General features: G+C 51.0%; 59 protein-coding genes and 1 riboswitch (1 of these 60 only partly in view). Of the genes, 33 read left to right on the top strand and 26 right to left on the bottom strand.

Going from position 1 to position 57126, the window contains the following annotated elements; translation table 11 throughout:
* The 3 genes from CMR03_RS12150 to proP all read left to right on the top strand — a co-directional run.
* Nucleotides 1–802 carry the 3' portion of a CDP-diacylglycerol diphosphatase gene (locus tag CMR03_RS12150; protein ID WP_096011707.1) on the top strand. 23 nt of this gene lie to the left of the window's left edge, so 802 of the gene's 825 nt are visible here — the last part of the coding sequence; the start codon falls outside the window, past its left edge; it ends in the stop codon at nucleotides 800–802.
* A gap of 228 nt (nucleotides 803–1030) precedes the next feature.
* On the top strand, nucleotides 1031–2233 hold the full coding sequence (locus CMR03_RS12145) for an MFS transporter (RefSeq protein WP_096011706.1): 1203 nt from the start codon (nucleotides 1031–1033) through the stop codon (nucleotides 2231–2233).
* 368 nt (nucleotides 2234–2601) lie between these two features.
* Nucleotides 2602–4077: a glycine betaine/L-proline transporter ProP gene (proP, locus tag CMR03_RS12140; protein ID WP_096011705.1), complete on the top strand. Its 1476-nt coding sequence runs from the start codon at nucleotides 2602–2604 to the stop codon at nucleotides 4075–4077.
* Between the two features lie 62 nt (nucleotides 4078–4139).
* On the opposite strand, the gene CMR03_RS12135 is transcribed toward proP, so the two are convergent.
* Entirely contained in the window at nucleotides 4140–4676 is a 537-nt protein-coding gene (locus tag CMR03_RS12135; RefSeq protein WP_096011704.1) for a YbhB/YbcL family Raf kinase inhibitor-like protein, read from the bottom strand.
* Nucleotides 4677–5039: 363 nt separating this feature from the next.
* Here CMR03_RS12135 and CMR03_RS12130 point away from each other — a divergent pair, with 363 nt between their 5' ends.
* Nucleotides 5040–5213: a GhoT/OrtT family toxin gene (locus CMR03_RS12130; protein ID WP_074180956.1), complete on the top strand. Its 174-nt coding sequence runs from the start codon at nucleotides 5040–5042 to the stop codon at nucleotides 5211–5213.
* Nucleotides 5214–5517: 304 nt separating this feature from the next.
* Nucleotides 5518–6459, top strand: coding sequence for an Rpn family recombination-promoting nuclease/putative transposase (locus CMR03_RS12125; RefSeq protein ID WP_162287596.1), 942 nt, complete (start codon nucleotides 5518–5520; stop codon nucleotides 6457–6459).
* Between the two features lie 101 nt (nucleotides 6460–6560).
* Here CMR03_RS12125 and clcA read toward each other — a convergent pair whose 3' ends face one another.
* Together clcA and CMR03_RS25235 are read right to left on the bottom strand one after the other, a co-directional pair.
* The gene (gene clcA / locus CMR03_RS12120) at nucleotides 6561–7979 is read right to left on the bottom strand and encodes a H(+)/Cl(-) exchange transporter ClcA (RefSeq protein ID WP_371873643.1); all 1419 of its coding nucleotides are present in this window, start codon (nucleotides 7977–7979) and stop codon (nucleotides 6561–6563) included.
* 93 nt (nucleotides 7980–8072) lie between these two features.
* Nucleotides 8073–8216, bottom strand: coding sequence for a hypothetical protein (locus tag CMR03_RS25235; protein WP_156506613.1), 144 nt, complete (start codon nucleotides 8214–8216; stop codon nucleotides 8073–8075).
* Nucleotides 8217–8238: 22 nt separating this feature from the next.
* Here CMR03_RS25235 and glsB point away from each other — a divergent pair, with 22 nt between their 5' ends.
* Complete coding sequence (glsB, locus tag CMR03_RS12115; RefSeq protein ID WP_063877034.1) at nucleotides 8239–9159, top strand: glutaminase B; 921 nt, start codon at nucleotides 8239–8241, stop codon at nucleotides 9157–9159.
* Between the two features lies 1 nt (nucleotide 9160).
* On the opposite strand, the gene CMR03_RS12110 is transcribed toward glsB, so the two are convergent.
* The gene (locus CMR03_RS12110) at nucleotides 9161–10102 is read right to left on the bottom strand and encodes a D-2-hydroxyacid dehydrogenase (protein WP_096011701.1); all 942 of its coding nucleotides are present in this window, start codon (nucleotides 10100–10102) and stop codon (nucleotides 9161–9163) included.
* Nucleotides 10103–10310: 208 nt separating this feature from the next.
* Between CMR03_RS12110 and CMR03_RS12105 the strand changes: the two genes are divergently transcribed.
* Both CMR03_RS12105 and CMR03_RS12100 read left to right on the top strand, forming a co-directional pair.
* Nucleotides 10311–10721, top strand: a complete 411-nt coding sequence (locus CMR03_RS12105) for a DUF2946 domain-containing protein (RefSeq protein ID WP_063877032.1) — start codon at nucleotides 10311–10313, stop codon at nucleotides 10719–10721.
* 61 nt (nucleotides 10722–10782) lie between these two features.
* Nucleotides 10783–12525: a DUF2534 family protein gene (locus CMR03_RS12100; RefSeq protein WP_096011700.1), complete on the top strand. Its 1743-nt coding sequence runs from the start codon at nucleotides 10783–10785 to the stop codon at nucleotides 12523–12525.
* Nucleotides 12526–12595: 70 nt separating this feature from the next.
* Here CMR03_RS12100 and CMR03_RS12095 read toward each other — a convergent pair whose 3' ends face one another.
* Entirely contained in the window at nucleotides 12596–12814 is a 219-nt protein-coding gene (locus CMR03_RS12095; protein ID WP_096011699.1) for a MerR family transcriptional regulator, read from the bottom strand.
* A 168-nt stretch (nucleotides 12815–12982) separates the two neighbouring features.
* On the opposite strand from CMR03_RS12095, the gene CMR03_RS12090 reads away from it, so the two are divergent.
* From CMR03_RS12090 to crtB, 6 genes are all read left to right on the top strand, one after another.
* The gene (locus CMR03_RS12090; protein WP_181377149.1) at nucleotides 12983–13513 is read left to right on the top strand and encodes a YtfJ family protein; all 531 of its coding nucleotides are present in this window, start codon (nucleotides 12983–12985) and stop codon (nucleotides 13511–13513) included.
* Between the two features lie 246 nt (nucleotides 13514–13759).
* On the top strand, nucleotides 13760–14668 hold the full coding sequence (locus tag CMR03_RS12085) for a polyprenyl synthetase family protein (RefSeq protein WP_096011697.1): 909 nt from the start codon (nucleotides 13760–13762) through the stop codon (nucleotides 14666–14668).
* A 9-nt stretch (nucleotides 14669–14677) separates the two neighbouring features.
* Entirely contained in the window at nucleotides 14678–15973 is a 1296-nt protein-coding gene (locus tag CMR03_RS12080; RefSeq protein ID WP_096011696.1) for a glycosyltransferase, read from the top strand.
* Entirely contained in the window at nucleotides 15957–17105 is a 1149-nt protein-coding gene (gene crtY, locus CMR03_RS12075; RefSeq protein ID WP_096011695.1) for a lycopene beta-cyclase CrtY, read from the top strand. Before CMR03_RS12080 ends, crtY begins: the two co-directional genes overlap by 17 nt.
* A gap of 11 nt (nucleotides 17106–17116) precedes the next feature.
* A complete protein-coding gene (locus tag CMR03_RS12070) occupies nucleotides 17117–18595 on the top strand; it encodes a phytoene desaturase (protein ID WP_096011694.1) in 1479 nt (492 codons plus the stop codon).
* Complete coding sequence (crtB, locus tag CMR03_RS12065) at nucleotides 18592–19521, top strand: 15-cis-phytoene synthase CrtB (protein WP_063877024.1); 930 nt, start codon at nucleotides 18592–18594, stop codon at nucleotides 19519–19521. Before CMR03_RS12070 ends, crtB begins: the two co-directional genes overlap by 4 nt.
* Here the strand turns inward: crtB and CMR03_RS12060 are convergent.
* From CMR03_RS12060 to CMR03_RS12050, 3 genes are all read right to left on the bottom strand, one after another.
* A complete protein-coding gene (locus tag CMR03_RS12060) occupies nucleotides 19460–19987 on the bottom strand; it encodes a sterol desaturase family protein (protein WP_063877023.1) in 528 nt (175 codons plus the stop codon). The genes crtB and CMR03_RS12060 overlap by 62 nt on opposite strands.
* A 112-nt stretch (nucleotides 19988–20099) precedes the next feature.
* The gene (gene ahr, locus CMR03_RS12055) at nucleotides 20100–21116 is read right to left on the bottom strand and encodes an NADPH-dependent aldehyde reductase Ahr (protein ID WP_063877022.1); all 1017 of its coding nucleotides are present in this window, start codon (nucleotides 21114–21116) and stop codon (nucleotides 20100–20102) included.
* 12 nt (nucleotides 21117–21128) lie between these two features.
* A complete protein-coding gene (locus CMR03_RS12050) occupies nucleotides 21129–21713 on the bottom strand; it encodes a flavin reductase family protein (protein WP_063877021.1) in 585 nt (194 codons plus the stop codon).
* Nucleotides 21714–22059: 346 nt separating this feature from the next.
* On the opposite strand from CMR03_RS12050, the gene CMR03_RS12045 reads away from it, so the two are divergent.
* The gene (locus CMR03_RS12045; RefSeq protein ID WP_096011693.1) at nucleotides 22060–22611 is read left to right on the top strand and encodes a DsbA family protein; all 552 of its coding nucleotides are present in this window, start codon (nucleotides 22060–22062) and stop codon (nucleotides 22609–22611) included.
* 44 nt (nucleotides 22612–22655) lie between these two features.
* Nucleotides 22656–23069, top strand: a complete 414-nt coding sequence (locus CMR03_RS12040; protein ID WP_096011692.1) for an ASCH domain-containing protein — start codon at nucleotides 22656–22658, stop codon at nucleotides 23067–23069.
* An 81-nt stretch (nucleotides 23070–23150) separates the two neighbouring features.
* On the opposite strand, the gene CMR03_RS12035 is transcribed toward CMR03_RS12040, so the two are convergent.
* Nucleotides 23151–23552 carry a YybH family protein gene (locus tag CMR03_RS12035; protein ID WP_096011691.1) on the bottom strand — a complete coding sequence of 134 codons (402 nt, stop codon included), beginning with the start codon at nucleotides 23550–23552 and terminating at the stop codon, nucleotides 23151–23153.
* A gap of 82 nt (nucleotides 23553–23634) precedes the next feature.
* On the opposite strand from CMR03_RS12035, the gene CMR03_RS12030 reads away from it, so the two are divergent.
* From CMR03_RS12030 to CMR03_RS12020, 3 genes are read left to right on the top strand one after another with little or no spacing between them, the layout of a single operon-like run.
* Entirely contained in the window at nucleotides 23635–24009 is a 375-nt protein-coding gene (locus CMR03_RS12030; RefSeq protein ID WP_096011690.1) for a VOC family protein, read from the top strand.
* A 55-nt stretch (nucleotides 24010–24064) separates the two neighbouring features.
* Nucleotides 24065–24667: a LysE family translocator gene (locus CMR03_RS12025; protein WP_096011689.1), complete on the top strand. Its 603-nt coding sequence runs from the start codon at nucleotides 24065–24067 to the stop codon at nucleotides 24665–24667.
* Between the two features lie 60 nt (nucleotides 24668–24727).
* Nucleotides 24728–25192, top strand: coding sequence for a GNAT family N-acetyltransferase (locus CMR03_RS12020; protein WP_063877015.1), 465 nt, complete (start codon nucleotides 24728–24730; stop codon nucleotides 25190–25192).
* A 22-nt stretch (nucleotides 25193–25214) separates the two neighbouring features.
* Here CMR03_RS12020 and CMR03_RS12015 read toward each other — a convergent pair whose 3' ends face one another.
* From CMR03_RS12015 to CMR03_RS11990, 6 genes are all read right to left on the bottom strand, one after another.
* A complete protein-coding gene (locus CMR03_RS12015) occupies nucleotides 25215–26177 on the bottom strand; it encodes a HesA/MoeB/ThiF family protein (protein WP_096011688.1) in 963 nt (320 codons plus the stop codon).
* A 9-nt stretch (nucleotides 26178–26186) separates the two neighbouring features.
* A complete protein-coding gene (locus tag CMR03_RS12010) occupies nucleotides 26187–26945 on the bottom strand; it encodes a thiazole synthase (protein WP_096011687.1) in 759 nt (252 codons plus the stop codon).
* A 2-nt stretch (nucleotides 26946–26947) separates the two neighbouring features.
* Nucleotides 26948–27145: a sulfur carrier protein ThiS gene (thiS, locus tag CMR03_RS12005; protein ID WP_063877012.1), complete on the bottom strand. Its 198-nt coding sequence runs from the start codon at nucleotides 27143–27145 to the stop codon at nucleotides 26948–26950.
* Entirely contained in the window at nucleotides 27142–28074 is a 933-nt protein-coding gene (locus tag CMR03_RS12000; protein WP_096011686.1) for an FAD-dependent oxidoreductase, read from the bottom strand. Before CMR03_RS12000 ends, thiS begins: the two co-directional genes overlap by 4 nt.
* 137 nt (nucleotides 28075–28211) lie before the next feature.
* Nucleotides 28212–28331: riboswitch (TPP riboswitch) on the bottom strand.
* Nucleotides 28332–28389: 58 nt separating this feature from the next.
* Nucleotides 28390–28710, bottom strand: a complete 321-nt coding sequence (locus tag CMR03_RS11995) for an AzlD domain-containing protein (protein WP_096011685.1) — start codon at nucleotides 28708–28710, stop codon at nucleotides 28390–28392.
* Nucleotides 28707–29372, bottom strand: a complete 666-nt coding sequence (locus CMR03_RS11990; protein WP_096011684.1) for an AzlC family ABC transporter permease — start codon at nucleotides 29370–29372, stop codon at nucleotides 28707–28709. Before CMR03_RS11990 ends, CMR03_RS11995 begins: the two co-directional genes overlap by 4 nt.
* Before the next feature lie 100 nt (nucleotides 29373–29472).
* Here CMR03_RS11990 and CMR03_RS11985 point away from each other — a divergent pair, with 100 nt between their 5' ends.
* The gene (locus CMR03_RS11985; protein ID WP_063877008.1) at nucleotides 29473–30021 is read left to right on the top strand and encodes a helix-turn-helix domain-containing protein; all 549 of its coding nucleotides are present in this window, start codon (nucleotides 29473–29475) and stop codon (nucleotides 30019–30021) included.
* Between the two features lie 22 nt (nucleotides 30022–30043).
* Here the strand turns inward: CMR03_RS11985 and CMR03_RS11980 are convergent, their stop codons facing one another.
* From CMR03_RS11980 to CMR03_RS11965, 4 genes are read right to left on the bottom strand one after another with little or no spacing between them, the layout of a single operon-like run.
* The gene (locus tag CMR03_RS11980; RefSeq protein ID WP_096011683.1) at nucleotides 30044–31474 is read right to left on the bottom strand and encodes an ABC transporter ATP-binding protein; all 1431 of its coding nucleotides are present in this window, start codon (nucleotides 31472–31474) and stop codon (nucleotides 30044–30046) included.
* Nucleotides 31471–32250, bottom strand: coding sequence for an ABC transporter permease (locus tag CMR03_RS11975; RefSeq protein ID WP_096011682.1), 780 nt, complete (start codon nucleotides 32248–32250; stop codon nucleotides 31471–31473). Before CMR03_RS11975 ends, CMR03_RS11980 begins: the two co-directional genes overlap by 4 nt.
* Nucleotides 32247–33182: an ABC transporter permease gene (locus CMR03_RS11970; RefSeq protein ID WP_096011681.1), complete on the bottom strand. Its 936-nt coding sequence runs from the start codon at nucleotides 33180–33182 to the stop codon at nucleotides 32247–32249. Before CMR03_RS11970 ends, CMR03_RS11975 begins: the two co-directional genes overlap by 4 nt.
* Complete coding sequence (locus CMR03_RS11965) at nucleotides 33182–34708, bottom strand: ABC transporter substrate-binding protein (RefSeq protein ID WP_096011680.1); 1527 nt, start codon at nucleotides 34706–34708, stop codon at nucleotides 33182–33184. The genes CMR03_RS11970 and CMR03_RS11965 overlap by 1 nt, the downstream gene beginning before the upstream one ends.
* A 218-nt stretch (nucleotides 34709–34926) precedes the next feature.
* Here CMR03_RS11965 and zigA point away from each other — a divergent pair, with 218 nt between their 5' ends.
* Nucleotides 34927–36159: a zinc metallochaperone GTPase ZigA gene (gene zigA, locus CMR03_RS11960; RefSeq protein ID WP_096011679.1), complete on the top strand. Its 1233-nt coding sequence runs from the start codon at nucleotides 34927–34929 to the stop codon at nucleotides 36157–36159.
* A 146-nt stretch (nucleotides 36160–36305) separates the two neighbouring features.
* Here zigA and CMR03_RS11955 read toward each other — a convergent pair whose 3' ends face one another.
* Nucleotides 36306–37676 (bottom strand): aldehyde dehydrogenase family protein, encoded by a 1371-nt coding sequence (locus CMR03_RS11955; RefSeq protein ID WP_096011678.1) that lies wholly within the window; start codon nucleotides 37674–37676, stop codon nucleotides 36306–36308.
* Nucleotides 37677–38155: 479 nt separating this feature from the next.
* Between CMR03_RS11955 and CMR03_RS11950 the strand changes: the two genes are divergently transcribed.
* The 4 genes from CMR03_RS11950 to CMR03_RS11935 all read left to right on the top strand — a co-directional run bounded on the left by CMR03_RS11950 (nucleotide 38156) and on the right by CMR03_RS11935 (nucleotide 43047).
* Entirely contained in the window at nucleotides 38156–39085 is a 930-nt protein-coding gene (locus CMR03_RS11950; RefSeq protein ID WP_063877001.1) for a RepB family plasmid replication initiator protein, read from the top strand.
* Between the two features lie 785 nt (nucleotides 39086–39870).
* Nucleotides 39871–40137, top strand: a complete 267-nt coding sequence (locus CMR03_RS11945) for a hypothetical protein (RefSeq protein ID WP_096011677.1) — start codon at nucleotides 39871–39873, stop codon at nucleotides 40135–40137.
* Nucleotides 40138–40868: 731 nt separating this feature from the next.
* Entirely contained in the window at nucleotides 40869–42068 is a 1200-nt protein-coding gene (locus CMR03_RS11940) for an AAA family ATPase (RefSeq protein ID WP_096011715.1), read from the top strand.
* A gap of 7 nt (nucleotides 42069–42075) precedes the next feature.
* Entirely contained in the window at nucleotides 42076–43047 is a 972-nt protein-coding gene (locus tag CMR03_RS11935; protein WP_096011676.1) for a ParB family protein, read from the top strand.
* A gap of 2991 nt (nucleotides 43048–46038) precedes the next feature.
* On the opposite strand, the gene CMR03_RS11930 is transcribed toward CMR03_RS11935, so the two are convergent.
* Both CMR03_RS11930 and CMR03_RS11925 read right to left on the bottom strand, forming a co-directional pair.
* Complete coding sequence (locus tag CMR03_RS11930; protein WP_096011675.1) at nucleotides 46039–46413, bottom strand: RidA family protein; 375 nt, start codon at nucleotides 46411–46413, stop codon at nucleotides 46039–46041.
* A 20-nt stretch (nucleotides 46414–46433) separates the two neighbouring features.
* Nucleotides 46434–46766: a hypothetical protein gene (locus CMR03_RS11925; protein WP_096011674.1), complete on the bottom strand. Its 333-nt coding sequence runs from the start codon at nucleotides 46764–46766 to the stop codon at nucleotides 46434–46436.
* A 340-nt stretch (nucleotides 46767–47106) separates the two neighbouring features.
* On the opposite strand from CMR03_RS11925, the gene CMR03_RS11920 reads away from it, so the two are divergent.
* Complete coding sequence (locus CMR03_RS11920; RefSeq protein WP_096011673.1) at nucleotides 47107–47832, top strand: YoaK family protein; 726 nt, start codon at nucleotides 47107–47109, stop codon at nucleotides 47830–47832.
* Nucleotides 47833–48503: 671 nt separating this feature from the next.
* Here CMR03_RS11920 and CMR03_RS11910 read toward each other — a convergent pair.
* From CMR03_RS11910 to CMR03_RS11895, 4 genes are all read right to left on the bottom strand, one after another.
* Nucleotides 48504–48758 (bottom strand): biofilm/acid-resistance regulator YmgB/AriR, encoded by a 255-nt coding sequence (locus CMR03_RS11910; RefSeq protein WP_063876994.1) that lies wholly within the window; start codon nucleotides 48756–48758, stop codon nucleotides 48504–48506.
* A gap of 142 nt (nucleotides 48759–48900) precedes the next feature.
* Complete coding sequence (locus CMR03_RS11905; RefSeq protein ID WP_096011671.1) at nucleotides 48901–49188, bottom strand: hypothetical protein; 288 nt, start codon at nucleotides 49186–49188, stop codon at nucleotides 48901–48903.
* A gap of 166 nt (nucleotides 49189–49354) precedes the next feature.
* Nucleotides 49355–49603: a regulatory protein YcgZ gene (ycgZ, locus tag CMR03_RS11900; protein ID WP_063876992.1), complete on the bottom strand. Its 249-nt coding sequence runs from the start codon at nucleotides 49601–49603 to the stop codon at nucleotides 49355–49357.
* A gap of 226 nt (nucleotides 49604–49829) precedes the next feature.
* A complete protein-coding gene (locus tag CMR03_RS11895) occupies nucleotides 49830–50120 on the bottom strand; it encodes a hypothetical protein (RefSeq protein WP_096011670.1) in 291 nt (96 codons plus the stop codon).
* A 325-nt stretch (nucleotides 50121–50445) separates the two neighbouring features.
* On the opposite strand from CMR03_RS11895, the gene CMR03_RS11890 reads away from it, so the two are divergent.
* The 7 genes from CMR03_RS11890 to CMR03_RS11860 all read left to right on the top strand — a co-directional run.
* Entirely contained in the window at nucleotides 50446–51354 is a 909-nt protein-coding gene (locus CMR03_RS11890) for a metal ABC transporter substrate-binding protein (protein WP_096011714.1), read from the top strand.
* Nucleotides 51351–52172, top strand: coding sequence for a manganese/iron ABC transporter ATP-binding protein (locus CMR03_RS11885; protein WP_096011669.1), 822 nt, complete (start codon nucleotides 51351–51353; stop codon nucleotides 52170–52172). The genes CMR03_RS11890 and CMR03_RS11885 overlap by 4 nt, the downstream gene beginning before the upstream one ends.
* Entirely contained in the window at nucleotides 52169–53026 is an 858-nt protein-coding gene (gene sitC / locus CMR03_RS11880; protein ID WP_096011668.1) for an iron/manganese ABC transporter permease subunit SitC, read from the top strand. The genes CMR03_RS11885 and sitC overlap by 4 nt, the downstream gene beginning before the upstream one ends.
* On the top strand, nucleotides 53023–53850 hold the full coding sequence (locus CMR03_RS11875) for a metal ABC transporter permease (RefSeq protein WP_370513222.1): 828 nt from the start codon (nucleotides 53023–53025) through the stop codon (nucleotides 53848–53850). Before sitC ends, CMR03_RS11875 begins: the two co-directional genes overlap by 4 nt.
* A 223-nt stretch (nucleotides 53851–54073) precedes the next feature.
* A complete protein-coding gene (locus CMR03_RS11870; RefSeq protein WP_096011666.1) occupies nucleotides 54074–54562 on the top strand; it encodes a (2Fe-2S)-binding protein in 489 nt (162 codons plus the stop codon).
* On the top strand, nucleotides 54559–55551 hold the full coding sequence (locus CMR03_RS11865; protein WP_096011665.1) for an FAD binding domain-containing protein: 993 nt from the start codon (nucleotides 54559–54561) through the stop codon (nucleotides 55549–55551). Before CMR03_RS11870 ends, CMR03_RS11865 begins: the two co-directional genes overlap by 4 nt.
* A partial coding sequence (locus CMR03_RS11860; RefSeq protein WP_096011664.1) for a xanthine dehydrogenase family protein molybdopterin-binding subunit occupies nucleotides 55548–57126 on the top strand: 1579 nt, incomplete at its 3' end. The genes CMR03_RS11865 and CMR03_RS11860, both read left to right, overlap by 4 nt.

Raw genomic sequence — 57126 nt, 5'->3', positions numbered from 1 at the left:
GATGATACTGGCTGGAATGGCGCTCACGCTGGCGGGATGCGCTCGCTCAGATGCGTTGTGGGCGGTGACGGACAACCTTTGCATGGTGAACTATCAGTACACCGGCCATCCCTCCCCTTGCCAGCAAGTTTATATTCCAAAAGGAAAACAGCAGGGTTTCACCCTGATTCAAAACCCACGCTATCCCTATCATTTCATTCTGGTTCCCACGATTCCGATGTCCGGTATTGAAAGCCCGTTGCTGTCGGTGCGTAACCGACCAGACTATTTTGGCTACGCCTGGCTGATGCGTTATCAGTTAACGTCGGTTTACGGCAGGCCGGTGCCCGAAGACAGGCTCGGGATGGCGATCAATTCAGCCTGGGGCCGCAGCCAGAATCAATTGCACATTCATCTTACCTGCCTGCGAGAAGATGTTTACAGGCAGTTGAAGGCCGAGCGTCCCTATATTCAGGATGCGTGGCATCCCCTGCCCGATAAGCTGCTTACTCATACCTACTACGCCCGTCGTGTGCTGCAACCCACAGCCATGGGCATTTACCCCATTGCCTCTGTTGCCAGCCACTTTCGCCTGTCGCCTCCTATGCTGGCGGAATATGGTATCGCCTTGGTGCCAACGACCTTCTGGGGTGAAAAAGGCTTTATCCTGCTGGCAACCCGCCGCGGCTGGGATAAGGGCAACAGAGCATCGGTTGAGTCTTTGCTGGACAAGGAATGCCGTATTCTGCGCGGTCTTGTTTTGCCGCCCGCGGTCAGCGTCAGTCCATCATCGGGTCGCACTGACGATTTCCCCACACCTTAAGCGGGTTTTCATCTTAACGACGTTGTAAATCCTCAAGAGGCACAATCCTGCCGCAGGCGCTCAGCATTTATCCTGGAAGTCGTTAGATCAAATTGCATAAAAAGTGAATTTTTTCATTTTGTAACTTTAACGTTATGTTACTTCGTATTTTTGCTGCCATGATTCACCAGGTTACTTATTGAAATGTGTTGGTCACTCAACCCTTACTATTGCTACAGGGAAAATCACATGTCACAACGGTCACTTCAGGCACTGTGTCTGATGAGTTTTTTTCTGGCCGACGTCAGAGACGGTCTGGGGCCCTTTTTAGGCATTTTTTTGACAGAGCGCCACTGGAGCCCGGATGAAATAGGCCTGGTGATGACGTCGGGCGGCATCGCCGGCCTTCTGTCAACCTTACCCGCTGGCGTGGTGGCGGATGCGACGCGGTATAAACGACTTGTCATACTGGTCGGATGCATCGTGATTACCGTTGCCACTTTATTGCTCTGGTACAGCGATCAGTCCTGGACAGCGATCATTTCACAAATCGTTGCAGGTATTGCTGCCGCCTTTATTGGCCCAACCGTAGCAGGGATAACGCTGGGTTTGACCGGAAAAAAGGGATTTAACCACCAGATGGGCCGCAATGAGGCCTACAACCATGCAGGAAACACGCTGGCGGCTGTCCTGGCAGGATTTGCAGCCTGGAAATGGGGGCTGGGGGCGGTATTTATTTTAATGATGATCATGGCCGTCTTTGCAGCTATCGCGACGATGGCGATCAGGGGGCAGGATATCAATCATGAGGTGGCGCGTGGATTAGAAGATAATCAGTCGCACAAGCCTAGTCTGAGCCTGTGGATACTGGCACGTAAACCGGCACTGTTGATTACCGGCCTGACTTTACTGCTGTTTCATCTGGCCAACGCCGCCCTGCTGCCCATGCTGAGTATGCGCGTTGCCTCCTCTACCGGACCACATGCGGTTGACCCCGGCTTATATGCTGCGGCGACCGTGGTGATTTCCCAACTGGTCATGATCCCGGTAGCGATTTATGTCTCACGACGCGTAGATAAAATTGGCTATCGCCATTTAATTATGACCGCCCTGTTAATGATGCCGCTTCGTGCGCTTATTGCGGCAGAATTTCCGGAAACGTTATTTGTGATCCCCGTGCAAATCCTCGATGGTATCGCGGCCGGCATCCTCGGCGTTGCCGTCCCGGGTTATATTGTGTCGCTGCTGCGTGGAAGCGGGCACGTTAACGCCGGTCAGAGCGTGGTGATGCTGATGCAAGGCGTTGGCGCATCAATGAGCCCGGCGATGACCGGACTGATCGTGGCGCGCTATTCCTACAGCATTGCCTTTAGCGCATTAGGTTGCATCGCCCTGGTGGCGTTACTGCTGTGGTGGAGCAGCGGACGAACACCGGCTGCAGAACCGGCGTAAATCAAATCGATCTGCCAGCACCTTTGCTGGCAGATCGATGAACCCCTACCCAGGACGTTATCCGCTACTCAACGTGCTTCTGCGACAGCATTGATGTGCATAAAAAGGCATTTACACCGCCCAAAACATATCAATATGTAAACAAAAGTAAAAGATAATGTATGGCTATCTCTTTTATACAACAGTCTTTTTTGCTGATTACTTGCAAAAAATTACATTCATGTACTATGTTTTCTCGCTGCGGTTAAGAACGCTCTATCATTAATGTAACTGGCCTCTTATAGCTTTCACTTCCTTTTTTTCCGTTAACCTCGCTCACTGGCTGCGAAAGCTATAGGTCGTCTTCATTTAAGTAGTATGAGGAAAATATGGATACTAATCGTTCATCGTCACCCAGGCCTAAAAAACATTTCTGGAATAAAAAACCAAAAAAGCTCACGTTCGATGACATCACCGTTATCGATAACGGAATGTTGAAACGTGCTGTCGGTGCAGCCGCATTAGGCAATGCCATGGAGTGGTTTGACTTCGGTGTTTACAGCTATCTGGCTGTCATCATCGGCAAAGTTTTCTTCCCCGATGCCAATACGGCCATCCAGTTAATCGCTACGTTTGGTACTTTTGCCGCAGCCTTTTTGGTGCGCCCGCTGGGCGGTATGGTATTCGGTCCACTGGGCGACCGCATCGGGCGCCAGAAAGTGCTGGCGATAACCATGATAATGATGTCGATAGGCACGTTCTGCATCGGCATCATCCCGTCCTATGCCTCAATCGGTATCATGGCGCCAATCCTTCTGCTGGTTGCAAGACTTGTTCAGGGATTTTCTACAGGAGGAGAATATGGCGGTGCAGCAACCTTTATCGCTGAATATTCAACTGATAAACGCCGCGGTTTCATGGGCAGCTTCCTGGAGTTCGGGACCTTAGGCGGTTATCTGCTGGGTGCCTGCCTGGTGACGGTTATGACGACCGTTATCTCGCCTGAAGCCATGATGTCATGGGGCTGGCGCGTGCCCTTCTTTATCGCCGCACCACTGGGTTTGTTCGGCCTGTATGTCCGTCTGAAGCTCGAAGAAACACCGGCCTTCAAGCAACACATGCAAAAACAGGAGGAGCTGGAGCAAAGTAAACCCCGTCTGACGCTCCTCAAGATGTTAAGCAAGCACCGCGTGCCAATGATGAAGTGTATTGGGCTGGTCCTGTTGTTTAACGTTTCAAACTATATGCTGACCTCATACATGCCCAGCTACCTTACTGGTGTACTGGGTTTACCCGAACTCAGCGGACTGCTGCTGGTGATGGTGGTGATGTTTGTCATGATGCCGCTGACGCTCATGTGGGGCCGCTGGACCGATCGCATTGGTCGTCGTCCTGTGATTGGTTTTGGTGCGGTAGGACTGATCCTGCTCGCGATTCCTAGCTTTATGTTGATCGGTACACATAACATGTGGGCCGTTTTTGCCGGGCTGCTGATATTGGGCATATTACATACCTGCTTTAGTGGCACCATGCCTTCAACGCTCCCTGCGCTCTTTACCACTGATATTCGTTACAGTGCTCTGGCGATTGGCTTTAATCTTTCGGTCTCGCTGTTTGGTGGTACCACACCTTTACTGACCGCATGGCTGGTTGATACGACGCAGAACACCATGATGCCCGCCTATTACATGATGGTCGCCGGCGTTATTGGGTTGCTGACGATTCTGACGGTTCGGGAAACGGCCCGTAAACCACTAAGTGGCTCTTCTCCCGCCGTGGCAAGTGAAGCCGAAGCCCATAGCCTGATCAGTAAACTGGATAAAAAGCCTGATCCCAGTCAGCCAGCGTCAGCTGACGCGAAATAAGCTGTCGATCTCGATAAAAACACCCTGTCCGCAGGGTGTTTTTTTATGTGCTACTTACAGTCTCAGTCATTGCCAAAGCGGGCCACCGTGCTGGCCGCACCAAGAGAATGGCCTTTAAGTTTGTTCAGTAGCTGATCCTGTGTTAACCCGGCTTCAAGCACCGACGGCGCCAGATCGGTAGCGATAAGCACGAAATTATAATGGTGAATACCTGAGCCCACAGGTGGACAAGGTCCGTAATAATGCGCAGTGCCTGGTGAGTTTTTCCCTCCGGTGTACCCCTTTCCTTGCGTCAGTTCACCTTGGGCAAAAGCGGTACGATCGGCGGCAATGTTATAGGCCACCATATGGGTTACACCCAATCCTTTAGCGCCGACAGGATCGGTCATCACTAAAGCAAAGCTTTTGGTGCCTGCCGGTATTTCAGACCAGTTAAGTTCAGGCGATACGTTATCACCGGTACAGGCTGCGTTACTTTTATTGGCACCCGCAAACTTTTTGTCTAACAGACCATTATCACTGAAGTCTTTTGATTGCAGCGTCAAAGCAAAAGCCGAAGGACATAAAAGGATTAACAACAGATAGGAAAGTTTATTCACCTGATACTCCTGTGTTATCGAGACCTGAGGGGCGACGATAGGTTAGCCCCGCGTTGAAACAGTATATGTCTCAAAATCGGCCCCGTAATAGTAACAGGCACTCAGGGAACAGAGGGCTAGCGAACGTTAAAACCTGTCATTCGCCAGACAACCTCGGCACTGAGGATCGGCCTGCGAGCAGGGATAAAGCCGCGTTAAACGGCAACGTTTCAGGGTGAAATCGCCAGTGATGGCCAGCAGGCAGGCAACAACACCCCAGCTAAGCTGCCATTTTTTTATTTACACAAAAGGCCGGATACTTGATCTGAGTCACAAAATTCCGCATGATCTGTACCAGACAACGAAACAGACGGCGGGGCTAAAATGACACTTTATCAACATATGTTGGTCTTCTACGGCGTTGTTGCCTCGGTAGCGGCATTAATTACCTTCTTTATCGCCAAAGATAAACTCAGCATAAAATTACTGAGTGCTCTTTTGGTCGGCGCAACCTGGCCTATGAGCTTCCCCGTCGCGCTGATGTTTGCATTATTTTAGTCATCTTAATTTTTAAGCCTTTCCAGGGCCCATTCACCTCTTGCGCTTCGCCCTTATCACGCTGAGGTGCACTCCCCGACCCATTTTGCGTGAAGTTGCACAGCGCTAAATCTGCAGGCTTTACAGCCACACTAAATCGCCTTTTACTGACCTCCGGCGCCTCAACGCAACGACTCACAGGTTACAGCACTTGTGGACGGATCGTTGCCGCGCGTCATGCCTGATTATTTCGGGTTTTCAGACCACGCCAGGTTTGATGACGCGATGCCAAAGGGACATACCATAGGGTATCCGGTTAAGGACGATAAACCGTGAAAAAAAGCACAGTACACCGACGCCTCACGATGCCACCTTTCGCCAGTTTCTGACGCAGCCAGAGATTGCACGAGATTTTATCGAACTGCATCTTCCTGCGGGATTACGTGCGATTTGCGACCTCAGTTCATTAAAGCTTGAATCGGGATCGTTCATTGAAGACGACCTGCGTCAGTATTTCAGCGATGTGCTATATCGCATGAAAACAACGACCGGCGGAGAGGGTTATATCCATGTGCTCATTGAGCATCAGTCCACCCCGGACAAACATATGGCCTTCAGATTGTTACGCTATGCGGTGGCGGCAATGCAGCGCCATCTGGCCGCCGGGCATAAAAAACTGCCGCTGGTCATTCCGATACTTTTTTATGCAGGGAAGCGCAGCCCCTATCCCTATTCCACCCGATGGCTGGATGGATTTGAATATCCAGAGCTGGCGGGAAAATTCTACAGCAGGGAATTTCCATTAGTGGATGTCACGGTAATACCGGATGACGAGATTATGCACCATCGCAGCATGGCCGCACTCACGTTGCTACAGAAGCATATACACCGGCGTGATATCGCGGCACTGACCGATCGCCTGGTCACGCTCTTAATGGCGAATCATCTTTCTTCACCACAGGTAACCACACTGGTACACTATTTAGTTCAGGCAGGTGAGTCAGCGGACTCCGAAGCCTTTGTTCGCGAACTGGCACAACGCGTGCCGCAGCACGGAGATGCGCTAATGACCATTGCCCAACAGCTTGAGCAGAAAGGTATTGAGAAAGGCCTTGAGCAAGGCGTGCAGATTGGCAGGAACGAAGGCAAGCGTGAAGTCGCCCGTAGCCTGCTCAACATGGGCATGCCACATGACGCTATTAGGGAAGCAACGGGTCTGAGTGAAGACGCGCTGGCCCAGCTATGCCAGGGGTCAACAGGGCTGTAAGACGGTCTGTCAGTCAGGGCCGATTGTCTTAACCTGGGCAGCCAGGCTGTCACCTAAATACATCTTCCGTTTCGCTTTTAAATACTCCTTCGCTGCAACCCTCAGGCTCGCTCGCGCCTTGTATTATCCTCTGGATCGTTTTGTTGCTGCTTAGCCAGCGTCCGCGCAAGAAGGGTTGAATACAATGGCGTTCCTCCGAAGTATTGTGCGGACAAGGTAGCGCCAAGGCAGGTAATAATCATGGGCAGGATCAGTTGGTAATTATTGGTCATTTCCAGCACCAAAATAATGCCGGTCAGCGGAGCGCGTACCGAGGCCGCAAATAACGCCCCCATGCCCGCTACCGCAAAGGTTGCGGCTTCAAGGTGATATTCTGGGAACATCGCGACACAGAGTTGACCCACGCTGATGCCAAGTAACGTACCAAGCGTCAGCATGGGCGCAAAGATACCGCCGGGCGCTCCGGACGCAAAACACAATAAGGTGGTTAAGGCTCGCAATAAAAACAGGCAAAGTAATGCCGTTGATGTGTAATGACCCGCTGAAAAATCAGGGATAAGCGTAATACCGCCAGTGACGGCCTGAGGCAGAATTAACCCCAGCAAACCGCACAATCCCCCCAACACCGCGCCACCCAGCACCCAACGTGACGTCTGGCCCTTGTGTAGCTTTTGAAACAGATCCTGAAGCGTAAATATCAGGCGATTAAAGGCAACACCGCAGCCACCAAACAAAATCCCCAACAGTAAATATAACCAGAGGGTTTGTATCGGCGCATCTTTCAGCTGTCCGATATCAATAATGGGCTCGTTACCGTTCAGTGTGCGAAAAACGATACTTGATGTAATCACGCCAACAAACACGGCTTTGATGGATATCAGGCTAAAACGAAACTGCAGGCGCATTTCTTCGATGATGAACAGAATGCCAGCCAGTGGCGCATTGAAGGCGGCGGCCAGCCCAGAGGCGGCACCGGTCGCCAGAATAGTATGGCGCGATTCAGACGAGCGCATGCGAAAAATATCCAGACACATGCGGCCGATATTCCCACCGATCTGCACCGTCGGCCCTTCACGTCCCAGCACCATTCCCGACCCTAACGCGCCCAAACCACCCACAAATTTAACCGGTAGAACCCGCCACCAGCGTACCGGTCGCAGTTCTTCCAGCGCCCCTTCAATCTCGGGAATGCCTGAACCTCCCGCTTCAGGGGCAAAGCGTCTGACGAGGAAATATCCTATCGCCGCCAGGACGGCAGAGAAAATAAAGGCGTACAATCCCAGTAATATGCCCTGATTCTCGAATTGGCTAAGCCAGTTGAGGCGGGAATGAATGACCCAGCTCACCGCTTTATCAAATGCCACTGCCGTTAATCCCGTCAGTACCCCCACCAGCGCGGCCAGCAGCAGCAATGCGATCGGCGTTTTGTCACGCCGTATAAGATATTGCAACAACCGCAACCGACGGGGACGGAAGATTCCGGGTCGATTTGAAACAAAAGCGCGCATGCCTGACCTCAAAATTAGCGTGCTAAACAGCACCAACAATGCAAATTAAATCCAGAGGTTATCGCATCTCCGCCATAATTCCTCGCTTTTATTTATTTCCGAATTTTAGTAAATCAGCAAACCCACTACGGCAAAATGAATGATGAGCCGCAATGGCAACCTGTGCATAGATTTCAGATGTCGTCTGGCAATTTTACCGGCAACCCATTGATTTGCGCCTTCAGGACGCTCATCATCCTGCGCCATCATCCATTCTTCTGGAGAGACGTGTGTGACCACTCTTAGTAATACATTGCTGGAAGCCGTTCTTGATCAGGTTCGTCCATTGGTTCATCAAGGTAAGGTGGCCAACTATATTCCGGCACTGGCTGACGTCGCAGCGGATAACCTGGGTATAGCAGTGTGTTTGCGTGATGGCACTGTTTTTCAGGCAGGCGATGCTGAAACACGTTTTTCGATCCAGTCAATTTCCAAAGTGCTCTCTTTGAGCGTTGCTCTGACACGCTATGACGATGCCGAGATATGGCAACGTGTGGGTAAGGAACCGTCCGGCCAACCTTTTAATTCACTGGTTCAACTTGAGCTGGAGCAGGGAAAGCCGCGCAACCCCTTTATCAACGCTGGGGCACTGGTGATCTGCGATTTGCTGGAGACACGGCTGACTGCGCCTCGCCAGCGCATGCTTGAGATCATCCGTCAACTCAGTCAGCAACCCGATATTCAGTATGATCGCCATGTCGCCCGCTCAGAATATGAACACTCTGCCCGCAATGCGGCGATCGCCTGGCTGATGAAGTCGTTTGGGAATTTTAATAACGACGTCACCAGCGTGATGCAGACCTACTTCCACTATTGCTCGCTGTCTATGAACTGTATTGAACTGGCTCGCAGTTTTATTTATTTGGCTAACCAGGGAAAAACGCTGGAGGGTTCAGCCTTGATCACCTCCCGTCAGGCCCGACAAATCAATGCACTGATGATCACCAGTGGTATGTATGACGGAGCAGGCGAATTTGCCTGGCGGGTGGGAATGCCTGCTAAATCAGGCGTAGGAGGTGGCATCATTGCCGTGATCCCTGGTGAAATGAGCATCGCTGTCTGGTCACCGGGGTTAGACAATGCAGGTAATTCATTAGCCGGCACTGCCGCGCTGGAGTGCCTGACCGATAAACTGGGACGCTCGATTTTCTGACTTAGCTTACTACATTGACAGGACGGTTCTGTTCGAAGCCAGCCAGATTGACCATGATGCCCTGTAGCAGGTTATGCATACCGCTATGACTCGCCCAGGCAACATGCGGCGTCAGGATCAGATTCGGGATATCGGGCTGGAGTAAGGGATGATCCGCTGCAGGCGGTTCACTCGTGAGCACATCCAGTGCAGCACCGGCAAGCGTACCATTTCGTAGCGCCTCCGCCAGATGGGCTTCATGAATTAAACCGCCTCGCGCAGTATTGATCAGTAGCGCCTGGGGTTTCATTTTGCTCAGCGTATCACGATCGATCAGTTGCCGGGTTTGCTCACTCAAAGGGCAGTGCAACGAAATGATATCGCTGGAGGCCAGCATCTCATCAAAGCTTACATAGCCGTCGCGTACCTTGCTGCTGCCCTTGCGTTCAGCATAAAGAACTCGCATTCCCAGCGCCTGTGCCAGCCTGCCTACAGCGGTGCCAATATCGCCCTTACCCACGATACCCAACGTCGCGCCAGCGATATCTTGTATCGGCGTCTGGTGCAGGCAAAAATGAGAGGATTCAGGCCATAAATGACGCGTGCTGTTAGCGTATTCCACTATCTGGCGTCGCAGGGCAAAAATGAACGCGATCACGCCCTCGGAAACACTTTGCGTTGAATAGCCCGGAATGTTGCTGACCACAATACCGCGTTCTTTGCAGGCCGCGATATCAATACAGTCATAGCCGGTTGCCGTCACACAGATGTAGCGTAGCTCAGGCAGCGCTGCCAGCGTTGCTGCGCGCAAGGGTACCTTATTAGTAATGGCAATGGTCGCGCCCTTGAGCGCCATAACAATCTCGTCCTCTGCCGTGTCATGACGAAATTGCCAGTCACTACACCCGGTGGGTTGCGGTGGGGGTACGGGCAACGTGCCGCCATCCAGCGTTACAATTTTCATTAAGTCCCTCTCAAATAACAACAACACAGATTAATAATGTTATTTAAATGTACGACATGAGTAACAAGAAAGTTAAACTCAAAGCTAATTAAGGTGAAGGTGTTCAAAAGGTGCTAATTTTTTTGTCTTAAGTGCCATTTTTTTAACCCTTTTATCTACGCCGCGTTACACTGCCGCCCTTAAATTGTAAATAACTGTCCTCGTTTTGATGATGAAATCCACCCGCTATAAACGACAACGCCTGAGCGCCTGTATTGCGATACTGGCCGTACTGCTGTTGTTTATTGCACCGGTAGTATCTAAAAATCTTGTTGAACACCATGATGCCATGGTCATGTCGGGCATGAGTGCGGATATGCCGATGATGGATCATCACAGCGACAGGGCGATGGCCGATCACAGCATGATGATGGATGATGGCGTCGCCTGCGGTTATTGTGATCTGTTGGTGCATGTCCCGTTAATGTTGTGGGTGTTTATTCCCTTCATCTGGCTAATGTGCCTTATCAGCCGCGCCCCTCCGCCGCAACACATTGTACACCTTGCGTTGCCACGCCTGAAGGGGAGTTATCGGCCTCGCGCGCCCCCGTTGTCCCGATTGTTTATCTCCTTTATGTGATCTTTTTTTCACGCCAGCGTGCGGGAAGAAAACCCCGGTATTCTGAAAATAGGGAATAGCTATGACCTTTTCACGGGAAAACAATCCACCTCCTCGCGGGGCGGTACTGACTGTACTTCGTCGTCTACATTTTTATATTGGCCTGTTTATTGCGCCATTTATTTTTATTGCCGCATTAACCGGCACCTTGTATGTCATAACGCCGCAATTAGAGAACTTTATTTATAAAGACGCATTAACCACTGACGCGCAGGCGCAGGGCCATGCCAAACCCCTTTCTGCGCAAATTAATGCGGCACGACATTATGCGGGTAATTTACGGATCTATGCCGTTCGTCCTGCCCCTGGCGCACAGGATACAACACGTGTGCAATTCTCAGATCCGCAGTTAGGCCCTTCAGAATCGCGTTCGATTTTTATCGATCCTTATACGCTTGGTGTGAAAGGCGATATGACGGTTTATGGCACCAGCGGCGTGTTGCCACTGCGCATGTGGCTCGATCAGGTTCATCGCGGTTTGCTGCTGGGTGATATCGGCCGTAATTACAGTGAGCTGGCGGCGTCGTGGTTATGGGTAGCGGCATTGGGCGGCATCGTATTGTGGCTGGGCACACGTCCCCGTCGTAAGGTCAAAAAGACAGGGGCTGGTTTTGCTTTAACGCGTTCCTGGCACGTCACACTTGGCTTAGTGCTGTCGCTGGGTCTGGTGTTTTTCTCCGTAACGGGATTAACCTGGTCACAATGGGCTGGCAATAATATCGATAAAATGCGTAGCGACTTTGGCTGGTTGACGCCTCAGGTCAGAACCGCGTTAAACGGTGATGCGCCAGCGGTGCCTGCCGATCCTCACGCCGACCACCATGCCACGATGGACGGTATGACGATGAGCGGCGCTATGCCAGCCATGTCAGATCACCAGGCCCGCACTCCCGCCATCCTTAATCAGCCCGATGCTGACTGGGACAGGGTTGAGGCCGCCGCACGCAGCGCAGGCCTGGAGGCGGCAAAAATTGAATTACGTCAACCGAAAAGTGGGGGTCAGGCATGGACGGTGAGTGAGATTGACCGCCGCTGGCCGAGCCATGTCGATTCGGTTTCTGTTAATCCTGATAACTTTAGCATTGTCGACCACGTAGAGTTTGCCCATTTCCCTCTGGTCGCAAAACTGACGCGCTGGGGCGTGGATGCGCACATGGGCGTGCTGTTTGGGCTACCCAATCAACTCATCCTGGTGCTGTTTGGCGCGGGCTTGTGTGCGATGATCGTATTGGGCTATCGCATGTGGTGGATTCGCCGTCCGGCATTACCGCAGGTTAATCCCGTGCAAACCCTGCTGTCAGCATGGCTGGTCTTACCGCGCTATCTTCAGGGCGCAAGCCTGATGCTTGCCCTGGTATTAGGTTATGCGTTGCCGCTGATGGGATTGAGTTTACTGGCCTTCACCCTGCTCGACATCCAGCGCTGGCGAAAAGCGCATCGCGCCACACGTCAGGATACTGTCACACCGCTGGACAAACAGTCCCCGCTGGCGATTGTGCAATCCCGTTTTGCCGTTAAGCGTAAAGAGATGCGTTATTTTCTGCGCAGTGTCGTCATTCTGGCGATAATAGTGGGAACGGTCATGGCGCGAGCCATGGTGAGTGGCGTCATTGAACAATACAACATCCCTTTCAGCGACTGGACGCTAATGATGTATATCACTCAGGCCATGATGATTTTGCTTTATACCACGGTATTCACCGGCTTGATGTCTATTCCACTCTGGTATTTCTTCCTGGGTGAAAGCGACGAGCAGGGCAAATAAATACGACGCCCGCCTGGTGCGGGCGTTTTATTGATCATAACGATATACCGGGTAATTTCAGTCCACGTATTTAATCATGGTGGACAACATGGGCACGTTGCAGCGCATGTTTAAACTGACTGACATCCTCTCTCAACCAATGGCGTTGCGTCAGAGGCAGGTGCTCCAGCGCCTCGGGAAGAGGCACACCATTTAATTCGCCTTGATTGCAAAGCGCCCTGACCAGACTTGCCTGAGAAATGCCCAGGTAGACCGCCATTTCAGCTAATGTCATAAGATCTGAGTGCATGCTTACCTCCTGACCCTGGATTGTTGATGCATTTTTGTTCAATCCCATCCCACCGTTATTGATCTAAAACAGGAATGGGCATAAAACAGTCAAAGGGTTGATAAAATTGCTAAGCTGGTAAGATGGCTCCCAATAACCAGAGATAACACAGTGCAACATTATGGATTGATGGCGCTTTTGCTCGTTTCCTGTTGGGCAAACGCCCATAACATCGTTGTCGGGCAGCCTCTACCGTCGGTTTTTATTGCGGATAAAGGTGAGATGCGGCTCGATAGCGGAAAGATTGACTATCAAAAATGGAACAGTCTGACGCTGACGGGGAAAACACGTTTAATTATTCACGTTGCGGGTCGATTATCGGCAAAAGAACAGTCGGCAGCTCTCATTGACGCTCTTCAGCACGCCAACCTGCCTAAAAAACAATTCCAGACCACGACCATCGTCAATACTGATGATGCTTTACCTGGCAGCAGTCTGTTTGTGGTCAATAGTATCCGCGCCAGTAAAAAAGCATCGCCATGGGAACAGTTTATTATCGACAGTAGCGGTGTGGCACAGCACCGCTGGCAGCTTAAGCCCGAAGGTGCGGCAGTCATTGTGCTGGACCAGAAGGGACAGGTGAAATTTGCTAAAGACACGGCGCTCAGTGCTAATGACGTTTCTCAGGTAATTGCGACATTACGTGCACTGGCAGGCTGAACCCCGGGCGCTGAGGAAAACCTGTCACGCCACAGGCAAATACGACGGAGGTTTATGAATTCTCCACCTTTTCCACAGGCTCAACTAGTATTAATTATGTGGATTTAGCGAGAAAAAACCTGAAACCCTAAATGTAAAAATAACGGGTAAGCCTGCCAACCATGTTATGGCAGATTAAGTGTTTCTTTAAAGGGCAGCGCACTTTTAGCGTTGTCATAAATGTATCCGTTGATAAGGACAGCCCGAATGACGGTCTGCGCAAAAAAACACGTTCACCCCACTCGCAGTGCTGCTGAGCAATTACTGGCTGATATTGATCGGCGACTTGAGCAGTTATTGCCTGTCGAGGGAGAACGGGATTTTGTAGGTGCCGCGATGCGTGAGGGCGCGCTGGCACCGGGTAAACGTATTCGCCCGATGCTGTTGTTGCTCACAGCACGCGATCTGGGCTGCGCTGTCAGCCAAGAGGGATTGCTGGATCTCGCCTGCGCCGTGGAAATGGTGCACGCGGCATCGTTGATTCTTGATGATATGCCCTGTATGGATGATGCGCAGATGCGTCGGGGCCGCCCTACCGTTCACTGTCAGTACGGCGAGCATGTGGCAATACTGGCGGCGGTCGCCTTACTGAGCAAAGCCTTTGGGGTCATTGCCGATGCAGATGGCCTGACGCCGCTGGCAAAAAACCGCGCAGTGTCAGAATTATCAAACGCCATTGGTATGCAAGGTCTGGTACAGGGTCAGTTTAAGGATCTGTCAGAAGGCGATAAGCCGCGCAGCGCTGAAGCCATTTTGATGACGAACCACTTTAAAACCAGCACCCTGTTTTGCGCGTCTATGCAGATGGCCTCAATTGTGGCGAATGCCTCCAGCGAAGCACGCGATTACCTACACCGTTTTTCGCTTGATCTCGGTCAGGCGTTTCAGCTGCTGGACGATTTAACGGATGGCATGGCTGACACGGGTAAGGACATCAATCAGGATGAAGGCAAATCGACCCTGGTCAATTTATTAGGCTCCAGAGCAGTTGAAGAGCGTCTGCGGCAGCATCTGCATCTCGCCAGTGAGCACCTCTCAGCCGCGTGTCAGAACGGTCATTCTACTCAACAATTTATCCAGGCCTGGTTTGACAAAAAACTCGCTGCCGTCAGTTAAGGATGCTGCATGAGCCACTTCGCGGCGATCGCTCCGCCTTTTTACAGCCATGTCCGTGCACTGGAAAACCTCGCTCGGGAGTTAGTGGCTCGCGGTCATCGGGTGACCTTTATTCAGCAACAGGACATTAAACCACTCATTCAGCATCCCCACATCGGATTTCATGCTGTAGGAGAAGAAAGCCATCCGTCTGGCTCATTATCGCGCTTGCTGCACTTAGCGGCCCATCCTCTGGGGCCGTCAATGCTTCGGCTAATCAATGAAATGGCGCGCACCAGCGATATGCTGTGCCTGGCGCTCCCCAGAGCCTTTAACGATTTGGCGATAGATGGTGTCATCGTTGATCAGATGGAGCCAGCAGGCGCTCTGGTCGCTGAAGCGCTGGGGCTGCCGTTTGTCTCGGTTGCCTGTGCACTTCCGCTTAATCGCGAACCGGATTTGCCCCTGGCGGTGATGCCTTTTGACTATGGCACCAGCGATGCCGCACGTGAGCGCTATGCTGCCAGCGAAAAAATTTATGACTGGCTGATGCGTCGGCATGACCGCGTCATTGCCCATCACAGTCACAGGATGGGCTTAGCACCCCGGGATAAACTCCATCAGTGTTTTTCGCCATTGGCACAAATCAGTCAGCTTATTCCAGAACTGGATTTTCCCCGTAAAGCGCTACCGGCTTGTTTTCATGCTGTTGGCCCCCTGCGAGAAACGCAGACGACATCAACCTCTTCGCCGCTTTATTTTTCGCCGTCTGAAAAGCCCCGGATTTTCGCCTCGCTGGGCACGCTGCAGGGTCATCGCTACGGTCTGTTTAAAACCATTGTGAAAGCCTGTGAAGAGATTGATGGTCAGCTTCTGTTGGCGCACTGTGGCCGCCTGACTGCCTTTCAGGCCGAAGAGCTGGCGCGAAGCCGTCACACGCAGGTTGTGGATTTTGCCGATCAGTCGGCCGCGCTCTCGCAGGCGCAGCTTGCCATTACCCATGGCGGGATGAATACGGTGCTGGATGCCATTAATTATCGTACGCCCCTTTTAGCCCTTCCGTTGGCATTTGATCAGCCCGGCGTGGCCTCACGTATTGTTTATCATGGGATAGGAAAACGTGCGTCCCGTTTTACCACCAGCCATGCGCTGGCGCGTCAGATGCGTGCATTGCTGACCAACGTCGACTACCCGCAACGCATGACGAAAATCCAGACCGCCCTTCGTTTAGCCGGCGGCACAATGGCCGCTGCAGATATCGTTGAGCAGGCCATGCGCACCGGCCAGCCCGTTTTGAAGGGGAGCGGCTATGCGACCGCATTATGATCTGATTTTAGTGGGCGCCGGGCTGGCTAATGGCCTCATTGCCCTGCGCCTTCAGCAGCAGCAACCTGACATGCGTATTCTGCTTATCGAAGCGGCCCCCCAGGCGGGCGGTAATCATACCTGGTCCTTTCACGACGCTGATTTAACCGAGAGCCAACATCGCTGGATAGCACCGCTGGTGGTATATCACTGGCCCGACTATCAGGTCCGCTTTCCCACGCGACGTCGTAAGCTGAACAGCGGCTATTTTTCTGTGACTTCGCAGCGTTTTGCCGAGGTTTTACAACAGAAGTTTGGTCAGCATTTATGGATTAGCCGCGCGGTGGCAGAGGTTCACGCCGACGCTGTTCGACTGAATAATGGTCAGGTCATCAGCGCCAGCGCGGTGATTGATGGGCGAGGTTATACGCCAAATTCAGCGCTGAACGTGGGATTCCAGGCGTTTATCGGACAGGAATGGCGACTCAGTAAACCGCACGGTTTATCCTCACCCATTATTATGGATGCCACGGTCGATCAGCAAAATGGTTATCGCTTTGTTTACAGCCTGCCGCTATCTGCGACAGAACTGTTAATCGAAGATACCCACTATATCGATAACGCGACACTGGAACCTGAACGCGCGCGACACAATATTCGCGATTATGCTGCCCAGCAGAATTGGCAGCTTCAGACTCTGCTTCGTGAGGAACAGGGCGCATTGCCAATAACCTTAACGGGCGATAGCACCGCGTTTTGGCAGCAACAGCCTTTAGCCTGCAGTGGACTGCGTGCCGGACTGTTTCACCCCACAACCGGTTATTCACTCCCCCTTGCGGTTACGCTGGCCGATCGGCTGAGTGCGCTTGATGTCTTTACATCGTCCTCAATTCATCAGGCGATTACCCACTTTGCCCACGAGCGCTGGCAGCAGCAACGCTTTTTCCGCATGTTGAATCGCATGCTGTTTTTAGCCGGACCCGCCGATTCACGCTGGCGTGTTATGCAGCGCTTCTATGGTTTACCTGAAGATTTAATCTCCCGTTTTTATGCGGGCAAACTCACGCTGACCGATCGGCTACGTATTCTGAGCGGCAAGCCGCCTGTTCCGGTATTAGCGGCATTGCAGGCAATTATGACGACTCATCGTTAAAGAGCGACAACATGAAACCAACTACGGTAATTGGTGCAGGCTTTGGTGGCCTGGCATTAGCAATTCGTCTGCAGGCGGCGGGGATCCCTGTCTTACTGCTTGAGCAACGCGACAAACCCGGTGGCCGGGCTTATGTCTATGAAGATCAGGGGTTTACTTTTGATGCAGGGCCTACCGTTATTACCGATCCCAGCGCCATTGAAGAACTCTTTGCCCTGGCGGGAAAACAGTTAAAAGATTACGTTGAACTGCTGCCGGTTGCGCCGTTTTATCGCCTGTGTTGGGAGTCAGGAAAGGTTTTCAATTACGATAACGATCAGGCACAGCTTGAGGCGCAGATTCAGCAGTTTAATCCACGCGATGTTGAAGGCTATCGTCAGTTTCTGGACTATTCACGTGCGGTGTTTAAAGAAGGCTATCTGAAGCTTGGCACCGTGCCTTTCTTGTCGTTCAGGGATATGCTTCGCGCCGCGCCCCAACTGGCGAAACTGCAGGCATGGCGAAGTGTTTACAGTAAAGTTGCCAGCTACATCGAGGATGAACATCTTCGTCAGGCGTTTTCTTTTCACTCGCTGTTAGTGGGCGGCAATCCCTTCGCCACCTCATCCATTTATACGTTAATACATGCACTCGAACGCGAATGGGGCGTCTGGTTTCCACGCGGTGGCACTGGGGCATTAGTGAAAGGGATGATAAAGCTGTTTCAGGATCTGGGTGGCGAAGTGGTACTGAATGCGAAGGTCAGCCACATGGAAACCACGGGGGATACCATTGAAGCCGTGCATTTAGAGGACGGACGCAGATTCCCGACCCGGGCTGTCGCTTCCAATGCGGATGTGGTTCACACCTATCGCGACCTGTTAAGTCAGCATCCTGCCGCCGTGAAGCAGTCAAAAAAACTGCAAACTAAGCGCATGAGCAACTCATTGTTTGTTCTCTATTTTGGTCTGAATCACCATCACGATCAGCTTGCCCACCATACGGTTTGTTTCGGCCCTCGCTACCGTGAGCTGATTCATGAAATTTTCAATCATGACGGACTCGCAGACGATTTCTCACTTTACCTGCACGCACCTTGTGTCACGGATTCGTCACTGGCACCGGAAGGTTGCGGCAGTTACTATGTGTTAGCTCCCGTGCCACATTTAGGCACAGCGAACCTCGACTGGACGGTTGAAGGGCCGCGACTGCGCGATCGTATTTTTGAGTACCTTGAGCAACATTACATGCCTGGCTTGCGTAGCCAGTTGGTTACGCAGCGAATGTTTACGCCGTTCGATTTTCGCGACCAGCTCAATGCCTATCAAGGCTCAGCCTTTTCTGTTGAGCCCGTTCTCACACAGAGCGCCTGGTTCCGACCGCACAACCGCGATAAAACCATCAATAATCTTTACCTGGTAGGTGCAGGCACCCATCCCGGCGCGGGCATTCCCGGCGTGATCGGCTCGGCTAAGGCAACTGCAGGTTTAATGCTGGAGGACCTGATTTGAATAATCCGTCGTTACTCAATCATGCGGTCGAAACGATGGCTGTTGGCTCGAAAAGTTTTGCGACTGCCTCAAAGTTATTTGACGCAAAAACCCGGCGCAGCGTACTTATGCTCTACTCCTGGTGCCGCCATTGTGACGACGTGATTGACGATCAAACCCTGGGTTTTCAAACCGATCAGCCGTCATTGCAAACGCCTGAGCAACGCCTGATGCAGTTGGAGATGAAAACGCGCCAGGCCTATGCCGGATCGCAGATGCACGAACCGGCGTTTGCTGCGTTTCAGGAAGTGGCGATGGCCCACGATATTGCGCCCGCTTACGCGTTTGATCATCTGGAAGGCTTTGCCATGGATGTGCGTGAGGCGGAGTACATTCAGTTGGACGATACATTACGGTATTGCTATCACGTTGCAGGCGTGGTCGGCTTGATGATGGCGCAAATTATGGGCGTACGCGATAACGCCACACTGGATCGCGCCTGCGATCTTGGGCTGGCATTTCAGTTGACCAACATCGCCCGCGATATTGTGGAAGATGCGCATGTGGGTCGTTGTTATCTGCCGGCGAGTTGGCTGGAAAATGAAGGACTAAATAAAGAAAATTATGCGGCACCGGAAAACCGCCAGGCGCTGAGCCGCATCGCCCGACGTCTGGTGCAGGAAGCCGAACCTTACTATTTGTCCGCTACGGCGGGACTGGCCGGGCTGCCCTTGCGCTCAGCCTGGGCCATCGCCACAGCGAAGCAGGTTTATCGTAAAATTGGGGTGAAGGTTGAACAGGCAGGAACAGAAGCCTGGGACCATCGGCAGTCAACCACGACACCCGAAAAATTATCGCTTCTGTTGATGGCATCCGGTCAGGCCATTACTTCCCGGATGCGGCCTCATCCGCCTCGCCCTGCCCATCTCTGGCAGCGCCCGATTTAGCCGAATGTCGTTCTCTTAGCGTCGCCTGAAGTTTTGATAGCGGCGGAGCATAGAGAAAACCAAAAGAAACACAGCCTTCTTTGCCTCTTACGGCATGATGCATGCGGTGGGCCATATACAACCGCTTCAGGTAGCCTTTGCGCGGAATATACCGGAACGGCCAACGCTGATGCACCAGCCCGTCGTGAACCATGAAATAGAGCAATCCATAGGCCGTCATGCCCGCACCAATCCACTGAAGCGGCCACATTCCCGTACTGCCCAGATAAATAAGCAGGATCGATAATCCAGCAAACACAACGGCATAAAGATCGTTAACTTCAAACGCGCCTTTGCGTGGTTCATGATGGGAAAGATGCCATCCCCAACCCCAGCCATGCATGATGTATTTATGTGCCAGTGCAGCAACCACTTCCATGCCAATCACAGTAATCAACACGATCAGGGCATTCCAAATCCACAACATAATTTCTCCAGTAGAGACGTCCGGCATCAGGCGTGAGGATTTAATTTTAACAGAGATTAGCCGCGCTATTGGTGGGAATGAAAAAAGGCGCGCCAGAAAGGCGCGCCGGAGATTAGAAATCGGCTTTCAGAACCACACGGTAGTTGGCTTTACCTGCGCGAACATGTTCCAGTGCCTCGTTGATTTTGGACATGGGGAAATATTCCACCGTCGGCGCGATATCCGCGCGGCCAGCCAGTTTCAACAGAGAACGCAACTGAGCAGGTGAACCGGTTGAAGAACCGGTAACGGCACGGTCGCCTAAAATCAGGCTAAAGGCAGGCACATCAAACGGCTTCAATACTGCACCAACGGTATGGAACTTACCGCGTGGTGCCAGCGCCGCAAAGTAGGGTTGCCAGTCGAGATCAACCGCAACAGTGCTGATAATCAGGTCAAACTGACCCGCCAGCCCTTTTAACGCTTCTGGATCACGGCTGTTCACCACGTGGTCGGCGCCCATATCCAGAATGGCTTGCTTTTTATTGGCCGAGGAGCTGAACGCGGTAACTTCTGCGCCCATCGCATGCAGAATTTTGATGGCGATATGACCCAGACCACCAATACCGATCACGCCGACGCGGCTCATCGCGGTGATGTTATGCATCAGTAAAGGTTTAAATACGGTGATCCCACCGCACAGCAGCGGACCGGCCGTTGCCGCATCCAGCTTTTCAGGTAGTGGAATGACCCACTGCCAGTTAGCGCGCAGCTTATCAGCGAAACCGCCGTTGTTACCGATGGTCGTTGTGGTGCCATTGGCACAGTTAACATGATCGCCGCTGATGCACGGATCGCAATGCTGACAGCTTTTCGCTGTCCAGCCGATGCCCACGCGCTGTCCCAGCTTCAGGCCTTTACTTTTGGCACTGTCGCCAAGCGCAGCCACGCGCCCAATCACTTCGTGACCGGCAACCACGGGATAGGCTGAAATCCCCCATTCATTGTCGATCATCGACAGATCTGAATGGCATACACCGCAGTATTCAACTTCGACTTCGACATCTTCTGCGTCTAACGGGCCTGGATCATAGTCGTAACGCTCCAGTGCTTGTCCCGCCTGCATGGCTGCGTAACTCTTAATTGTCATTCTGTACCTCATTTAACGCGTTGATTTGGCAGTCAGCGTGTTCGCCACCGTCACGAACTGGCCACCGCCAAGGTGATGTAAAGTATGTAGGGCTGAGTTACTGTCATCAAAATGCCAGCGCCCATCGTAAAAGACCCGACTGTCAGCAGCAGCAGTGACCACTTCGCCAAACAAGGTGTCATATGCCTGCTGTGCTTCTGTTTCCGGCAGTAAACGGCATTCCATCCAGGCGACACAGCTCTCTTCCAACAGAGGCACACCGAAGTGCTGACTCTCACTGGCCTGAATGGAGAACGCCGCAAATTTGTCCTGGTCGCGTCCTGTCGTGCTGCCGACGGCATACGTGAGGTCGACAAAACTTGCGGCGGGCACACAAATACCAAATGCGCCGCTGGCTTCGATCAGCTCACGTGACCAGGTCGATTTATCCACAATGATGGCCACCCGCGGCGGCGAAAACTCTACCGGCACTGACCAGGCCGCAGCCATGATGTTGCGACGCTCAGACTGACTGTCCCGACTGGTAATTAATATCGTCGGCCCATGATTCAGCAGGCGGCTTGCATGTTCGAGCGCGACCGGACGAAAATGCGACATTCAATAATCCTTACGTCCCGGGCCAGGAAAACGCGACGCCCGGTTCCGGGTTGATAAACGGGTTACTCTAGCGGTATTCAACTCGCATCAGTTTGCCGCTTTGTGCCTTCGCGTTGCAAAATAGTGTTTAAGATCATGATTTAACAATCCTGAAACCTTAAACGTTGTGCACATAAAGCGAAACCGTTGAAGGAATAATTTTAGTCTGATTTGCCGTAACGTAAGAGAAATGAGACTAATCCTTATCAGGGTGGATAAACGGCTCCTGAGGTGAATACCCGGCAGAAAACGCGTAAAGTTGCCACAGTCAGTGAACCCGGAACTTAACTAGCTAATGGGAGTTGGGATGAACAACGAAAAGCTAAGAGCAGAACCTCTCACCTGGGGACAGGGACCTCACCTGTTCGAAATTTTTATTGAGCCCACCTGCCCCTTCTCCGTACGCGCGTTCAATAAACTGGATGCGCTTTTAGAGCAGGTCGGTGAAGATAAAATGACGCTTAAAATTCATCTTCAGTCTCAGCCCTGGCACATGTATTCGGGCGTGATCGTTCGCTATATCCTGGCGGCTTCGGTGGAAAGCAAAGCGGCGGCTAAAGCGGTACTTCAGGCCGTTGCCGACCATCGGGAAGCATTTGAGTTTACAGACCATTGCCGGGGGCCAAATATGGACGTCACGCCCCACCAGCTTCTTGCCAGGCTAAAAGAATACAGCGGCATTGATGCTTACGCCGCCTTTGATCGTCATGATTTGCAAGACCTGGTGAAATGGCACTGTAAATATGCCCGTCAAAACGGTATCCATGTTTCACCGACCTTTATGATTAATGGCCTGGTACAACCGGATATAAGCAGTGGCGATTCGGTTGAAGAGTGGGCACAACGTATTCTGGCCTGACGTAATGCTCCAGCCATTCTGGCCCCGCGGTAAAAGGACTGAGTATGACGATGACGCTTGAACAGATTAAAGCCAAATATCCTGACGCACTTTGCTGGTCATTTGGCGATTCTCCCGAGATGGCCAATGCGCTGGCGACGCTGGTGCTGACCGGCAAAAAAATCGCCACCTGCAGCTCTCTGCAAGGCTGGTATGAAGATGATGTGAAGCCTCAACCCGGCAGTTACAGCATCATTTTAAACGGCGCGGATAAACCGGTTTGCGTCATCAGAACAACAGGGTTGTTTGTGACGCGCTTTGACCGCGTAACGCCAGAAATGGCGATGATGGAAGGCGAAGGTGACCTGAGCCTTGAGTACTGGCAACGCGAACATCAACGCTATTTTCAGCGTAACGGCGGGTTCAGCACCGAAATGGAACTGATATTCGAAACCTTCCAGCTGGTAGAAGTGATTTAAAAAAAGCCGTTAATTCGCGCCAGCATCCAGCGCGGATTAACGGCTCAGGCCGTTCAGATGACGCGCCCAAAAGCAGCAATGCTAAAGCACGTGGTCAAGTAGCGTGGTGCCATAGGAATTATCTACGGTGCAGCGCCATTGATTATCACTTTCCAGCCGAAACACATAAGTGGCACGCCGGGTGTTTTCTATCGGCTGTCCCTGCCCATCGGGATAGCGGAGCACCGTTTCCATGACAACCAGCGCGGTTCCTGCCCCTTCAATGACCTCCATCCTGCCCTGCTCCACCACGAGCTGATGCTGAAAATAGTTGGCAATCGCCTCAAAGGCACGGCGAATAGCTACGCTGCCCGTCACGGTCATTCCCGGCTTAATGACCAGGCTGGCATCGTCTGCATAGTGTTTCATCAAGGCATCATAATCACCGGCTGATATCGCCCTGTCGCATAACCTGACAACCTGTAAAACGGGATGGTCATTCATCGGAACCTCCTTACGCATAGCTGGTCAGCAATAAACCGGATGTGATAAGTATATCCCTACCGATGTTAAAAAGGAGTTAAGTATGTTTAGCCATATGGTTGTTGGTACTGATGATATTGAGCAAGCTAAAACGTTCTACGATGCTATTTTCGCGGTTATCCGTTGTGACGATCAGGGCATTGATGCCATAGGTCGCCCTTATTACATCAAAAATAACCAACGTTTTATCATCACCAAACCCATCAATGGTCAGCCCGCCACCTTTGCCAACGGCGGAACCATCGGCTTCACCATGCCCTCATCCGAGGAGGTGTTTCGCTGGCATCAACAAGGGATTGAAAACGGTGGCACATCGGCAGAAACACCGCCGCAGGTCAGAGAAACTGATGGAAAATGCATCGCCTATCTCAGGGACCCAACCGGCAATAAGCTGTGTGCGTTTTATAATCCGACATAATTTTTGTTAACGCATTTCGTGCACGCTGTGAAAAGACGTTATGTGCGGGTGAAAGATGGACATTAATCTGGCAGGGTTTCTGCCCGCGCTGCTCCCCATTGCGCTTTCACCCGGCGCAAGTTTCACGCTGGCAATGAACAGTGCACTTACGGCTGGTCGCAAAGGGCTGTTTAAAACCCTGCTCGGCACCGCACTGGGGATTTATACCCATGCTTTACTGATCGGTCTCGGCCTGTCGACGGCACTGGTTGCTTCACCCGCGCTGTTTGGCCTGTTAAAAATGGCTGGCGTGCTCTATTTACTGTGGCTGGGCGGCCTTTTATTTATCACTGGCGTCAGGACGAAGACCTTTGCGCTGAACGCGACAGAAAGCGCGGTTACAATCAAAGGTGCATGGCTGGCCAATGTCGCCAATCCCAAAGCTATCCTGTTTTACCTGACGGTGGTTTCACAGTTCGTTGGTAACAGAGCAGGTATTGATGCCTTTCTGACGCTGGCCACAGTGCACATTGCGGTCATGGTTATCTGGCTGGCTCTCTTTAGTCAGGCGCTGGTGTTCTCGGCGCAAAAACTGAACCCGGTATCGCTGAAACGCTACGTGAATATGGGGGGCGGATTACTGCTTATGGTTATTGCAGTGCGCAGTCTTACAGGCTGATGTTTTAGCGAAACGGTTATCGACAATCTCACTTAAATCGGGAAGACAGGGGGAAAACTGATGGCACCTGTTCAGCACTGGCACAAAGACGATTATCGCATTACGACGGATAAATCGCAGATGGATATTGAGGCCATTCACCGTTACCTCACCCGCTCAAGTTGGGCAGCCGGTATCGATTACGCCACCGTGGCACTGTCGGTAGAAAACAGTTTAAATTTTGGGCTGTTTCATCACCACCAGCAGATTGGTTTTGCGCGATTTATCACCGACTCCGCGACCTTCGCATACCTGTGTGATGTCTATGTCCTTGAAGAATACCAGGGTAGCGGGCTCGGCGGATGGCTGATTGAATGCTGTCAGTCCCATTCTGTCATTAACACATTGCGCCGACTCTTGCTGTTTACTTCAACCGCCCCCTGGTTGTACCAGAAATTCGGTTATCAGCCAGTGAACAGACCCGATTATGCCTGGACTATAACCCGACCCGACATTTATCAAACCAACCGCAAAGACCAGAATTAATCATCCCGCTTTTTCGTCTGTGTTATCGGTCTGCAATGATTGCCAGCCGCTGACAGCCCCGCGCTTCCAGAGCCAGAGCAGCCTGGGCGGCACGAATGCCACTGGCACAGACCAGAACAATGCGTTTGTCCGCGGGCGGTTGCCAGCTGGCGATATGCTGGGGCAATATCCGCGTCACATCGGGAATAACGCTAACAGGTGCTTCGTCGGTCCCGCGCAAATCGACCACACAGTCGTTTGGGGTTAACAGGGCCGAATCGATAAACGGAATTCCGGCTTTTTCAGGTTCGGGCGCATTGTCGAATCGGAACTGACGCAGTTGCCAGGACACAAAATCACAATTAATCATGCAACCCAATGGTGAAGGCGACAAATTCAACAGGATACTGAGTGCCATCTGCGCCTGTAAAGCACCTAAGGTGGCGACTGCCGGACCCAAAACGCCTGCAGTGTTGCAGTTGCCTGAGGCTTTGGGTAAGTGTGGAAACAGTGCGCGATAGCTTGGCGCACCGCCGCAAAATCCGCCAGCATAGCCCTGTCGCCCCAGCACCGAGGCGCAAACCAGCGGAACACCCCGGGCAAAGCAAATATCGGAAAGCAGGTAAGTCACCGCGAAGTTATCCGCTGCATCGACCACCAGATCGATATCCGTCATTGCCGCCTCAACAATACTGGCGCGCAACGCCACAGGATATACTTCAACAACCGTATCCGGGTTACGCTGTGCCAGCGCGCGTTGCGCGCAAAAAACCTTCGGCTCGCCAATGTCGGCCGTGGTAAACAGCGTCTGACGATGCAGATTATGCAGCGCCACAACATCATCGTCATAAAGCCGGATATAACCGATGCCAGCGCCAGCCAGCAGTGGCAGCAGCGTGGAAGCCAGCCCACCTGCACCGACCACTAAGACACGCGCAGCTGACAGGGCCTGCTGCCCTTGCTCCCCGACGTCTGGCAGCATTGTCTGTCGTTGATAACGCGACATCACCGCTCCTTAGCTGAACTGGGCCAGCCCGAAAATGGGCGTGGACGCCGCCGCCATGTCGCGGCGTTCCATCATCCCTGCCTGACGTGCCTGATGTCCCGCGTCAATGGCGCCAGCAAAGGCACCAGCCATGCGCACCGGATCGCTGGATTTCGCGACGGCGGTATTCAGTAACACAGCGTCGAAACCTAATTCCATCGCCTGGGCCGCCTGACTCGGCGCACCGATCCCGGCATCAATAATCAGCGGAACGTCTTTAAACCAGGCACGCATCGTGCGTAAGCCCTCAATATTGCGTAATCCCTGCCCGGAACCGATGGGCGCGCCCCATGGCATCAGCACTTCGCAGCCAGCATCCAGCAGTTTCTCGCCAACAATCAGATCTTCTGTGGTGTAGGGAAAAACATGAAAACCCTCGGCACACAAAATACGCGCCGCTTCAACCAGGGCAAAAGGATCGGGCTGCAAGGTGTCGGCATGACCAATCACTTCAAGTTTGATCCACGACGTGGCGAACAACTCCCGCGCCATATGTGCAGTGGTAACGGCTTCTTTAACCGTATGACAGCCTGCCGTGTTCGGTAATACGCGTTTATTCAGCGTTTTCAGAAGGTCGCGAAATGCGCCGCCCTGGCTTCCTTCACGACGTAAACTGACTGTAATAATGTCTGCGCCCGATGCGCTGACGGCCTGTTGCAAAATATCTGGCGAGGGATAACCCGCCGTGCCCAGTAAAAAACGTGACTGCCCGCTATAGTCGTAAAACATCGTTAACCTCCCTGCATCGGTGATAACACTTCCAGACGACAACCGGCCTCAAGCGGTTGGGAGGAATAGCGTTCCCGGGGAATAAAGGTGCCGTTAAGCGCGCTGGCGACACAGCCCGCATCAATATCCTGTTCCGCCAACAATTCAGCCAGCGTCCGGGCCTGAGTCTCAATAGCAAGGCCGTTCAGTTCTATTTTCATCGCATTCCCTCTGACGTAAGTTGTTGCATAAGCTTCTCGGCCATCATCGGGGCCAATAAGAAGCCGTGACGATACATACCGTTGATGGAAAAAATGCCATTTTCATAACGAACATCGGGCAGATTATGAGAGTAAGCCGGACGCAAACCCGTACCGCTTTCAATGATGCGTGCTTCGGCAAGGGCAGGATGGATGCTGTAAGCAGCGCTCAACAGTTCCATCATTGCGCGCGCGCTGATCGGGCTGTCATCCTGGCTTTCGACCATGGTCGCGCCGAGCATAAAATGCCCTTGCGCTCGAGGTACCAGATAACAGGGAAAGCGCGGGTGCAGAAGGCGAACCGGCCGGGAGAACGTTATCTCATTCGTCTGCAGGATGACCATTTCACCGCGTACGGCACGGAGTGCCGGCAGGGATTCCTGGGCATGGATACCACGGCAATCAATAACGTTCCCACTGGGTTTACCGCTGTGAAAATTCACGCCAGCATTGATTAAGCGCGTTTGTAACTGTTGCATTGCCAGACGGGGATCAAGATGGGCTTCTGCAGCGAAAAATAGTCCACGCGCAAAACGGTTTTCCAGCGCGGGTTCGATCTCTGCAGGCACCACCCACTGATGTTCAGACGTTATGTTCGCAAAACGGGTTAATTCAGCACGGTCGCGCGGCGGCGCAATCACCAGCGTGCCCTTTTGTTCAACGCCGCTGATGCGGGCCGACCACCATGCGGCGGCATGCTGGCCCCAGTCCACCACCTGCTGCGGCGCACTTTCCGCTTCGCACCAGGGGGCCAGCATACCGCCAGCCCAGTGGGAAGCCGCCCGGCAATCGGGTAACGTGATGATTTCGACATTTTCGCCGCGCTCCGCCAGTAACGTAGCAATGCACAGCCCGGACACACCACTGCCCAGCACCGACCAGCGGCTCATTGCCAGCCAACCTGACAGCGTAAAATCAGAAACAGGATTTTCACTTTGGCCTCTCTGTTTAAATCAGAGACCCGTGATACGAGAAGGGAAAAAGCATGAGCACAGTAAAAGCAGGCTCTGCGGCAAGTATCTGCACTGGGCGAAGATACCCGTCTTCCTACGCCAGTATCAACTGGGTCAGGTTCTAAGGGTCGCTAAGCCGCGCATTGCGCTATTAGCCTCTCAGTCTCTCTGGCGAGACTCCCCTGACGGGTTCTAGTTGTATTTTAAGCTGCGTCTTACGTCAAGGCTGACGCAACAATTTGTCATCAGCGTCTAAGGCACATTCAGATAACGCAGCAAGGCGGTCATACAGGCCGCGCCCAAAATAATCACGATAAGCGGGGCTTTACGCCAGGCAAGAAAAAGGGCAAACGACACACCCAACAACCTTGCCATCCCGGCAAAATGCGGGCCTTCAAACAGGGTGGTGGTGGCCGCTACGGCCAGTAACAGCACGGTTGCCGCATCAGATAGCATATGCTGCGTCCGTTCACTGACAGGCAACCTGTTACCCAGTTTGACGCCGGCATAGCGAATGGCATAGGTCCCGGCGGCCAGCACTGCAATTCCTGCAATAATCATCGGGTGATTCATTTACGCGATCTCCACGTCAGCAGCCCTAACAGGGAAAACAGAACCGGCATCCCTGCGGGAACAAATGGCGTGACCACCAGCGACACCAGCGCACCTGCAGTCGCAGGGATACAGGTGCGGGGTTTACGTAGCGCCGGGAAAATCAGGGCGATAAGAATGGCGGGGAAAACGGCATCCAGACCGATAGCGGAAATACTCGGGATAAACTGACCAATCGCGGCCCCAAGCATCACGCTAAATGGCCAGATCAATCCAATACCGATGCCACACAGCCAAAAGGCACTGCGGCGCTGGGCCAGTGTTGGCTGAGAGATGCCAAACACCACACTTTCATCGTTCATGATGTGACAGCCGAGCAGGCCTCGCCAGCCCTGACCCACCAAATCTTTAACAGCAATACCGAAGGGGAGATGGCGTGCGTTAACCAGCAGGCCCGCCGCCGCCGCAGTCAACGGGCTGCCACCGCCTGCCACGATGCCAATAAATAAGAATTCTGATGCACCAGCCAGTACGAGAGTCGATAACGCCAGTGGCACCCAAAACGGAAAGCCATCCGCAGTAGCAAGAGAACCATAAGACAGGCCTACAATCCCATCTGCGATACAGACCAGAAAAATCGCTTTAATCACGCCCTTATCGAGCGTCGTTTTTTTTGCCGGCATCAAAATCAAATCCCATATCGAACGTTTTATCCATTATAATGAACATCCAACATGCATTACAAGATGAACGATACGTTCGTTTTAATGAACAGGATGAATGATGAGTACGCCCATTAACATCATTGCCAATAGCTTAGTGAGAGAACGTCAGCGTACTGGCCTGACGCTCGCTGAGGTGGCACGTCGCGCAGGTATTGCAAAATCGACCCTGTCTCAGCTTGAAGCCGGTAATGGCAATCCCGGCATTGAAACATTATGGTCACTGTGTGTGGCGTTGAATATTCCTTTTGCCCGCCTGATGGAGCCGGAAGCGAATCGCCTGCAGGTTATTCGCCGCGGCGAGGGTCCAGCGGTAGCCGCCGAGCAGGCTGACTATAAAGCGGTGCTGTTGGCAACCTGCCCACCAGGCGCTCGACGGGATATCTATTTGTTGCACATCCAGCCCGGTAGTGAACGCTGCTCACAGCCGCATTCGCCCAATACCATTGAACATTTAATTTTAACCCAAGGGCGTGCGCTGGTGGGTCCGGTCGATTCACCGGTTGAACTGGCGGTAGGCGATTACATCAGTTATCCGGGCGACAGTGAGCATATTTTCCGCGCGCTTGAGCCCGACACGCTGGCTGTGTTGGTCATGGAGCACGTGTGAAGGCAGGCTTCCCCGCCTTCGTTTACCCATGCGCTGTCATGACTGCGGAACCCTGTCTGAGGGAAGCCAGTGAGATGACTCGATGCGCGCTCTTCTCCAGTAAGGCGAGGTCATGGCTGACCAGCAAAATGGCACAACGCTGCTTTGTTGCCAGCCCGGTAAGTAGCGCCAGCGTCTGCTGCTGAACAAGCGGGTCCAGACGCGACGTCGGCTCATCGGCAAATAAAAAGACAGGGTCCAGTAGCATGACCCGCAGCAGGGAAAAACGCTGAAGCTCGCCACCTGACAAACCAGAAGCCGGACGGCTCAGTAAATCATGCGCTAATCCCAGTTGCAGCATCAGTTCATCACGTCGCTGAACCGTGGCGTGATGCAGACGCAGCACATCATCGATAACCTGTGCCATCGACACGTCAGGTGGAAAAATGGCGGAGGGATCCTGATACAGTTTTTGGTAACGTAACTTACTGATATTGCCGGGCCGTATGACTCTGCCTGCATCCGGTTTTACCAGACCACACAGCGTATCTCCCAGGCTACTTTTACCACAGCCGCTTTCGCCGTAAAGCCCTACGATTTCACCGGCCCGAAAGGTTAAAGCCGCATCGTGAAACAGCCTTTTTCCTGAACGTTTCAGCGAAAGGCCTTCTGACTGTAACACGACGGTTTCATCACAGGGCACCCGCAAGCCTGTCGCCCAGGCCTGCGGTTCCGCCGCCAGCAACTGTTGCGTGTAAGGCTCTTGTGGCCTGCTCAGCACCCGCCTGGCACTGCCCTGCTCAATGACCTGGCCTTTATGCATCACCATGACATCGCCAGCCAGCTGCCTGGCCAGTGCAATGTCGTGCGTGATCGTCAATAAGGTTTCGCCCCGAGCAACCGCCGTGTTCAACAGGCGACCTATTTCATCCCGTCGAGCGACGTCCAGCCCTTTAGTGGGTTCGTCTGCAATCAACATCGTGGCCCCACCAGCACGAGCCGCCGCAAAACAAACGCGCTGGGCCATTCCGCCTGAAAGCTGCCAGGGAAAACGCGCTGAGGCCTGCGTAAGACCCAGATGATCGAGCGCTTCTGCAGTGGACTGCTGGGCGTCATGACGCGGTAAACCCCGTACGTAACGGTAACCTTCTTCAACCTGAGCATTAACGCGCATCGTCGGATCGAGCGCGAGCCAGGGTTCCTGCGGCAGTGATGCAATGCGGTGTCCCCACAGCGCCCGAAGATGAAGCAAATCGGTTTGGAGATCATAGTGTTGCCCGTCGATCTCAACGGTGCCTTTTGCGTACAGCCCCTGAGGTAATGCGCCCATGATGGCCTGGGCGAATAAGCTTTTCCCCGATCCGGTTTCCCCGACCAGCGTCATGGGCCTGCCTGGTTGAATGACCATGCTCACAGGCTCGACGATGCAGTGTTCGGCGTAAACGGCGACCTGTTTTATCACCATGCCAGTCATATACGCTCCTTGTTCACCAATAAATTCAGGCCGATAAATACGATAAAAAGCGCCATTACAGGCTGCAGTAAAAGCCAGGGGGCTTCCCAGGCATAGGGAAAGAGTTCTGTCATCATCAGTCCCAGCTCTGGCGTTGGCGGTCGTACGCCCACGCTGATGAATCCCAATGCGGACACCGCCATAATGGCATTGCTAAACGCATACACCGTTAATGTCAGCAGCAAAGGCGCCATTGCTGGCCACAAGTGTCTGCGGAACAGATAGACCATCGAGAAACCAAGCAGTAAAGAGGACTGGACTGCCGGAGACGTAACGACGGGCCGCAAGGCGGCTCGCGTCACACGGAAAAACTCCACCCACAGTACCAGTGAAATACCGAGCCACAACATGCCTGGCGAGTCTGGCGCGATAGCGGCTAACAGCAAGACCAGCAACAGACCGGGAAGCGCCAGGCACATATCCGCTAACGCATTGCATATGCGGTCAACCCAGCCACCGTGCCAGGCACTGATGATCCCCGCCAGCGTGCCCATCGTCAGTGCCGTAATGACGCACATCGCCGCCAGCCCCAGCGACAGACGAAGCGCCGCGCTTAAACGGGCCAGCATTGAACGACCAAGGTGGTCATAACCCAGCCAGGCCTCTCCAGTGGGAAGCTGTAACATCTGCAGCAGGTCCTGTTGCACGGGGTCCCCGGAACTCAACAGTGGCACCAGCCAGGCGAACGCGAGCAACAACAGGAGGAGAGTCAGACCCGTTTTTTGACGGTAGGTCATGCGCGTTTCCCCCTTGGGTCCAGTACGTAACACAAGCCATCGACAAGCATATTTAAAGTGACAAATGTCAGCCCCAGTACCAGCGCACAGGCCTGAATTACGGGCACGTCCCGGGCAAAAATCGCATGCACCAGCGCATGGCCAATACCCGGCCAGGCGAACAGCGTTTCGACCACCACTACACCTTCCACCAACCAGACAAACTGCATGCCGAGCCAGGTCACGACCGGCACGCTGAGGTTGCGTAGACCGTGCCGCCAGAACAGACGCGAGCCAGACAGTCCTTTCTGTGCCCCCCAGCGATACCAGGTTGCGGTGACGGCCTGATGCGTTGCCTCACGTACCACACGTGCGCCCACGGCACTCAGCGACAACGCCAGGGTCATTGAGGGCAGGATGAAATGTCGCCACTCCCCCTGCCCTGCACTGGGCAGCCAGCCCAGGCGCAGCGCAAACAACACGACAAGCAGCAGGCCCAACGCAAAATGTGGAGTCGATTTGAGTATGGCTGCCAGCAAGTTAATGAGCCGGTCCAAAAAGCCGCCTGGATGGCAGCCCGCCCAGAGACCAATCGGTATAGCCAGCAACAAAGTCAGCAACAGGGAGAAGCCGGCAAGCGCAAGCGTTTGTTTTAATTGCCAGGCCAGTTCGTTGCTTACCGGCTCACCCGATACCAGTGAATGACCAAAATTGAAGCGCAGCAGATCCCACAGCCATTGCCACAGTGCGCTTCCCTGAGCAGTGAAATCCGCCAGTTGCTGTTGTACTTTGGCGACGGCGGCCAGATCGACCCGATCATAACCATAACGCCCCGATGCAATGCGCCAGGCCATATCACCTGGTAACGCCTGCACCAGAACGAAGGTTAAAATGCCGACGGCGAGAACGACAAAAGCGGCCTGGCACAGGCGCCAGCTGAGTTGTTTAAGCATCACTTCACCCATCTCATATCACGCAGACCGAAATGGCGTTCAAAGGGATCAAGCGTGACCGAGGTAAGATTGACATTGACCGCTGCCGATTGCTGATACCAGGCGATGGGGATCACAGGCAAATCACGCTGTAAAGCCGAAGTAATGACCTCTCTGGCCTTTTGCCTCATCGCAACATCATAACGGCGTGATAGCGTATTGAGCGCCTCGCCAAAGGCCTTGTCATGCCAGTTCATCGCGCCCCAGTCACCGCCCTGGGTGCCGTAATCCTGAAGCAGCGTGCCGGTGGGATCGGGTGTTAAGGCAAAATTACGGGCGAACAGCGCCATCTGCAGGCTCCCGTCATGATGACGGGCAGGGATTTCACTGGAGTTGGTTGAATTGATGACGACATCAATTCCAGTCTGACGCAGTTGCTGTTGGATCACCATGGCGATTAACGGCAGTTCCGGGCGATCCGGATAGGTTAACAGCGTGAGCGTAAACCGCTGCCCGTCGCGCACCAGAATCCCATCCTGGCCGGGCTTCCAGCCTGATTGTGTGAGTAATGCTGTTGCGCGCTGTGGTGAGAAATCCAGGGCCGGTAATGCGGGATTGTGCCATTCCGCCATTGAAGGCGGAAACATCTGTGTTGCTGCGCCGGGATAGCGCAATATTGCATTGGCCAGTGCGCGACGATTAATTGCCAGGCTTAACGCCTCTCGCGTGGTTTGCTCTTTGAGAAAAGGATGAGCCAGGTTCAGTTTGAGCATGACCGTTCGCGGCACGGAAACGGTAAGAAGTTGCAGGGATTTTTTTTGTGACAGGCGTTGGCGGCTGGCTGCATCAAGGTTAAAAACATAATCGGCGTCTCCGCTTTCGGCCAACAGTGCGCGGGTTTCTGCACGTCCTGCGGATAAAAATTCAGCGTTAACAACGGCGGGTTTATTCCCCCAGTATCCCTCAAATCTTTTTACGCTCAGCGTCTGAGGCGGTTGGAAACGGACTAACTGGAAAGGACCGCTACCAATGATGCGCGTGACGGCGTTTGCGTTATCCCATGATGCCAGCGCCAGAATTTGTGAACGGCTTTCCGCCAGTACCGCCAGGAGCGGCGTAAAGGGTTCACTGAGTGTAATGGTGACCTGTATGTCTTCGCCGACGATCGATGTTATTGGGGCTTTATCCAGTAAACCCGGCTTACTGCGGGCGATATTCAGTGATTTTACGACACTTTCAGCGGTGACCAGAGATCCATCGTGAAAGTGCGCGTTCGCCCGCAGCCTGAAACGCCATTGCAGACCGTCAGGAGAAGCCTGCCAGCTCTCTGCCAGCGCAGGAACAGGCGAACCTTTGATATCTGTCTCCACGAGTGTTTCAACGACATCCATGCGAAGTAAAATATCACCGGAAAGCGCAGGATCGGTCCCTTTAATTTCGAAAGGGGCCGCAATTCGAACCGGTCTGGTTTCGTCAGCATAAGCACTCAATGAAGCCACTATCAGGCCCGCAATCGCGCTGTAAAACAGGCTTTTAAGTTGTGTCATGATATTTCTGTTTACCACATAATATTTCCCAGAATGTATAATGTTATAACATATCATTTAAAATCAAAACCCATTAAAGCGCAGGGAGATTAGAAACGGGTCAGCCCCGCTTCTCGCTGCCAGTGTGCGTTTCGATCATCCTGACAAACAGTGTTGAAAATTACCTTCATTTTGTTATGTTATAACATTATATATAAAACTGATTTGAAGGATAACGCATGGCACACCATTCCCTCCCCGACTTCCAGGACACTCGTTTACCGGTTTCTGTGCTGTCGGGTTTTCTCGGCGCAGGTAAAACCACGCTTCTTAACCACATTCTTAACAATCGTGAGGGGCGGCGTATTGCTGTCATCGTTAATGACATGTCTGAAGTCAATATTGATGCGGCGTTAGTGCGCAACGGCGGTGCTGAGCTGTCGCGTACCGATGAAAAGCTTGTAGAGATGAGTAATGGCTGCATATGCTGCACACTTCGTGAAGATCTGCTGCTGGAGGTCAAACGGCTGGCGCAGGAAGGTCGTTTTGATCATCTGGTCATTGAATCAACCGGCATATCTGAACCGCTTCCTGTGGCAGAAACCTTCACCTTCGCCGATGAGGACGGTGAAAGTTTATCCAGTATTGCCCGACTGGATACGATGATTACTGTCGTTGATGGTTATAACTTCCTTCGTGATTATCGTTCCGTCGACTCACTGCAGGCGCGCGGTGAATCCCTGGGCGAAGAAGATGAACGGTCTGTCGTAGATTTACTGGTTGATCAAATCGAATTTTGCGATGTACTGGTCGTTAATAAAACAGACCTGATCAGCGAGGAAGATCAACAGACGCTTAAAGCAATGTTGCATTCATTGAATCCGCGAGCGCATATCATCACCAGTCATTTTGGTAACGTCCCACTTGATCAGGTGCTGGATACCGGGCTGTTTGACTTTGATCAGGCAGCGCAGGCACCAGGCTGGCTAAGAGAACTTCGTGGCGAGCACCAATCAGAAACAGAAGAGTACGGTATTCGTAGTTTTGTTTATCGCGCCAGGCGGCCCTTTCACCCCGAACGTTTCTGGCATGCTGTTAACCACCAGCTTGATGGTGTGATTCGTTCCAAAGGCTACTTCTGGCTGGCCAGCCGTCCGGAATTTGCTGCAATGTGGTCACAGGCAGGCGCGGTTGCCCGTCATGGACATGCCGGAAGCTGGTGGGCCAGCATTCCACGTGAGAAATGGCCTCAGGATACTGAGTCTCTTAATTTTATTGCAGAAAACTGGCTGGATGGTATTGGAGATGCCCGACAAGAACTCGTATTTATCGGTATAGAAATGGATGAGAAACAGGTGCGTAGTGCGCTTGACGCCGCGCTCTTAACGCCACAGGAAATGGCCCAGGGGCCCGCATACTGGGTGACGCTTTCCGATCCGATGCCGGGCTGGTTTGAGGATGCGGAATCCTGAGGGTCAGATCCGGGGCGCTTCAGATAACCTGCTGTGGTGAACAGTCAGTCAAATCATTCTGTCGCGCAGTCCTTCAGAATAAACCGGCGCACAACGATGCGCCGGTTTTAGCTGTGAATCCGCAGAACAAACTTCAGTAAGGCTCATTAACGGCGGTTTTTCCATACTGTCTGCACATTACAGAATTCATGCACGCCAAAGTGTGACAGCTCGCGGCCGTAGCCACTCTTTTTGACACCACCGATAGTAACGCGCGGATCGGAAGCGCCATTGCCGTTAATAAAGACTGCGCCCACTTCCAGCTCATCACTCATGCGTGCGGCAACCTCTTCATCAGCGGTCCAGACTGTTGCACTCAGCCCAAAATCGCTGTTATTGGCGATTTCCAGCGCATGCTGAGCATCGTTTGCCACTGCAATTGCCGCCACGGGACCAAACAGCTCTTGTCTGAAAGCGGTCATGTCGTTGGTGACATCCGCAAGGATGGTTGGGGCGTAATAATTGCCCTGCCCTGCTATTTTCTCGCCGCCTAACACCAAACGGGCACCTTCACGCAAACTGGCTTTGACCTGCTCATCGAGCTCATCGCGCAGATCGGCTCGTGCCATCGGACCGATGAAAGTCTGTTCATCAAGGGGATCGCCAATTTTGAGTGATTTGACTGCGTCAACAAAACGCTTTTCGAACTCATCAGCGATGGATGCTTCGATAATAAAGCGTTTAGCAGCCATACAAACCTGTCCGGTATTTTGATAGCGGCCTGTTACTGCCGATTTTACGGCTTCATCAAGGTCAGCATCGGCCAGCACGATAAAAGGGTCCGATCCCCCTAACTCAAGCACCGTCTTTTTCAATGCCGCACCTGCCTGTGCTGCGATAGCTGCACCGGCACGGACGCTACCTGTTACAGCAACAGCTGCGATGCGATCATCTTTGATTGCAGCTGAAACGCCTTCGTTATCAACATTAATCACATTAAAACCGCCTTTTGGCAGGTCAGTCGCATCAAACAATTCTGCCATCAGCGTAGCGCTGCCCATGACGTTGGGGGCATGTTTGAGTAGGTAGGTATTGCCAGCAAGTAGCATGCCTACTGCGCCGCGCAGAACCTGCCAGAAAGGGAAATTCCACGGCATGACGGCCAGAATAACGCCGATTGGACGAAATGACTGCCATGCATCAGGAACCTGCGAAGGCTGGTCTGCCAGCATTGCAGGTCCATGTTCCGCATACCAGTCGCACAAATTCGCGCATTTCAGGATCTCTCCTCTCGCTTGTGCAACGGGCTTACCCATTTCAAGGGTAATCATCCGTGTCAGTTCAGGTTCGCGCTCACGAAGCTGTTGGCTCAGTTGACGAAGCACGCTTACACGGGTTGCCATGCTGCTTTGCCGCCACTCTTTGTAAGCCGTTGCGCTGGTATTTAGCGCTTGCTCCAGTTCAGAAGCGTTTTGCATTGGGTATTGGGCAATAATCTCGCCTGTTGTGGGATTACGTGAAATCGCAAAGTCAGTCATGGACTTGATCCTTTATCAATAAGAGACCCGATCACCTTACGCTGGGATGATGCTGATGAAAAATGAATAATAGTGAGCAAGTTGTTTATAAAAAATGAAAGGGAAATTTATAAAGAGAATGATCCTTTGAGAACACCGTTATGATCGACTTTCTCGCTATGCTTTCATCAAAGGCTGTGAGGATACTCGCAAGGTGTGCGCAGAGAGGCTGTTTTTTTGAGTTATCCACTTATACAGTGATTAGTTCCTATATAACGATCATAAAGAGATCCCTTATAGATCCAAAGAGATCCCCGATCGCCGCAGGCCGCACCACACAAGGGCTGAGAGGGTGTTGTCATTCACTGTAATCAGTAAAGTATTCACTGTAATCAGTACTTTATTCACTACACACAGTAGAAAGTTCACTATAATCAGTGCTAATGTTCACTGTAGTCAGAAAACGATCCTTTTCATCCACAGAATGAAGATCTTATCCAATGGCAGATAAAGATAGTGAAAACAAAGCGTTACTAGAGCCTTTTCTGTCTGTGACCAAAAACAGTGGCGAAGTTATCCAGCTTCATCCAAACAAAAATAATACCGTCCAGCCTGTGGCTTTAATGCGCCTGGGTTTGTTTGTGCCCACGCTTAAATCCACAGCGCGCGGCATCTCGGGTGCGATGGCTTCAACCGATGCGACTAAAGAACTTAAAAACCTTTCGCTGGTTAAAGCGGAAGGTTATGAAAAGATTACCATCACCGGTGCCAGGCTGGATATGGATAATGACTTTAAGACATGGGCAGGTATTATCCAGTCATTTTCCCGCTATCCGACACAGGGAGACACGGTGACGCTGCCCTTTATTGATTTCGTGAAGATGTGCGGAATACCTTCGGCGAACTCCTCTGCTGCGTTACGCAAGCGCCTTGACGCCTCATTACGTCGTATCGCGACGAATACGCTTTCTTTTGAAGGTAACGGTAAAGCCTACCATACGCACCTTGTCCAGTCGGCCTACTACGATCGTGAAAAAGATATCGTGCGCATACAGGCCGATCCTAAGCTATTTGAGCTCTACAACTTCGACCACAAGGTTTTACTGCAACTACGCGCCATCTCCCGCCTTAAGCGTAAAGAATCGGCTCAGGCGCTTTATACGTTCCTTGAGAGCCTGCCAACCAATCCTGCTCCTATTTCTCTTGCGCGTTTACGCATGCGCCTGAATCTGGGATCAAAAATTACCACTCAGAACCATGTGGTGCGTCGCGCGATGGAACAGCTCAAAGAGATTGGCTACCTTGATTATTCTGAAGTTAAACGCGGGCGTTCCGTGTTTTTCATCATTCACAGCAGAACGCCAAAGCTTGATGGCATAAGCAATCTTGAGGGGATCGATACGCTCGAAGACATCGATTTTGAGGACTAGCCCGAAGGTTCACTGTAATCAGTACATCCTGCGTTGCAGTGTCACTTTTGCCTGAAAGTGACATCCGCATTCTCTTCTTCACTATTCCCGTGCGATGTAGTGCGCAAGGTGTTCACTGTAATCAGCGCCGTTCACTGTAGTCAGTAAAAGCGTACTGCCTAAAACTCTCTGTTCAAATCCCTTTTTTTAAATGTGATATTAATCAATTACTTATATGTTTGTAGGCGCTCACTATTATTATTGTTAGTTCCTGTTTCCTCTTCCGAACACACAATTACTGATTACAGTGAATGTTGCCTCTGGCGTGCACATCAGCAGACAGGACTGATTATAGTGAATCCCCGCACGTTATCTATCAAGCTGATTACAGTGAATTTTAAATGTATCCCTCTGTTTAAAAAGAGCTTTTTTTTCGGGGTTTTTCGAGTCCTTCTCCTCGTTTTGGCTTTAACATTCCAGATAATGACACGTGAAAAAAGTGACAGGGTTAGTTGGATTGCTGATTACAGTGAACGTGATGTTACCTGTAGAGCGCGATAGTCATATCTGCCATCACATTTACTGATTACAGTGAACATCTTGACTCATTACAGTGAACGTCCAGCCGGTAACGCGGTACCTGAAAACACAGGTGCTGATTACAGTGAACATTTCGCCTGTCGGTGCCCTGCTTCCCGGTTTGGTGCGGATTCTCGTTTTTTTCATCTACTGATTACAGTGAATGTTTTACTGACTACAGTGAATCTTCAAACTGCGTTCAACCATTTTTCACAGGTAATGACTAAATGTGGTGCGGGGGAAGAGACATTGTTAACTCCACTGACTACAGTGAATGTTTTGACGAAAACGCCTCTGGCGGCACGGGCTTCCTTGATGCTCTGTTGATGGATAACAAGGCATGGATTACCGGCAGACGGTATCCCCTACTGATTACAGTGAATGTTTTAACCCGGGTACGGCATACAAGCGTTCTGGAGTGTACCGTCATGGCACTTGATGAGGGTGGCGGTGTGCTGAAGAGTGCTGCTGCTGAGCATGAAAGCCAGACATAACATGACTGAGATTACTGACTACAGTGAACGTTTATGCGAACCGGGCAGTTTTACTGATTACAGTGAATATTATGGTTTCTTCCCTTGCTGACTATAGTGAATTTTTAGCCCTGCTGTAGTAAATCAAAAACTGTCTTTACCTCCCTCACTCACTCCTGTTCTTTACTGCCTGGTGCCTGCTGTAGAGAGCTGTCCAGTAAGATGAGGAGTTTCGCATTATCACTAAGTCATTACTGACTACAGTGAATCTTCTACTGTTTATAGTGAATGTTTTAAGCTTGTTGGGTTTCCTGTTTCTGCTAACCACAGTGAATGCATTAGAGCGTCCTGATTGAGCGCGCTATGACGCTACCTTAACCTGTTTACTCTTCTTCATGCCGGGCCAGCTAGCCTTTTTCAGGGGAGATTGATCAATGTAAAAACCTACTGATTACAGTGAACGTTATCACTTCTGTTCATTGTTCTGGTTGCCCGTTTCATACATATGGGGCGCGGGAGTGGGATTCGACAGGGCTGTGTTCGGGCTTATCAGGTGGAATAAGCTCGGACTAGACGCGTTTTACACGATGCCTGTCCGGCGCGACACACGCTCATTACAGTGAACTGTGCGAATAGCGTCACAAAAATCAGGAGTTTCACATCTAACACAAGATTACGTTTATAGGATAAATTCTTGCCTCATGTGCAGGATTTAGGTATAAATTCATAAATCCTACATGTTTGGAGTAAGTATGGCTAACGATGATAGTCAGGTCATGAAAGTTGCTCAGCGTTCAGAACGCATGTTATTGAGCCTTACTGAACAAATTCAGGCACAAAAACTTGAGTTGCAAGAAAACAGTTACTACCAAATCTATGCCAAGGCTGCGCTGGCGAAACTGCCTAAGTTAACGCGTGCCAGCGTAGATTATGCAGTGAACGAAATGGAAGAGAGTGGCTATCAGTTCGATAAACGTGCAGCAGGTAGCTCCGTCAAGTACGCGATGTCCATTCAGAATATTATTGATATTTATCATCATCGCGGCGTGCCTAAATACCGCGATCGCCATACTGAAGCCTTTACTTTGTTTGTGGGTAATCTTAAAGGTGGAGTTTCAAAAACCGTTTCTACGGTTTCTCTGGCTCACGCGCTGCGAGCGCACCCTCACCTCTTGTATGAAGACCTGCGCATTCTCGTTATTGACCTTGATCCACAGTCCTCGGCCACCATGTTTTTAAACCATGAGCGTTCTGTTGGACTTGTTGAGGCCACGGCCGCTCAGGCGATGCTGCAAAACGTCACGCGTGATGAGCTGGTGAATGAATTTATTGTGTCATCCATCATCCCCGGTGTGGATGTGCTGCCTGCGTCGATAGATGATGCATTTATTGCATCAAGTTGGGATCAGCTTTGTGCCGCACATCTGCCCGGGCAAAATATTCATTCAGTGTTATACGATAATGTGGTTTCTAAGCTTAAAAAAGATTACGACTTTATCTTCATTGATAGCGGGCCACATTTAGATGCCTTTTTGAAAAATGCGATAGCCGCGTCCGATCTGCTGATGACGCCTGTCCCGCCTGCACAGGTGGATTTTCATTCCACACTCAAGTACCTGACCCGTTTGCCCGAGCTCATTGGCATTATTGAAGAGTCCGGCGCGACCTGTCGACTTCAGGGCAACATTGGGTTTATGTCTAAGCTTTCAAACAAAGCAGACCACAAACTTTGCCACAGCCTGGCGAAAGAAATTTTCGGTGGCGATATGTTGGATGCGACGCTGCCGCGTCTGGATGGTTTTGAGCGATGTGGTGAGTCTTTTGACACCGTGATATCTGCCAATCCGTCTACCTATGTCGGCAGCAGTGAGGCGTTGAAAAATGCCCGTTCCGCCGCTGAAGACTTTGCTAAAGCGGTTTTCGACCGCATTGAATTTATCCGCCTGAACTGAGGTTTATATGAGTGCAAAAAGAATAACGATCGGCAGAACCTTCAGCCAGACACCGTTAAACACAGAAAAAAGCGCTGATAGCCATTCACAAACGTTTGTACTGGCAACAGGAAAGCGTGCCTTATTTCGTTTTGAACATATTCTTGCGAATGACGTTGAAGCCAAAACGTTTGTGACCATGGAAACAAATGGGCGTGATCAGTCTGGACTCACACCGGACTCGCTACGCGATATTATTCGCACTATTAAGCTTCAGCAGTTCTTCCCTGCCATTGGTGTCATGCAAGGTGAACGTATTGAGATCCTGGATGGCTCACGACGTCGTGCGGCGGCGCTGTACTGTAAAACCGGGCTTGATGTGCTTGTCACAGATGCGGCAATAACGCCTGATGAAGCCCGCCGACTGGCTCAGGATATCCAGACAGCACGTGAGCATAATTTGCGTGAAGTCGGTATGCGGTTACTGGCACTCAAAGACGGTGGTTTGTCACAAAAAGAGATTGCTGAAAACCAAGGGCTTTCACAAGCCAAAGTTACGCGAGCCCTGCAGGCCGCTAGCGTTCCTGCTGATTTGATATCCCTTTTTCCGAATCAATCTGAGCTTACTTATCCTGATTATAAGGCGTTGCTCCAGGCGGCGGATAAACTCAGTGAAACAGGCCAGACCGTCGATGCACTGATAAACGCAATCTCAGCGGAAATTGATGTAGTGAGAGCGCGTGAGGGTTTAGCTGAGGATGAACTGAAAAATACCATTCTCAGGTTGATTCGTCAGGGCAGTCAGACACTGGTGAAAGAACCGGAAAAAGATAAAACAACGGCAGTCACCCTCTGGTCTTTTGCAGATAAAGATCGTTTTGCACGTAAAAAAACGCGCGGAAGAATGTTCAGCTATGAGTTTAACCGTCAGTCCAAAGAGCTACAGGATGAGCTTGATAAGGTCATTGCTGAAACCTTAAAGAAATATATGACGCGTTAAAACGTACATCAAACCAGGCAACCTGTATTTGTCTGGTTTGCGCTTTCCCCCCTTCTTTTTTTCTCCGCCATTCACGTTTCAGTACGCTGTTAATAGCGAATTTCAGGCTGAAATCGCCAAAGAAAACTGCCTCAGTTGTTTTTAACCTTATGATTTAAATAACCATTTAATTTTTACTAATCTGAAATTCGCCAGTTTTTTGGTGCTTGTAAAAACCTAATCAGAACATGTTGAAGATTGGACAAAAATGACAAAGAGTGTTTTAACGCTGAGAGTTTTCATTGAAGGTCGATGTAAGGCCTGAGCGATATTTGCTCAAGCATTCTCCTGTCTGGAGGTCTCTCTTAACAGCTTAACGATCCGAGATACCATTTTAACCGCATCACGCAATATGCAGAGTCGCTAACAGCATAACGGGATGGCGAAAGCAGCGCTGTTTTTGAGATTATACTATTGATAAATAACGTTTTTAATCTGGCGATTTCAGGCTGAAATTTCATCCGAAGTTAAAGTTTTGTCATCTTTGAGGCGATAAAATCGCTCAGATTTACAGATTTTATTGGCTTTAGAATGCGAAAAGGGAAAATGCTAAATATCATTGAGAATGATATACAGAAAATATCCCTTACTTATCCACAGAAAAAGTGGATAAGTAAGGGAATTCTGAATAAACCCTATTGAACGTAGGCTGTCATCCTGTTGCAATCAAATGGTAAAAAGTGGATGACGAAAGTCACACCTTAGCCAATTCATCTGATCTGTAAGAGCAAATGCCTCTCTGAATAAACGATATTGCTTAGGTGCAAAACTGAGGTTTTGACGTGTCTGGAATACTTATCGGCGAGTGCAACAGGTTCAGGCCGCGCCAGACCGCCCTCAATATCTGCACTTATGTACCTGGCCCTTCTTCAAACATTACTGTCGCTCTCTCTTAACTGGGTTTGGTCCGACGATGGCATTGTCATGTTGAACAAAAAAGATTTTGCGACGGATTGCTATTTATCCGTGCCTCCGGAGCCTGAATGTAAGGGTTCACTCAAGGCCGTTCTTAATATGTGTCGCATGAATCACGTCCCAACTCGGTCAGTCTAACGTTCCCCCTATCAGACGCAAAAGCCCTGATGCCATTTGTCCAAAGAAAACAGTATCAGCCAATGCCAAACTGGTAGTTTCTTTAGAGGATAACGGCGAAGAGATTGCCCGTACTTTTATTCACTGTAATCAGAAACGGCTGCTCTGGAGCCGATCGCTTCCACTTATCCCTTTAAAAAAGTTGCCACTCAGTATCATCTACTTATTGCAGTGAATGCTTCAGCGTTGGCATACGTGAGTGTGCATTCTTACGGAGCGGGTGATATTTCCCGTTCAGCGGCAGACAGGATTACAAGTAGAGTCAGCGCAATCCGGGGTTTAACCAATGGGGCTTAAAGGGAAGGTTCGTATCTGTGTCGGTGTTGCGCTGATTACAGTGAATACATGCATAACGTTCACTGTAATCAGTAACAGTAAAGTGGCCTGTTTGGCGATTTCAGCCTGAAATCCTTCTTCACCTCAGATTCAATGAGTCAGAATGGTGTGAAGAAGTCGGTAAGAGGATACCTTTGGGAGAATATCTGGCTCAGGCATACGCGCACGACCACTCAATTTTTAACGACCTAAAAACAATGCTCATATCATTCACGCGTTGCTGCCTGTTTAAAGGTCAGTATTTAATGAGCCAAAAAACACACCATCATTCAACAGATAACGTTGCAGGTACCGTCGTTACTTGGATAAATGGGTAATCCCGTGCGCTTTTAAATGCGTTCCTTATCTGGATTAACAAGGTCTGCGAGGCAACGAGCCATCATTACACCGCAAAAAGAGTCTTTACTCTGCTACGTGGTAGTTCTCAGCTTTAACTCAGTACCCTGACTGGGGTCGATTTATTGATGCCATGGTTATTTAACATAATACAACACGCCGTAGTGAACCCTATATGCTGATACCCGATTATTTGCAGCCACAGCGTGTGCTGTTTTTGTTTAGCTGCCTGATTACAGTGAACAGAAATTACATTCACTGTAATCAGATATGGGCAGGATGCTTGGCGATTTCAGGCTGAAATTCAGGTGCTGCCCTGCGTTTCATCGGCAGGCTGAATATCTATCTGGCACCTGGAACAGGAGAAACGAACGTTCTTCATTATGATAAATTGCGGAAGACTACTCTTGCGGCACCGTGCATTCCCCAGACGAAAAGCAAAAGTGTTCAGCTGGTTGTGGGGCACCTTCAATGACGGTTCACGTGGAAGCTAAATGGCTGCGTTTGACTCACCATTACATAGATCGTGCGGCGGAATATTCCGGCGAAGAAAACCTTCCTTTGTGGCGTTGAGGAGCAGCAGCTGACCTGTCCCCGCGAGCAATGTGCACCCTAAAATCATTATGTTGCGTATAGCGGGAGCACATGAAAGCTAAAAACCGTTCTGATAATCCAGAGATAACATCCATATGATAAAAGGCGGGCAGGGCGCGTAGCCTTGCTTATCCTCTGCTTAACAGCGAGAGAGCGACAACATTAACCGTGCTGGAAATGAATTGCTGTTCCCTTCCAATGCACAGAGACCAGCATCATCAAGAGGATTCGTGCTGATAGTTACAATCAAATATAAGTGCCATGCAGTAGATAGCATGGTTAACACGGGCATTGGGCGCATCAGATATCCATGTGTCGGTCATCATGATTTCCCCTGAAGGCGAAATGTTGGGCGAGCAGCGTGCAAGAGCATGCCATATTTTACTTTGATAGGTTGTTATCACTGACCGGCAGTTCAAAGCTAATCCTGTCCTGCAAAATATCGTCTGCCTGCTTAGCAAAATAAATATCCATAACGCTGCGTTTTGATGGTGGTGAAGCTAACGGCGGACATCGTATGAAGAAGAGGAGTTATGCACCGCCGATAAGAGTGTAGTTAACCTGTATCACAACGTGCGTGCAGTATTTATAAAATCACAGGGCGATGATTGCGTCGATTTCAATGAGCAAGTCTGGCGAAAACAGGGCGCTAACCTGCACCAACGAGCTGGCAGGTAAGTGGTTACCGTATCGTTTAAACAACACATGACGCAGCGCATCAATATCGGCAAAGGAGGTAATAAAAATAGTCACTTTGATTAAATTCGCCAGTGAGGTGTGCTCCGCCGCGGCTATAGTTTCCAGTTGATCGAAGATGACGTCTGCCTGATCCGCAATATCACTCTGATGCGCCGTAGTACCGAAGGCCGTTAAGCCTGATACATAGAGCGTTTGATTGTGGCGGACGGCATGGACGTAAGGGGCATTTACCTGCCCCAGTGCGGGATAGTTTTTCCGTTCTGGCATCATAGTGCTTTGCTCCTGATGAATCATTTCTGCGCACGTATCAGTTGTGTGCACTGGCTACTGTTATGTGACGCTTGTAGTTTCTGCTCAGGCGTCAGCGTCTTCCAGTCATTAATGACCCGGTTTGCGAGGGCAGGGATGAAATGGATTTTTTGCAACGCGTAATCTGAATTACTGCCCTCTATCACGTTTTGCATATCCTTATGTAACTGATGTTCATTCTGCTGAGATACCGCACAAAGGACGGAAATGTAATAGGCCTCATCTTCAGCATTATAATGGGGGATTAACCACCATCCCAGGCCGCCAATGGCAATGGCTGCCGGAATAATGAATTTACGTTTTAAAGCTGTCATGTATTTATCCTGACTTATTCATATGACTGGTGTGAGTGGCCTGAGCCCGGGCGCGTATCCTGCCATAAATGCGTTGCATAGTTAAATCCTCGCTAAAGTGAGCCGTCTCTGCCGTGGATATGCCATAAGATTAGGAAATTTGTGGAAGAAAAACCGGTTGTAACAGATGTTTACTTTCCATGAAATCCTGGCCAGAAAACTATAAAAATTAATACAATTAACAGGTTACAGACCCAGACTTATCTGTATTAACCGCTATACATTCGAAAGCGTACTACCATTAGATGGCGGGGTTTTAGTTAACCCGGGGGAGAGATATACACTTTCATAGGGGAACGGCGTGCTTATAAAAAAGAAGAAGATAAGATCTCACACAGAGGACCGCTATCTGGCCCTGGCACTGGCAACAACCGCCGGCATACTTAATGCTATGGCATTGGGCGCATTTGGTTTTTTCCCGTCGCACATGAGCGGGAATACCTCTCAAATTTCAACAGAAGTCTTTACTTCCGATCTGGATAGCCTGCTTTTTCTTGCCGGTTTGATCTCGGCATTTGTCATCGGATGCACATCCGCCAGGTTAGTCATTATCGCAGGAGAACGGCGTAAAATCAGAACCATTTTCTGCCTGATCATACTGGCAGAAGGTTTTGCCCTGACTGCCGCATCGCTGTTTGAAAAATTATTTTATTCACCCAGTTACAATGGTGAGGTCCTGTTAATGCTTGGATTCCTGATGGGGCTCCACAACGCGACCTCGACGCAATTATCAAACGGCCGCGTCAGATCGACACATATTACTGGCACGTTAACTGACGCCGGAATCGCATTCGGTTCTTATCTGTCGTCGTTTGTATCACGTGCTGAGCCTTGTGACAGACGATTTGCACAAAAGCAGTTATATACGCATTTAACTACGGTGTTGTCTTTTTTAACCGGTTGTATTGTCGGTCTGCTCCTGTTTAAAACCTATGCCTTTAACGCTATGATTGGGTTGGGTATTTTTCTCATTATTCTCTCAGTAAGCGCAATTGTGATGACGTTATATAATGCAAAGAAGTTGTAATAGTTAATTTATCGGAAAGGCGGTTTTCGTTGATGTTTATTTCGTTAACCGCCTTTTGTTTATTAATGAAATGCTGATCACGACAATAAATAATATTTTATATTAAAACTTGGAATCGCTATTCAATGGATTGGGAACGTTATGCGAGCATACATTCCGATTAACTGACCAAAAAAGAAATAAATCTTTACGTTTTATCTGATTTTGTAAGATTTTGAGGGTGAGTATAATTTTTTAGCAGGAGTGAAAATAAATAGACCCAAAAAAATCAATAATATAACGCTGTACTGCCGCTTCGCTTAAGGTTTATTTTCATTATCCGCTTTGTTTTCATGATAACAAAGGTGTTAGTCTGTATATACATACACCAGTTGGAGGTTATGTGAATAGCCATGAAGACAACGATATTCGTGCGCTGATTGGGAGAGTGGTAAGTGAACTTCTGAAGGTGGGTGAGCCCATACAGTTTCACCAAATCACAGATGCATTGTTTCGTTTGAGTCAGGACAGCCGTGATAGGCGATTCAAAGTACTTTGCCAGCGCGCAATCCATTTTTTTTCACGCAAAATGCACTAATGCTGACCTGTAACCTCACCATTTTGCAGGATAAAACAAAACTGACGTGGGCATTACCTGCGTCATCCATTACTGAATCACGCAGGTAACAGAATCAAATACCTGCATCGTCCGGCGTACGGCCGACAACGATTTCCAGCGTTCTGCGTAACAGCTCAATCCGGAACTCATCATCAGTGCATTCAAGCTCTGCAATCAAATACAGGATGATGGCTTTATTGGTTACGCGTTTCTCATCGCTAACGATATTTCTGATAACTCTGCCAAGCAACTCAGTTTCCTGAGCAAGATGCTCTCCCTCACTGCGAAAAAACTCGATGATGGCTAAATCTGATGTGCTCTGTTGCATAGTCATAATTCTCTAGGAAAATCGTCAGTTGCATCTTTGGGAGTCAGCCGACAGTGTCATTAAATATTAAGGTTAATCGGGCGTAACACAGGTTAGTTCTTACACTTTACGATTGCTCAATCGTTAGGCAATCGTCTTGAACTCAATGTTTTTTTGAGCCTTCCGGAGGGCCATCGTTGTTTAAGCGATGATTATCACGTTCGGGAAGATCGACTCTTCGGCGGCTGTTGGCTGAGGCTATTCCTTTTTGGACTTCAACAATCGCAACTTTAATAGCCTGAAGCTTCGTTGCATCGTCGGTTTCGCCTGCCATCGCTTCTAGCTGAGCAATTAACGCATTACTGGATATCGGACTTTCCGATTTGAGTAAGGTCAGAACAGCCTCACCTATCATCACGTCCGTTATTTTTTCTTCTTCACTTCTGTACATACTGGCTTCTCTGATTACGATTTGTGGCCATGTTCCGGTCACGATGACGGGGACAGCTAACCTTCCCGCGTCAGCTGTGGGCAGTACTATCCCTTTGAGTAAATGTGGTACTGCCCGATCAGAAATTACTTTCGGTAACGAATTAATATTTAAAGATTAAAACCTTCTATTCGCTTTCGCGACTAAACAATAATCCAATCAACTCCTGGTAATGACGTTGTTGCTCCGTGGCATCACAACTATCAAGACGGTGAAGTAATTTACTGCAAATTGCTTTACGAGAAAGGGTTTGACCTGCGCGCAGTAGCTCAACAACAATCTCTCCCAGCGTTTCTTGCTGCGAGGGCAAATTTGCCTGGTTGAAGTAACGGGCGATGTCGCTGGTATTATCCGGTGCATGTCCGTTCTGACGCATACTGTTATCCTCAAGTGGTTAAAATGTACTTTGCCATAGAGCGAAAGTTATACAAGTTTTAAAAACTTGTACAGAATTTTGATGAACTTGAGAGGTTTTTTTTGTGCAAAAGATGCTAACGCATTTAAAACAAGAAGTTACAGAAGGATAGAGCATGTGTGGAGGTTATGTTGCCTGAACGCTAAAAGGCACAAGGTCAATAACCTGCTCTGAAAGGAGCATAGTACTATTTTAAGAAAATGTCATCGCAGTCATTATCTGCGGATGGTGAAAACACGGACTTACGTGCTGACCAGCCGGAACCTGCTGCCAGGCGAGATCCAATTTTCCTGAAACCCATAAGCCATTTCGTTGCATCATACAATTGTGACAGTCTGGCCTCATCGACTTCAGATTTCGTCATCACGTTAAGCTCATCGACCAGAGACTCGACGCTGACATCCTGATTAATTGCAATCAGATTCAGGGCGGCTTCGCCAATGATCGTGTTGGTCAGTTGCTGCTGGGAAAGTAACAAAAGAGCCTCCTTTGATCGTTGTTCGATGAGGGTAATTTTAGCAAAGAATACTGTTCCCTTTTACCTTAAGAGCTATCCGCTGTGAGGAATCGGTTGTGCACCGCGCATTGCGTCGAATTTTTGCATATCGGGTTGCGCCATATTGCCCGAATTTTGCTTTTAGAATAACTATTTAGCCACTCTGCATTACAAAAGCTCAAACTTCCATTCATTTCATTAAAAAACTTCACAAAGTGTTTCTGTGTGTTCTTTTATAGCCTGTGCTATAAAAGTTAGCTAATGCTAAATTATGAAAATGGTTACATTCAAACGTTGGGTGGCGAATATGGTGAGAAAAATATCAGTTACTACACTTGGCATCTTTTTTAGTCTGTTCCTTAGTGTTCACAGCTATGCGGCGGAAAAATTTAAGGTTGTCACCACCTTTACTGTTATCGCTGACATGGCAAAAAATGTGGCAGGTGACGCAGCTGAAGTCACGTCGATTACCAAACCCGGCGCGGAAATTCATGAGTATCAGCCGACGCCGGGGGATATCAAGCGTGCACAAGGCGCGCAACTGGTGATGGCTAATGGCCTGAATCTGGAGCTCTGGTTTCAGCGTTTTTATCAGCATCTCAAGGGCGTTCCTGAAGTCGTCGTTTCAACAGGCATAACGCCGATGGGAATAGGGGAGGGGCCGTATAACGGCAAACCTAATCCTCATGCATGGATGTCGCCAGATAATGCGCTCATTTATGTGGATAATATCCGTGACGGCTTAGTCAAATACGATCCAGCCAATGCCAGTACCTATCAGCGCAATGCTGCCGCCTATAAACAAAAGATTGTCACAGCGCTCGAACCGGTTCGTCAGCAAATTGCCGCTATTCCTGAAAACAAACGCTGGATAGTCACCAGCGAGGGCGCATTCTCCTATCTGGCTCGTGATTTAGGACTTAAAGAGCTTTATCTCTGGCCAATCAATGCGGATCAGCAGGGAACCCCGCAACAGGTTCGCCACGTTATCGACCAAATGAAAAAAAACGCCATTCCCGTCATCTTCAGTGAAAGTACCGTTTCCGATAAACCAGCCCGTCAGGTTGCACGTGAAACCCATGCGCATTATGGCGGCGTGCTGTTTGTTGATTCCCTGAGTACGTCCAGTGGCCCGGTGCCGACTTACCTTGACCTGTTGAAAGTGACCACTCAAACCCTGGTCAACGGCATCAACGATGGGATGAAAACACAATGAGCCCAACAATTGTTGTTTCCGACCTCTCGGTGAACTACCGCAATGGACACACCGCGCTGCATAATGCCAGTTTCAGTGTGCCAGCGGGTTCAATTGCGGCACTCGTCGGTGTTAATGGATCGGGAAAATCCACGCTTTTTAAAGCGATGATGGGATTTGTGCCTGCCCACGCCGGTCAAATCAGCATACTGGGTATGCCAACGCGTAAAGCGCTTCGCCGCAGCCTGGTGGCCTACGTACCCCAGGCGGAAGAGGTGGACTGGTCTTTTCCGGTTCTGGTGGATGATGTGGTCATGATGGGACGTTACGGGCATATGGGCCTGATGCGCAGACCTAAACAGCACGATCGTGACCGCGTGACTGACGCCCTGGCCCGTGTCGATATGCTGGCATTCCGCGAACGGCAAATCGGTGAGCTTTCTGGCGGTCAGAAAAAACGCGTTTTTCTCGCCCGAGCGATTGCCCAACAGGGTGAGGTGATTTTACTGGATGAACCCTTTACCGGCGTTGATGTTCAGACTGAGGCCAAAATTATCAGCTTGTTGCGTGAACTGCGTGATGAAGGCAAAACCATGCTGGTTTCGACACACAACCTCGGATCGGTTACCGAGTTTTGTGATTACACCGTCATGGTTAAAGGCACCATTCTGGCCAGTGGACCCACAGCCACCACATTCACGCCCGAAAACCTTGAGCGTGCATTTAGCGGCGTGCTGCGTCATGTGATGATCGACGGCGGCCACAGTCAGGTTATCACTGATAGTGAGCGTCCTGTGATTGCACCGGCATGCGCTAATCCATCGCGAGGCCAACCATGACAACATTACTGGAACCTTTTGGTTATCAATATATGGTCAATGCCATGGCGATCTCAGCCATGGTTGGCGGCCTGTGCGCCTTTCTTTCCTGTTACCTGATGCTGAAAGGGTGGTCGCTTATTGGCGATGCACTATCACATTCAATTGTACCCGGCGTGGCGGGCGCTTATATGCTCGGCTTGCCCTTTGCCTTGGGCGCTTTTTTATCCGGGGGATTAGCCGCAGGAAGCATGTTGCTGCTTAACCAGCGCACGCGACTGAAAGAGGATGCCATCATTGGTCTGATTTTTTCCTCGTTCTTCGGTCTTGGGCTGTTTATGGTTTCACTGAATCCCACTTCCGTGAATATTCAGACCATCGTACTTGGCAATATTCTGGCCATTGCGCCTTCCGATATCTTTCAACTGGTTATTATCGGACTCACCTCTGCCATCATTTTATTTTTTAAATGGAAGGATTTGATGGTGACCTTTTTTGATGAAAACCATGCCCGCGCCGTGGGTTTACATCCCGGACGTCTGAAGATCTTATTTTTCACCTTACTGGCTGTTTCAACGGTTGCCGCCCTGCAAACCGTGGGAGCCTTTCTGGTCATCTGTCTGGTTGTCACACCGGGGGCAACGGCATGGTTACTGACCGACCGGTTTCCCCGTTTACTGGCTATCGCTGTCGCCATCGGTAGCATTACAAGCTTTCTGGGCGCGTGGGTGAGCTATTACCTTGATGGCGCGACGGGCGGAATCATTGTTGTGGCGCAGACATTACTGTTTTTGCTGGCCTTTGTGTTTGCGCCTAAGCATGGTCTGTTGGCGAACCGCCGTCGTGCCCAAACGCAGTCCATCCGGGAGGCATGATGATGTGGCTGGAACCGTTTCAGTTCGATTTTATGAATCATGCTTTACTCATTGCCGCCGTGGTCGCGGTGCCTTGTGCGCTGCTGTCCGTTTTTTTGGTGCTGAAGGGCTGGGCATTGATGGGGGATGCCATGAGCCATGCCGTTTTCCCCGGCATTGTGTTGGCCTGGATGCTGTCGTTACCTCTGGCTGTTGGCGCATTCAGTGCCGGTTTTTTCTGTGCTGTTGCCAGTGGTTATCTGAAAGACAACAGTAGAATCAAGCAGGACACGGTCCTGGGCATTGTTTTTTCCGGTATGTTTGCCGTGGGTTTGATCTTATATATTGCTGTAAAACCGGCGATCCACCTCGACCATATTTTATTCGGCGATATGCTCGGTATCAGTCGCAGCGACATATTCCAGACCCTGGGCATTGCCGCCGTAATTGTTGTCATGGTCAGCCTGAAGTGGCGCGATTTGATGCTGTTTAGTTTTGATGCACAGCAGGCGCAGGTCTGTGGTTTACCGGTGCGCTGGCTGCATTATGGGCTGTTATGTATGGTCTCTCTGACCATTGTGGCGACATTGAAAGCCGTCGGCATTATTTTATCGATTTCTCTGCTCATCGCCCCAGGTGCCATTGCCGTTTTGCTGACCCATCGATTCTCCCATGCCCTGATGCTGGCGACGCTGATTTCGCTGATTGTGTCACTCTGTGGTGTTTATCTGTCTTTTTTTATCGACAGTGCCCCCGCGCCGACGATTGTCGTGTTGTTTGCGCTGGTCTTTATCGTCAGTTTTCTGATAACTAACCACAAACTACCGCGCTTACCCCATTCATGATGCTGATGAACGCGCTGGCCGCCGTGTAAACCCAGGCGGCTGGCGCGCCCTAATCACGCCAATCTTCGTATTTTTACCTCGCCTCCTGAAAATAAGTGCTAAACCTAATGACGTACATACGCATGTAAACATCAGGGTTATCCGACTTTCCCCGTTCTTATCTCGCCCGTTATGTATAAGCAACAGATCACCTAACCGGCTCTGCAATCATGGGAAACAGACAATGTCAGAAAAAATACCGTTAACGATGCAGGTCAATGGTCAGACCCGACAGGTAAACGTCGATCCTCGCGTAACCTTATTAGATGCGCTGCGCGATCATCTTAATCTGACCGGCACGAAAAAAGGCTGCGACCAGGGGCAATGTGGTGCCTGTACTGTCCTGGTCAATGAGCAGCGGGTGCTGAGTTGTCTGACGCTGGCTGCGCAGACGCAAGGTAAATCCGTGACCACGATTGAAGGTCTGGAACAGGCTTCAGGTGAACTGCACCCGGTGCAGCGCTGTTTTGTTGAGCATGATGGTTTTCAGTGCGGTTACTGTACGCCAGGGCAGATTATGTCTGCGGTTGCCTGTATCAAAGAAGGCCATACCGGCTCCGACGATGAAATTCGTGAATACATGAGCGGCAACCTTTGTCGCTGTGGTGCTTATCCTTTCATCATTGATGCGATTAAGCAGGCTGCGGCTGAAATGGCGGAGGAGGCACGATGAATGAATTTCACTGGCAGGTTGCGCATTCCATCGAGGATGCGGCAGGAGCCAAAAATCAACCCGAAAACCATCTTATCGCGGGTGGCACGACGCAGCTCGATTTAATGAAATGTGGTGTTTTTACGCCCTCCCGCCTGACCAATATTGCTGGGTTATCCGGCCTGTCTGACATTGATTTCAGTCAGGATACCATCACGATTGGCGCACTGGTTACCATGAGTGACCTGGCCAGTCATCCGGCCTGTGAGCGAGAAGCGCCCGCGCTGTATGGCAGCTTATGGCAGGCGGCATCGCCGCAAATTCGTAATATGGCCACCCTTGGCGGTAACTTATGCCAGCGTACCCGCTGTGCCTATTATCGCGATCCGGCAACCTTCTCCGCGTGTAACAAACGCGTTCCTGGCTCTGGCTGCGCCGCGCTACAGGGCGTCAATACCAATCATGCCATTCTGGGAAACAGTGAGCACTGTGTTGCCGTCTATCCCGGTGATTTTGCTGTTGCCCTGACAGCATTCGATGCAACGGTGGTGGTGCAAAACAGCCAGCAACAGAGACGACGTATTCTGGTTGAGGATTTCTTTCTGCTGCCAGGGGACACACCGCATCATGAACATGCTCTCCTGGCTGATGAAATTATCGTGGCCATTGAAATCCCGCAGTCTGCCGCGCTGAAGCACTCCCACTATTTAAAAGTCCGCGATCGCACTTCCTACGAATTCGCCAGTGCCAGTGCAGCCGTTGGACTGACTCTCAATCAGGGCCGGATTGAAACGGTTCATATCGCTTTGGGTGGTGTGGCAACAAAACCCTGGCGCGCACGCCGCATTGAGCAGGCGCTGGCAGGTCAGCCTTTCGAGCAGCAAACGCTTTATGCGGCTGCCGAGTTGATTACTCAGGAAACCCAGGCGCTCTCTGGCAATGCGCACAAAATAAAGCTTACGCCACGGGTCATTGCGCGCGCCTTGATGGCGGCAGGAGAAATGGCATGAAACATGACAAAAACGACCTGCCAGGCAATGAGAAACATGTCTCCGCAGCGGGCGAGCATAACGATCACTATCGCCGCGCACCCGCCAGCCTTTCGGGCCTGGGGACACCACGTTCCCGGGGTGATGGCAAGGTGAAAGTGACGGGAAAAGCCCGTTACGCGATTGAGCATAAACCTGAGAATGCTGTGCACGGTGTTGTGATTCAGTCCACTGTCGCCAGCGGGCGAATCAAACATATGGATACCGCCAAAGCCGAACGCGCTGATGGCGTTATTGCGGTCTATACGCACCTCAATTCTTTAAAGATTAACAAGCCAACGCCCATCGCCGACGGTGGCGCTGCCCAGACTACTTATACGCCGATCCAGGATGATGTCATTATCCATAATGGTCAGAATATTGGCCTGGTCGTGGCCGACACGTTTGAGCAGGCAACATACGCAGCCTCACTGATCGAGATTGCCTATGAGACGTCGCCTGCGCTGATATCCCCGACAGATGAGGGCGTAGAACCTAAACCACTGACGTCCCAGGATATTACTCTGGGGGACACGCAAGCGGCAATGCGTAACGCTGACGTCCGTATCAGTCAGCGTTACACCACACCACGTGAATACAATATGCCCATGGAGCCTCATGCCTGTATTGCCCAGTGGGATAATGGCCACATGACGGTCTGGGAACCCAGCCAGTGGGTGATGGGTGCCCAGGTGGAAATTGCGGAATGGATGGGCATTACACCAAAGCAAGTGCGTATCATTTCACCCTATGTTGGCGGCGGCTTTGGGTCTAAACCCGTGCCCTATACGCATGTCGCGCTGGCCTGTGTGGCATCACGCGCGCTTAATCGCCCGGTTCGTGTGTCACTGACGCGTCCACAAACCTTTACCGGTCTGGGCGGGCGTCCGGCGACCTCACAACAGCTTGAAATGGGCGCGACGCGGGAGGGTAAAATCCAGTCCGTTATCCTGCGCAGTTTCAGTGAAACGTCACTTATCGATGTGTTCGCCGAAAACTGCAGCAAGGTGACCGGCCGCATGTATGCCATCGAAAATCTCTCTGCCCAGCATCAGGTCAGGCCTGTCAACATGGTGACGCCTGGCTGGATGCGCGCACCCGGTGAAAACCCGAGCGCATTTGGTTTGGAAGTGGCGATGGATGAGATGGCCTATGAACTCAATCTTGATCCGCTGGCTTTTCGTCTCCTTAACTGGGCCGATCGTGATTACCAGAAGGATCTTCCGTGGAGTTCGCGCCGCCTGAAAGAGGCGTACCAAAAAGGCGCTGAGGCGTTTGGTTGGGACAAGCGCATCATGGCACCGCGATCGATGCGCGAAGGCCGAGAACTCATTGGCTGGGGAATGGCTTCGGGTACCTATCCGGTGAATACCATGCCGGCGGAAGCAAAAATTCTGCTGTCTTCTCAAGGACAGCTCGTGGTGCAGTGCGCCGGCGCGGATATCGGCACCGGCACCTATACCATACTGGCGCAGACCGCCGCCGATATACTGGGCGTTGATTCACAACGCATCGACGTTGAGTTAGGGGATACGCAACTGCCTCGGGCGGGCGTGG

Origin of the sequence: Pantoea allii (assembly GCF_002307475.1) — a bacterium.
Lineage (GTDB): Bacteria > Pseudomonadota > Gammaproteobacteria > Enterobacterales > Enterobacteriaceae > Pantoea > Pantoea allii.
The sequence above is the reverse complement of the archived record's forward strand: the minus strand, read 5'-3'. Positions and strand labels throughout refer to the sequence as shown.

Coding starts and splice junctions, on each gene's coding strand:
- CMR03_RS11885 (WP_096011669.1), top strand. CDS start 51,351: ATGAGCCCAACAATTGTTGTTTCCGACCTCTCGGTGAACTACCGCAAT.
- CMR03_RS11930 (WP_096011675.1), bottom strand. CDS start 46,413: ATGATGCCAGAACGGAAAAACTATCCCGCACTGGGGCAGGTAAATGCC.
- CMR03_RS12010 (WP_096011687.1), bottom strand. CDS start 26,945: ATGTTTTACGACTATAGCGGGCAGTCACGTTTTTTACTGGGCACGGCG.
- CMR03_RS11985 (WP_063877008.1), top strand. CDS start 29,473: ATGAGTACGCCCATTAACATCATTGCCAATAGCTTAGTGAGAGAACGT.
- CMR03_RS11875 (WP_370513222.1), top strand. CDS start 53,023: ATGATGATGTGGCTGGAACCGTTTCAGTTCGATTTTATGAATCATGCT.
- CMR03_RS12085 (WP_096011697.1), top strand. CDS start 13,760: ATGACGGTCTGCGCAAAAAAACACGTTCACCCCACTCGCAGTGCTGCT.
- CMR03_RS11975 (WP_096011682.1), bottom strand. CDS start 32,250: ATGACCTACCGTCAAAAAACGGGTCTGACTCTCCTCCTGTTGTTGCTC.
- CMR03_RS12090 (WP_181377149.1), top strand. CDS start 12,983: ATGGCGCTTTTGCTCGTTTCCTGTTGGGCAAACGCCCATAACATCGTT.
- crtY (WP_096011695.1), top strand. CDS start 15,957: ATGCGACCGCATTATGATCTGATTTTAGTGGGCGCCGGGCTGGCTAAT.
- CMR03_RS12130 (WP_074180956.1), top strand. CDS start 5,040: ATGACACTTTATCAACATATGTTGGTCTTCTACGGCGTTGTTGCCTCG.
- CMR03_RS12040 (WP_096011692.1), top strand. CDS start 22,656: ATGACGATGACGCTTGAACAGATTAAAGCCAAATATCCTGACGCACTT.
- CMR03_RS11980 (WP_096011683.1), bottom strand. CDS start 31,474: ATGACTGGCATGGTGATAAAACAGGTCGCCGTTTACGCCGAACACTGC.
- CMR03_RS11935 (WP_096011676.1), top strand. CDS start 42,076: ATGAGTGCAAAAAGAATAACGATCGGCAGAACCTTCAGCCAGACACCG.
- CMR03_RS11990 (WP_096011684.1), bottom strand. CDS start 29,372: ATGCCGGCAAAAAAAACGACGCTCGATAAGGGCGTGATTAAAGCGATT.
- CMR03_RS12145 (WP_096011706.1), top strand. CDS start 1,031: ATGTCACAACGGTCACTTCAGGCACTGTGTCTGATGAGTTTTTTTCTG.
- CMR03_RS11870 (WP_096011666.1), top strand. CDS start 54,074: ATGTCAGAAAAAATACCGTTAACGATGCAGGTCAATGGTCAGACCCGA.
- CMR03_RS12035 (WP_096011691.1), bottom strand. CDS start 23,552: ATGAATGACCATCCCGTTTTACAGGTTGTCAGGTTATGCGACAGGGCG.
- sitC (WP_096011668.1), top strand. CDS start 52,169: ATGACAACATTACTGGAACCTTTTGGTTATCAATATATGGTCAATGCC.
- CMR03_RS12045 (WP_096011693.1), top strand. CDS start 22,060: ATGAACAACGAAAAGCTAAGAGCAGAACCTCTCACCTGGGGACAGGGA.
- CMR03_RS12070 (WP_096011694.1), top strand. CDS start 17,117: ATGAAACCAACTACGGTAATTGGTGCAGGCTTTGGTGGCCTGGCATTA.
- CMR03_RS11905 (WP_096011671.1), bottom strand. CDS start 49,188: ATGTACAGAAGTGAAGAAGAAAAAATAACGGACGTGATGATAGGTGAG.
- zigA (WP_096011679.1), top strand. CDS start 34,927: ATGGCACACCATTCCCTCCCCGACTTCCAGGACACTCGTTTACCGGTT.
- CMR03_RS12060 (WP_063877023.1), bottom strand. CDS start 19,987: ATGTTGTGGATTTGGAATGCCCTGATCGTGTTGATTACTGTGATTGGC.
- thiS (WP_063877012.1), bottom strand. CDS start 27,145: ATGAAAATAGAACTGAACGGCCTTGCTATTGAGACTCAGGCCCGGACG.
- CMR03_RS12000 (WP_096011686.1), bottom strand. CDS start 28,074: ATGAGCCGCTGGTCGGTGCTGGGCAGTGGTGTGTCCGGGCTGTGCATT.
- CMR03_RS12015 (WP_096011688.1), bottom strand. CDS start 26,177: ATGTCGCGTTATCAACGACAGACAATGCTGCCAGACGTCGGGGAGCAA.
- CMR03_RS12110 (WP_096011701.1), bottom strand. CDS start 10,102: ATGAAAATTGTAACGCTGGATGGCGGCACGTTGCCCGTACCCCCACCG.
- CMR03_RS11970 (WP_096011681.1), bottom strand. CDS start 33,182: ATGCTTAAACAACTCAGCTGGCGCCTGTGCCAGGCCGCTTTTGTCGTT.
- CMR03_RS11925 (WP_096011674.1), bottom strand. CDS start 46,766: ATGACAGCTTTAAAACGTAAATTCATTATTCCGGCAGCCATTGCCATT.
- ycgZ (WP_063876992.1), bottom strand. CDS start 49,603: ATGCGTCAGAACGGACATGCACCGGATAATACCAGCGACATCGCCCGT.
- CMR03_RS11945 (WP_096011677.1), top strand. CDS start 39,871: ATGTGGTGCGGGGGAAGAGACATTGTTAACTCCACTGACTACAGTGAA.
- CMR03_RS25235 (WP_156506613.1), bottom strand. CDS start 8,216: ATGATGGCGCAGGATGATGAGCGTCCTGAAGGCGCAAATCAATGGGTT.
- CMR03_RS11940 (WP_096011715.1), top strand. CDS start 40,869: ATGGCTAACGATGATAGTCAGGTCATGAAAGTTGCTCAGCGTTCAGAA.
- proP (WP_096011705.1), top strand. CDS start 2,602: ATGGATACTAATCGTTCATCGTCACCCAGGCCTAAAAAACATTTCTGG.
- CMR03_RS11965 (WP_096011680.1), bottom strand. CDS start 34,708: ATGACACAACTTAAAAGCCTGTTTTACAGCGCGATTGCGGGCCTGATA.
- CMR03_RS11955 (WP_096011678.1), bottom strand. CDS start 37,676: ATGACTGACTTTGCGATTTCACGTAATCCCACAACAGGCGAGATTATT.
- CMR03_RS12100 (WP_096011700.1), top strand. CDS start 10,783: ATGACCTTTTCACGGGAAAACAATCCACCTCCTCGCGGGGCGGTACTG.
- ahr (WP_063877022.1), bottom strand. CDS start 21,116: ATGACAATTAAGAGTTACGCAGCCATGCAGGCGGGACAAGCACTGGAG.
- CMR03_RS12080 (WP_096011696.1), top strand. CDS start 14,678: ATGAGCCACTTCGCGGCGATCGCTCCGCCTTTTTACAGCCATGTCCGT.
- CMR03_RS12020 (WP_063877015.1), top strand. CDS start 24,728: ATGGCACCTGTTCAGCACTGGCACAAAGACGATTATCGCATTACGACG.
- CMR03_RS11890 (WP_096011714.1), top strand. CDS start 50,446: ATGGTGAGAAAAATATCAGTTACTACACTTGGCATCTTTTTTAGTCTG.
- CMR03_RS11995 (WP_096011685.1), bottom strand. CDS start 28,710: ATGAATCACCCGATGATTATTGCAGGAATTGCAGTGCTGGCCGCCGGG.
- CMR03_RS12095 (WP_096011699.1), bottom strand. CDS start 12,814: ATGCACTCAGATCTTATGACATTAGCTGAAATGGCGGTCTACCTGGGC.
- CMR03_RS12025 (WP_096011689.1), top strand. CDS start 24,065: ATGGACATTAATCTGGCAGGGTTTCTGCCCGCGCTGCTCCCCATTGCG.
- CMR03_RS12105 (WP_063877032.1), top strand. CDS start 10,311: ATGATGAAATCCACCCGCTATAAACGACAACGCCTGAGCGCCTGTATT.
- CMR03_RS11910 (WP_063876994.1), bottom strand. CDS start 48,758: ATGCAACAGAGCACATCAGATTTAGCCATCATCGAGTTTTTTCGCAGT.
- CMR03_RS12050 (WP_063877021.1), bottom strand. CDS start 21,713: ATGTCGCATTTTCGTCCGGTCGCGCTCGAACATGCAAGCCGCCTGCTG.
- CMR03_RS11865 (WP_096011665.1), top strand. CDS start 54,559: ATGAATGAATTTCACTGGCAGGTTGCGCATTCCATCGAGGATGCGGCA.
- CMR03_RS12030 (WP_096011690.1), top strand. CDS start 23,635: ATGTTTAGCCATATGGTTGTTGGTACTGATGATATTGAGCAAGCTAAA.
- CMR03_RS11950 (WP_063877001.1), top strand. CDS start 38,156: ATGGCAGATAAAGATAGTGAAAACAAAGCGTTACTAGAGCCTTTTCTG.